The sequence below is a fragment of the Bacillus cereus group sp. BfR-BA-01492 genome (assembly GCF_022662815.1).
GTDB lineage: Bacteria > Bacillota > Bacilli > Bacillales > Bacillaceae_G > Bacillus_A > Bacillus_A cereus_BD.
Genome location: NZ_JAKUEH010000002.1, coordinates 230,686 through 288,356 on the forward strand (window position 1 = coordinate 230,686; position 57,671 = coordinate 288,356).

Genomic DNA, 57,671 nt, shown 5'->3' on the forward strand with positions numbered 1-57,671 from the left:
AAGCCATGAGCTTCTGCAACTGCTTCGAATGTTACGTAGCCATCTAATGTGTTAATACCTTTTAGTAATGCAGCGTTACCTAAGCAAGCAGCTTTATAGCCTTTGTTTGCAATTTGTACTGCATATGGTACTGTTACGTTTGTTAATGCAAGAGTTGAAGTACGTGGAACCGCACCTGGCATGTTTGCAACTGCATAATGAACAACGCCATGTTTTTCATAAGTTGGGTTATCATGAGTTGTAATGCGATCCGTTGTTTCGAAAATACCACCTTGGTCAATCGCGATATCAACGACAACAGAACCTGGTTCCATTGATTGAATCATTTCTTCTGTTACAAGTTTTGGCGCTTTTGCACCTGGAATTAATACTGCACCGATTACAAGATCAGATTCTTTTACAGCCTGTGCAATATTATACGGATTAGACATTAACGTTTTTACTTGATTTCCGAAAATGTCATCTAACTGACGAAGACGTTCTGCACTTAAGTCGATGATTGTTACATCCGCACCTAGTCCAACCGCAATTTTCGCTGCGTTTGTACCAGCTTGACCGCCACCGATAATTGTTACTTTCCCACGTTTTACTCCTGGAACGCCTGCAAGTAAAATACCTTTACCACCTTTTGTTTTTTCAAGGAACTGTGCTCCAATTTGTGCAGACATACGACCTGCTACTTCACTCATCGGTGCAAGTAATGGTAAAGAACGATTATCTAATTGTACTGTTTCATAAGCAATTGATATCACTTTATTATCAATTAAAGCTTTTGTTAACTCAGGTTCTGGAGCTAGATGTAAGTATGTGAATAAAATAAGTCCTTCACGGAAATAACCATACTCACTTTCAATTGGCTCTTTTACCTTCATAACCATATCTTGATTCCATGCTTCTTCAGCAGTTTCAACAAGTTTCGCTCCAGCTTGTACGTATTCTTCATCTGTAAAACCAGAACCTAAACCTGCACCTTTTTGAACAAAAACTTCATGACCATTTTGTACAAGATGTACAGCACCAGCTGGCGTCATTGCCACACGGTTTTCATTGTTTTTAATTTCTGTTGGAATACCGATACGCATTATTCATTCCCCCTTGAGTTATGAAATGACCCCTAAATTATTTTTTAAACACTTTCTATGCACCTATATTCTAACATAATCCCTCAATATTTTACAAAAAATAACATAAGTTTTCCGATAGATTTTATTTACTTTTGTCGATATCGATGAATTACATCAACTGCCCCTGTTATTTCAATAATTGTACCCGTAATCATATCAGAATCTTCTTCGCATAAAAATGAGATGGTGCGTGCGATATCTTCACCTGTTCCTGATCTACCAATTGGCGTACGCTTATCTTTCAACATGCGCGCTTCTTGAATTGTTGCTTCTTTCATCTCACCAATAATATCACCTGGGCAAACCATATTTGCTGTAATACCATACTCTGCTTCTTCATAAGCAACTGTCTTCGTTAATGAAACAAGCCCTACTTTTGCTGCCGCAAAAGCTGAACGATACATCCATCCCGGTGCACTATCGGCCCCTTGAAATCCATAATTAATAATGCGACCAAATTGGTTCTTTCTCATAATTGGAACAACGAGTTTTAACAGATGAAATACCGCTGTTAAATTTCCTTGAATCATCTCATTCCATTCCTGTTCTTCATAATCCACTAACTTTTTTCGTTCAAACACATAAGGACCCGCATTATTAATTAAAAAATCGATCTTACCAAAACGTTTTGTTGCTTCTTCTACCATTTTATGTAAATCTTCTTTCTTCGTGACATCTGCTTGTATAAACTGTAGACGTTCTTCTATATGATTATACTTTTCTTTCATTTCCTCTACAGCGCTTCTGTCGCTATGATATGTGACTGTTACAGAATGTCCATTCGCCAATAATTTCTCTGTTACTTGCCTTCCTAAACCTTTTGTACCGGCTGTAATGAGCGCGTGTCTCACAAACATGCCTCCTTTTAAATTACTATACTCCATATGTAACAAGTTCTTGCTACAATTACAACTAAAAAGAATCAAAACAAACTTTTCAAAATTCTGTAACGTTTTTTTCACGTATATTACCAGAATTTGTTTTATAATTTAGTTGTAAAGGGTTATAAAATCAATTGGGAGGAATTTACTATGACTAATACATATACAAATATTTTAATTGCTGTAGATGGTTCTAAAGAGGCTGAAAAAGCTTTTAAAAAAGCCATTCAAGTTGCGAAACGTAACAATGCGACATTAACTATTGCTCATATCGTTGATGTGAAAGCGTACTCTGCGGTAGAAGCATATAGCCGCGCGATTGCTGAACGTGCTAATCTTTTTGCAGAAGACTTATTAGAAGACTACAAAAAAACAGCACTAGAAGCAGGTCTTGAAAAGGTAGAAACTGTACTAGAATTCGGTAATCCAAAATCTAAAATTTCAAAAGAAATTGCTCCCAAACATAAAGTAGACTTAATCATGTGCGGTGCCACTGGTTTAAATGCTGTAGAGCGTTTCTTAATTGGTAGCGTCTCTGAACATATTATTCGCTATGCAAAATGCGATGTCCTTGTTGTTCGTGGTGATGAAGAGCAAGGTGAGCTATAATTCATAAAAATAAATAGGGTAGATAAGAGGCTTCCTCTTATCTACCCTATTTATTTTTATACTTTAGGAATTCTGTAATCCGGATTATGTTGCTCCCAGCCATCTTGTGTATTTACACTCGGATCGCCATCACCATCTACCCATGTTGTACTCCCGTCGGGTAAAACTCTTTCATGGGGTGTTACATGATGAGTATTCGGATTTTCCTCCGCTATATACTCTACATCCGTTGCTTCTGGAGCTGATGCTTGCGCTACACTATCACTGTCTACCCCATCTATAATTCCATCGGCACCATCAATTATATCTATAACTCCTACTGAGAACACGCCTACAGCTGCAACTTTGGCTAATTCTTTTCCTGTTTCTATTGCTTTATCTGTATCTCCTTCTCTTATCGCTTGTACAGTTTCAACTCCCTTTTCTGAAACATGCACAATTCCTTTTCCAATTGTCGTTGCCGTATCTTGAACCGTTCCAAGTATTTCTTTATATCCTCGCTTTACTTGCTGTCTATCATCTGTAATAAGCCCCCCTATAGCATCATACGTACCATCGGCAAGATTCCCAATGATTTCTCCAGTTTTCACAGTAGCTTTATTAACACCTTTTCCAACATCCTTTATGAAATTATTGTTCGTAACCTCTCCTACCGCTTCTATTGCACCCCCCACTACGTCAGCTGCAACTTTAGCCGCCGCTTTAGTTACTACTTTAATGAAACTCATACTGTATCCTCCTGATATCATTATATATAATTATTACGATTATAATTTTATAGCTGTAGCATATATAACTACAACTTATTTCACATATTTCACTATAAATACAAGACAAACCACGACAACAATGACAACCGCAAGTACATAAGCCGGAAGAAACTTCAAAGACCATACCGCCATCATTATCGTCGCTATCGTTAAATAAGATCGCCTTACCTCTTCTGTCATTTTTTTACGAAGCAAGAACATATATGATTTTTGATTTCAGATCTCATTTCCTAACATTACATGAACATACATTTTTTAGAAATAAACGGACAAAATATATGTGTTTAGAAAAGGAGGATACTATATGGAGGATTATGAACGTATTATTTTAGATATAAATGGGAAAGAAATCGAAATGTTAAATACGATCCGCACACATCTCAAAGAAAAACATGGCGTGGAACTAAGTAATGGTGCATTACTTCGAGATTTGATGGATATTGAGTATATTCGAATTATGGAAGGTCGACATAAGTACGATTAATTGATAAAACTGTAAGCCTAGAACAGATTGCTCTAGGCTTACTTACATCTACACAAAAAATGTTATAATGAGGAAAAAATGTGGAGGATACGAAAATATGAAATCTGAAAATATCTCAAAACATTTTCATACATTGCATGTGCAAAGAAGCCAGTTCCTTCCTCATCTCCATTCACTATCTCAAGAACAACTATGGTATCGCCCTCAGAATGGAAAATGGTCTATCGGAGAGCATTTTTATCATTTATATTTAATTGCAAGAATGCTAAAAATAGCGATTAAATTCTCTTTCACTCTTATCCCTTATGCCAAGCTCAGAAGAAACACTCCATTTGCAACTGAAATACATGACATTTATGCCGAATATAACGAAAAACACGGCAAAGGAATGAAAGCTCCCTGGATTTTAATCCCTTCAAAAAAAGTCTATTATTCTATGAATGTAAATGAATTAGAAAAGTTACTTTCACGTGAAACAGCTGAAATAAAAAAACTAGTTCAAAATATAGAAGAAAATATTGCAGGACATATCGTATTTTTAGATCCAATTGCTCACTACCCTAACCTTATTCAATCTATCCAACTATTAGCAATTCATGAGAAGCATCATTTTATCATTATGAAAAACAACTCTAAAACGCTCGATTCCCTTCTAAAAATATAAAAGACTGCTCATATTACTTATCAGCAGTCTCTCCTATCTATTTAAGCTCTTGATGCTTCCCGTCCGTACTACCTAGCGCATTGCTAACTTGGTGTACAGTTCGTTTATTTGTTTTAGCACCTTTCAAAACTCTATATGTATATGATTCGTTTCGTTCATCTTTAAATTGTATATTCATACCGTAAGAATCGATTTTGCTATATCACTCTTTATATCCTTTTTCTTGCAAGTGCCACATCGTTGCGGTAATCGCTTCTTCTCGCTTTTCTTGTTCACCAACAAATATATATTTGTCCAAAAGAAATACTTTCACATTTGCAATTAAGCTAATTCACAATAAAACGATACATACTATTTTTTCATAAACTTCCCCCCAAATTGTTATTTTTACTTAAATACTAACAAAACAGAAAGTACGCCAGACTTTAACAGACTGGCGTACTTTTTAACTCAATTCCTAATCACTTCTCCCACTAACATCTTCGCTTTTTCCAACGCCTGTACAATTTGAACAAATCCTGTCCCACCTGCACTATTACGACGTTTTACCGCTGCATAAGGTGATAGAACCTCATATAAATCTTCTTCAAATAACGGGCTCATTTCTTTATATGTTTCGAGCGGCACATCTAATAAATAAATTCCTTTTTGTGTGCAATGAAGAACGAGCTTTCCGACAATTTCATGCGCCTGGCGGAATGGGAGCCCTTTGTTCGCTAAGTAATCAGCGATTTCTGTTGCATTAGAAAAGTCCTGCGTGACAGCCTGCCCCATTCTTTCTTTATTTACAGTCATCGTTTCTAACATACGAGCCATAATATGAAGACAGCCTTCTACCGTTTTAACTGTATCAAACATTCCTTCTTTATCCTCTTGCAAATCTTTGTTATAGGCTAGCGGCAATCCTTTCATTACTGTTAATAAACTGAATAAGTTTCCATACACTCTTCCTGTTTTACCACGGATCAGTTCCGCCATATCCGGATTTTTCTTTTGCGGCATAATGCTACTTCCCGTTGCATATTGATCGCTCATTTCAATAAATTGAAACTCCTGACTACTCCATAAAATGAGTTCTTCACAAAAGCGTGATACATGCATCATTAAAATAGATGAATTGCTCAGAAATTCTAATATAAAATCACGATCACTTACCGCATCTAAACTATTTTCATATATTCCTTCAAAACCGAGAAGCGCTGCGCTATATACACGGTCAATCGGAAATGTTGTTCCTGCAAGAGCACCTGCACCAAGCGGGGAAACATTTATACGTTTCAAAGAATCTTCATAACGATTTACATCACGTTCTAACATCCAAAAGTATGCGAGTATATGGTGAGCGAAAGAAATAGGTTGTGCACGCTGCAAATGTGTATACCCTGGCATAATCGTTTTAATATTCTCTTCTGCTTGATCAACAAGAACCTTCTGCAATTGTTTTGTAGCTTGTATTATATCTTGTACTTTCTCTTTTAAATACAAGTGCATATCTGTTGCGACTTGATCATTACGACTACGACCTGTATGAAGCTTTCCTCCTACCTCACCAATTTGTTCAATGAGCATCTTTTCAATATTTAGATGAATATCCTCCGCTTCTACCGAGAAGTTCAGCTTATTTTCTTTCGCTTTTTCAAGTAAATATTGAAGCCCTTCTTTTATTTTCTCTGCCTCATCTTTTGTTACAATCCCCTGCTTTGCAAGCATTGTAACATGTGCAATACTGCCTTCTATATCTTGTTTCACTAATTGTTTGTCAAAGAAGATCGATGCTCCAAACTCCTCGACCCACGCTTCTGCCTCTTCTGTAAAGCGCCCACCCCACAGTTTACTCACGCTTCCACCTTCTTCTGATTCACTTGGCTATATACTTTTGTTGGAAGACCAAATAGTGAAATAAAACCAACTGCTGCATCGTGATTAAATTCATCATTCGCTGTATAAGTCGCTAATTTTTCATCATATAAGGAGTATTCTGATTTACGTCCTTCTACAATCGCATGCCCTTTAAATAATTTTACACGCACTGTACCTGATACTGTCTTTTGCGTTTCTTGTAAAAAAGCAACAAGCGCTTGTTTTAAAGGTGAGAACCATAAGCCATTATAGATTAATTCTGTTAGCTTTTGTTCAATAATTGGTTTAAAGTGAGCTACTTCTTTTACAAGTGTTAAATCTTCAAGTTCTTTATGAGCAGTAAGTAATGTCATCGCCGCTGGGCATTCATACACCTCACGCGACTTAATGCCTACAAGGCGGTTTTCCACATGATCGATACGCCCAATTCCATGCTTTCCAGCAAGTGAATTTAACGTTTTCATTAATTGTGAAAGTGAGTAAGCTGTTCCGTTTAATGTTGTCGGTACACCTGCTTCAAATCCGATTTCTACAAATTCTGGCTGATCTGGTGTATTTTCTAATGGTAAAGTCATTTCATACGCATCTTCTGGCGGCGCTGCCCATGGATCTTCTAAAATTCCGCACTCATTACTACGTCCCCATAAGTTTTGGTCAATAGAAAATGGGCTATCTAAATTGACAGGAATTGGTACATCGTTTTCTTTTGCATACGCAATTTCTTCCTCACGTGACCATTTCCATTCACGTACTGGTGCAATGACTTCTAAATATGGGTTTAATGCTTGAATGGATACTTCAAAACGTACTTGGTCATTCCCCTTACCGGTACATCCATGCGCAACTGCACTAGCACCTTCTAGTGCTGCAATCTCAACTAGTTTTTTCGCAATTAGCGGACGAGATAATGCAGAAACAAGAGGGTATTTCCCTTCATATAACGTATGACCTTGTAAAGCCATCAATGCATATTCATTCATAAACTCTTCTTGCACATCAATCATATAAGATTTAATAGCTCCTACTGAAAGTGCCTTTTCTTTTACAAATTCTAAATCTTTCCCTTCCCCTAAGTCCAAGCAAAGAGCGATAACATCATAATTTTTTTCTTGCAACCACTTAATTGCAACAGAAGTATCAAGACCTCCAGAATATGCTAGCACAACTTTTTTCTTCTCCATTTTATATCCCCCTAAAGAATAAATATTCATAACAACTTATAATAATCCAAACTTTATCATCTTTTCTCAAATGAATCAAGAGATATTCAAAAAAAATTCTCACAATTTCATCGAACTTCTTTCTCTTTTTCGATACAATAGAAACAGAAAGTGGGGTGTCTATATGGAATCATATTTTATTTATGATGAACATCTAGGAATTGAAGTACCACATTTACAAGAGGAATGGGAAGACATCCCAGAAAAAGTGCAACATACAATTCTATTAAAGTGGGAACAAATTCGCGGGAAAATACCTGATCGCATAAAAGAACTTGAATATCATATTAACCAAAAACAACATCATCTCAATAACGAAGAAAACTTCGAGATTTCCTGTAGACTTAATTCTGAAATTGCAGACCTTGCTTCCATCATTAATGATTTATGGCTTTGGTATCGCCTTACGCAACATGTATCTCACGGAAAAACTCATCCATAAAGGACATGTCCCGCTTTCCATTTGGGACATGTCTCTTTACTTTTGTAAAAAAATAACACATGATGCACTCGATTTATCATATACTATATGATAAACCGATAAATACGTTATGAAACTCCTTCTTTACCCTTTATACTAACTGTCGAAATTATTCTCTTCTTTGCAATAACTTTTATTATCTTACAAAAATACCGAAACGTCACAACATCATCTCAAAAAAACAATGAAATCTGTAGATTTCCTCCAATTATTGTCGGTTTCCTTACGCATACATTTTTTGAAAGTATGATATAATAGTATAAAATCTTTACAGAAAGGATTTTGATATCATGATCGCTCGAAGGAGCATGTGGCATCGAATTGATGAATCTTACACGTAGCGTATTTTTTAGCTCAGATCCTTTAGTCTAGCGAAAAAATACGAGAGTGGGGAAATTATGATTGCCCGAAGGATAATTTGGCAAAGAAAAGACTCTTCTTACACATAGCGTTTTGTTTAAGTCACACTATTATTTGCTAAACAAAACAAAGAAGAGAATAGGATTGCTAAATAGGAAATCCTACCAAAGTTTTGTTTAGTCGTTTTTTAGGCTTAAACTAAAACGAAAGTAGGGAGAATTGATGGACGAGAGGATTATTCGTTATTTCTTCAGCGACATATAGCGTAGTTAGTTTGATGTAAACTAACTGACAGCTACTATGCGCTCGTAGTTAGTTTACAAAACGAAAAAAGACTACTAACTACGGAAAGAAGGAATAACGATGAGGAACATCCAAAGTCGACAAATTATTAAAGAAATTTTTATGGTTTTAATCGGTTCATTTATTTTATCAGCAGCACTATATCATTTTCATTTCCAAAACCACTTAACAGAAGGTGGATTTGTTGGGATTGCATTATTCATCCAAAACTTTTTTGATATTTCACCGTCGATTTCGACTGTATTAATGGATATTCCTGTCATCTTATTATGCGCTACATTTTTAGGCAAAAAGATGGTTGGTTATTCATTTCTAGGTTCGATTTCATTCGGCGTATTTTATTCTTTTGTGGAGAACTATTCTCCATTTACGGTAGATTTATCAAATCATTTATGGATTGCCGCTGTACTTGGTGGTGCGTTAGCTGGTATTGGACTCGGTTTTATATTACGATTTGGCGGTGCAACCGGCGGAGACGATATTTTAACGATTGTATTAAGCAAAAAAACACGCTTTACAATCGGGCAAATTTTCTTTGTCTTTGACGCGATTGTTCTTGCGCTTTCATTATATTATTTAAATTGGACGGAAATTGCATTTACGATTCTTTCCATTGCTGTTCAATCCAAAACATTGGACTTCATTTACTATCCAAAAGCAGAAAAGAAAACCGTATCCATTCCTATGTCCAAAAAACATGCAACAAACTAAAAAGCGAAAGGCCTCGGCCTCTCGCTTTTTTTCATGCACGTTTCTCTTTCTCTAATAGGTAGCGCACTTGATAAAATTTGTTTGCAAATTCGGTTACATTTCTTGTTAAACGATAATTCACAGTGGAACCAATTGCAATTCCTAGCACAGGAACACCTTGAAATAATTTACGACGAAGTGCATAAATCGAAAATGTCTTCAAAATTTGTTTAAGCACAACCTCTATTGAAGCTGGTTTTAATACTTCTTCTTCTCCTTCATAAAAGTAGGAGTCTTCTTGTTCTAATTCTTGCAGTAAATTGGACCAAGCATATTGTTGCAATCTTGTTGGCAATAATGCAGCGTGAAATACTTTTAGAGCAAGCATCATTTCATACGGCTTATTCACATCATGCCCAAACGAAGTTGCAATGAGCTGCACAGCTTTTACATTTAGCGCAATCATAACAGGAAAATCAGCAGTTAATAGGAATAAGCCTCCAACACCAGTTGCTCCTCCTTGTACAAAAGAGTATAGTCGATGACGTGCTGTCTGTTGTTCTGCTATGTATGTTAATTGATCGATAGATAATGCTTTTAAGTCATCTAAATTCTCAATGGACTCATCAAATAATCTAGCTGTACCTAAAATACGATTGCGCGCATCTAATTGCGATTGTGAACTTTGAATAAATGCATGAAGATGAAATAACCATCCGTCTACTTTTGCAAAAAGATTTGTACGCTTTTTCTCAGGTAATTTTTCTACTATTTCATACACCCATTTATCAAACATCTTTTGAAAATCAGTCGCTTCTTGTTCTATTAATTGTCTTTCCCACTCTTTTATATCTTGTAAAATGGATTGTTCTCGCTTCGATTGCATTGCAACAATCACCTCGCTCAATTTTTTTCTATTGTAACATATTTCTGCTTTTTCTTCGCAAACTTGATAAGTACACATATATTAATTCCATACATAAGAATAGCCTTCCAATTTTCCCACAAAAAAAGACGGAATCATATAAGATTCCGCCTTCTTGATATATATTAACCAATACCTCCAAGACGAACAACATCACGAGCGATCATAACTTCTTCGTCAGTTGGAATTACAATAATTTTTACTGGAGAGTGTGGGAAGCTGATAAATGCTTCTTCACCGAATACGTTGTTGCGTTTTGCATCAAAGTATACGCCCATGTACTCAAGACCTTCTAATACGCGCTCACGAATGATCGCACTATTTTCACCTACACCAGCTGTGAAGATGATTGCGTCAACGCCTTTCATGCGAGCTGCGTAAGAACCGATATATTTATGAATACGGCTTACGAACACATCAAGTGCTACTTTCGCACGGTGGTCGCCTTCTTCTTCTTTCGCAATAATGTCACGTAAGTCACTAGAATATCCAGTAAGACCTAACATACCACTTTTCTTGTTTAATACATTCACTACTTCTTCTACACTTTGTCCAGTTTTGTCCATGATGTATGGAATTAACGCAGGGTCAATGTTACCAGAACGTGTGCCCATTGTTACACCAGCAAGTGGAGTGAATCCCATTGAAGTATCGATAGATTTTCCACCTTCTACAGCTGCGATACTTGCTCCGTTACCTAAATGGCAAGAAAGAAGACGTAAGCTTTCAAGTGGACGGCCTAATAATTCAGCTGCACGCTCTGTTACATATTTATGAGAAGTTCCGTGGAAACCGTATTTACGGATACCGTATTTCTCATAGTATTCATATGGTAAGCTGTAAAGATACGCAGATTCAGGCATTGTTTGGTGGAATGCTGTATCGAATACTGCTACTGCTGGTACGTTTGGAAGCACTTCTTGGAACGCTTTAATACCAACAATATTTGCTGGGTTATGAAGTGGTGCTAATTCGCTTAATTCTTCAATATCTGCTAATACTTGATTTGTAATTAATACAGAGTCAGCAAATTTTTCACCGCCGTGTACAACACGGTGACCGATACCGCTAATCTCATCAAGAGATTTCACGATTCCATTTTCAGTTAATTTATTAAGAAGCATATTAACTGCCACTGCATGATCTGGAATATTTTTAACTTCTTTTTGTTTCTCACCATTTACAGTAATTGTGAAAATACTGTCTTCTAAACCGATACGTTCTACTAAACCTTTTGTTAATACTTTCTCACTTGGCATTTCAAATAATTGAAACTTCAAGGAAGAACTTCCTGCATTAATCGCGATGATTTTTGACATCTAGTCTTTCGCCCCTTTTTCTCTTGGTAGTTATGTGGAAAAACCACAAACCGCTCGATTTTATCTCTTTAAATCCATCAAAATGAAAACGTTTCATTTTTAATGAATTTTATACTCACGATTTTAATTTAAACATCGTCCGCCATATATTTCAAGTGAAAAAATTGTAACACCAAGAAAAAATATATATTACAGATTTCAAAAAAATTCAGTTTAATCTTGTGTATATTAAAACTACATACCCACCTTATAAAACTGTATTACATCAATAAATACATCTGTTACATGTTTTATGCTTTATGCGTTGCAAACCAATTATTTAATTGGCTCATCATATCCTCCATCGCCTTCACATTGGAAAACTTAGGTAATTCCACTAATAACGCCTGTTTTGGTATTTCTATCTTTTCTCCTTTTTTTTGGAGAACAAATATACTTTTTGCATTTTTTTCGTTTTTAAACATGGAAACCGGTAGCTGTAATAATCCTTGAATAAAACATGTTTCTTTAATAAACGCATGAAGCTTCGGCGCCTGCTCACTTTCAAAAATAAAGTTTGGCACTAAGAAGAATAAGTATCCTCCATCTTTCGTATGCTTGACACTTTGTTCAATAAATAAGTGATGCGCATAAGACATTCCTTCATCTGCTTTTAACTTATATTCACTTGAGCCAGCTTCGTTCGGATAATAACCTACTGGCAAATCACAAACAACTGCATCAACAGGATCAATATAAAGTGAAGCTAGTCCATCTTGATTGAAAAGCTCAATTGCTTGTTTTTGCAAATTCGCATTTACTAAGGCTAACTTAATAAGTAAGTCGTCTACTTCTACGCCAAAGCCACTCATTGCTACCCCGTCTTGAGCGCTATTAAAAATAGTCGTCATTAAATTTCCTGTTCCAATTGCCGGATCTAGCACCGTTATTTCTTTCTGACCCTTCATAAATTTATGGAATAAGTATCCCATAAATATTCCAACTGCATCAGGCGTCATCTCATGATTTGCTTGTATGCCTTCTTTCATTCCTTTTAAGATTGCAAGCTGAAATGCTTTTCGAATTTCTTCACTTTTATATGTTTCTTCATTAAATTTACTGTATTCACGATTCAACCGTTTCATTGTTGATTCAGATAAATTTTCTTGCAAAATCGCTCCTTCAAACAAGTTATCCCCTGTTTCTACAAGCGCTTCTAAATATGTCACATCCAATTCTTTACGTAAAATTACGGTAGAAGAATCGAAAATAGAAAATAACGTTTCTACTGTCTGACTCACATACATTCCTCCTTCAGTCCATTACACATAACTTATATCATACCACAATCTAATTTTTTGCCAAAAGAAAAAGCGACCTCTTTTTTAGAGCTCCCTTTTCAAATTGAAGACGATATGAACTTTTTCCATTTCATCCTATATGAGAAAAAACGACCTCCTAGAAAGAGGCCGCCTCCCTTCTATTACTTCGCTGCTTTCGCCGCTTCTAATGCCGCTTCATAGTTTGGATGGTTTGTACCTTCACTTACGTATTCTACGTAAACAACTTTGTCGTTGCTATCTACTACAAATACCGCACGAGCAAGTAAACGAAGTTCTTTCATTACAACACCATACGCTTCACCAAATGAAAGGTCACGGTGGTCAGAAAGTGTTACTACGTTTTCTAAACCGTTTGCTGCACACCAGCGTTTTTGAGCGAATGGTAAATCAACGCTAATTGTTAATACTTTTGTATTTTCAATACCAGCTGCCTCTTCATTAAAACGGCGTGTTTGCGCATCGCATACACCTGTGTCAATTGAAGGTACCACGCTAATTAATTTCACTTGACCTTTATATGTTTCTAAACTTACTGGAGATAAGTCATTTGCTAATACTTGGAACTTTGGCGCTTGATCGCCCACTTTAACTTCTGTTCCAACTAAAGTCATTGGATTACCTTTAAAAGTTACGTTTGCCACTTAAAAATCCTCCTTTATTTAAATAAAATATGTACACTGTAAATGATAGTTTGTCCCTAGGCAGAATGCAAACAAAATTGCTTCATTTACAAAAAAATAAAGAAGCTAATCAATTGACTAGCTTCTTTTTCACTGTTAAATTTCAAACTCCGGTTCCTCGCCTTTACGTTTCTCCATCATTTCCTTTACTTTATCAACAGCTTGTGGCGCTAATTCAATTACTTTGTCAATAATATGCGTTTGCTTATCTAAATGTAACACTTTCACGCCTCCTCCATTTATAACAAGAAAGGCAACAGGATTAATGGAGACTCCTCCACCGCTCCCTCCTCCAAATGGATGACGGCCAGAACTTTCAATCCTTCCAAACTCACTTCCACCTGCAGCAAATCCAAAACTTACTTTCGAAACGGTAAGAATTACACTTCCGTCTGCTGCTTTAATCGGGTCACCAATAATTGTATTTACATCCGTCATTTGTTTTAAATGCTGCATTGCTGTTGTCATTAAACCTTGAATTGGATGATCCATTCTATATCCCCCTATGCTTGAATAGATTTTTCTGTCACACTAGATCTTTGCTTTCTCATAAAGATGAGCAACTTTATTCCTGTTATTACAGTACGATACATATGAAAGGATGCTGTCAGTTCACACCTTGATGCAAATCCTTTCCCTTGAAAAACAGGTGTAATTTCAAAGTCCGGTATATCGACAATATGCATATATTGCCCGATGACTCCGGCAACCATCCCTTTTGTTCCCCAGGCATAACCGGTAACAATTCCAGTACTCGCTGCATCGCCTGCTCCAATTTGGGAGTGCCATTTCCAGCCATTGATTTTCACCTTTTTAAAAAAATCTTTAACAATAGTATGGATTTCTTGAAGCTTTTTTATCAGTTCCCCGATGCTATCCAGTTGTGCCATGATTTTATTTTCTATACCGCCTTCTCTTTCAGCCTTCTCAATTTTTTGACCAGTCTTTTTCTGTTGCCTTTCCATTCTTTCCAATACGTCAAATGTATATTTTATCTTCCATATTTTCACTTGAAATAAACATTGCTTCTCCGTCTCTGAATATAAAAACGTTACTTTAAGAGATATCTTTGACAATAATAAAAGTAAAAGAAAAATAAGAAAAATCCCTATCCCGATTGCAAGCCACTTCATTTATACCCATCCTTTCATTCCATACCCATTATCGACAAATTTATGCAGCATTAAACCACTTTTGATAAGATTGAAAATATAAACTTTTCTAAAAACAAAAAGGGATTTTGGCATTTTATATCGAAATATACTATTTGAACATATTGTCCAGAAAGATTTTTCTCACGAAACATAATTTGACTGCAATGGAGGGATACGCAATGGCAGATCGTCGTAATTTATTTTTCTTTTATGGTGATGATAAAACAGCGCTCATTGAAAAAATGAAGCCGATATATCGTATTTTAGAGGAAAACGGATTTACCATATTAGATCATCCAAAAAATGCAAATGCTATCGTCAGTGTTGGAGATGATGGAACCTTCTTACAAGCTGTTCGTAAAACTGGCTTTCAGGAAGATTGCCTATATGCGGGTGTTTCTGCGAAAGATGAAATTTCTTTCTACTGCGACTTCCATATTGACCATGTTGAATCCGCTCTTCAAGAGATTACAAAAAACGAAATTGAAGTGCGTAAATATCCAACAATTAAAATAGATGTCGATCAAGATACATCTTTTCATTGCTTAAATGAGTTTTCTTTACGCTCTAGCATTATTAAAACATTCGTCGTCGATGTCTACGTCGATGACTTATATTTTGAAACATTTCGAGGAGATGGCTTAGTCATTTCTACACCGACAGGTAGCACAGCTTATAATAAATCATTACAGGGCGCTGTTGTTGATCCGCTTATCCCATGTTTCCAAATAAGCGAGCTTGCCTCTTTAAATAACAACACATATCGTACACTTGGATCACCATTTATTTTAAATCATGAACGTACATTAACTTTAAAGCTACGACCAGAGGGGAACGATTATCCTGTTATGGGAATGGATAACGAAGCGCTTAGTATTAAACAAGTCGAAAAAGCTGTTGTGCGTTTAAGTGATAAACAAATTAAAACGGTGAAATTAAAAAATAACTCTTTCTGGGAAAAAGTGCAGAGAACGTTTTTATAAGTAATAAAAAGAGTGCTAGCAAATGTTCTAGCACTCTTTTGTTTTATTCTTATTTTTGATGCACAATTTTCCCATCTACTACAACTGTTACAGCTTGAATATCTTTTAGTTCTTCTACCTGTATGTGAAATATATCCCTGTCTATAATCGTAAAATCAGCTTCATATCCTCTCATAATTTTCCCGCGCCTTTTTTCTTTTCCAATTGCATAAGCACTTCCCGTTGTAAATAAGGACACTGCTTCAAATACCGTTAATCTCTCTTTAGGCATATAGCACACTCCATCGATAAAACTTCTCCGCGTTACCGCACTATATATACCTAAAAACGGATTTACTTGTTCAATTGGCGCATCTGAGCCTCCATTACAATGTAAGCCTGCATGAAGTAAAGTCTTCCAAGCATATGCATAGCGAAGACGACGCTCTCCCAATTTTTCAATAACAGATGGAAAATCAGATGAAACAAACACAGGCTGAATATCAATAATAACCTGCAACTTCTTCATCCGTTCAATTAAATCCTCCCTTGCAAGTTGGCAATGAATAATGCGATCACGTAATCCTTCTGCAGGAGGGTATAACTCTAGTGCCTCAATTACGTACTCTAGCGACAAATCACCAATAGTATGAATCGCAACTGGCATTTGTAAGTTGCGAGCTTTTTCCACAAGATCAGCTAGCTCATTTCGCGAATAAATTGCGACACCATTTGTCTCTTTTGCATTCTCATACGGCTCGCTTAATAATGCCGTTCTCCCGCCAAAAGAACCATCAGAAAAGATTTTCATCGCACCAAATTCAATGTAGTGCGTATTTTCATATTCTTTTCGCTCATCGGCAACTTCATGATGAACGAGCAAATGTGCTTTAAAAGGCATTTCTTTTATGACATGTGAAAACGCGGCATATGTTTTTTTAAAGCCTCCATAATAATTTAAGTCTTCCGTATGTCCCCCTACTAACCCATATTTCCAGCAATCACGAATAGCCACCTTTAAAGCTCTTTGTAAGTATGTTTCATTTATTTCAGGCTGAACATGTTTGATCAACTCTTGCGCTTGTTCATATAAAAGACCCGTTAATCTACTTGAGGAATCACGACCGATTTTCCCACCTTTTGGATCCTTCGTTTCTGCCGTTATATTGGCTTTTTTTAGTATGTATGAATTTACCCAAGTAACATGACGACAAACGCGTTTTAACAAAATGGGATGCTCCTTTGAAATCGTATCTAAATCATGAGCATGAACGTTTTTTGTATCTGTAAAATAATTTTCATTCCATCCTTCTCCAATAATCCAAGAACCTACTGGCGCCTCTTTTACTCTTTCTTTAACAAGAGCCAATACTTCCTCATAAGATGTACACTTTGATAAATCTAATCGAAGAAGTCTTTCACCATGTCCAATTAGATGCATGTGACTATCAACAAGACCTGGAAGCATTGTTCGCCCTTCTAAATTGTGTAACTGTTCAAATGGATAACGAATTTCTAAGTCTTGTTTTGTTCCTATATCAACAATCCTTCCGTTTTCAACATAAACCGCTTCTACTTTTTCATTCTCTTCTTCCATCGTATAAATATTTCCGCCGTACCATAATTCCCCCATCATTTTAACCTCCTCACCCTTTTAGCATACGAAATCAAAATGTAGAAAAGCAGCACCATTTTACATCACATGGTGCTGTTTCAAATATTCATTTTGATTCGCTGCGATTGTTGACACTTGCCCTGTATCTTTTACTTTAACCGCAATTCCATTTCTTGTTTTCTAAGTTCAACACGTCTAATTTTTCCGGAAATCGTTTTTGGTAGTTCGTCTACAAATTCAATCTTACGAGGATATTTATAAGGTGCTGTTAATTCTTTAACATGTTCTTGGAGTAACGGAATCAATGTATCTTCTTTTTCCTGTACATTGTCTCTTAATACGATAAATGCCTTTACGACACTTCCACGAATCTCATCCGGGCTCGCTACTACTGCGCATTCTCTTACATATGGATGTTTCACAAGTGCATCTTCCACCTCAAATGGGCCAATTGTGTAGCCAGAACTAATAATGATATCATCACCGCGACCTTCAAACCAAAAATAGCCATCTTCATCTTTTTTTGCTTTATCCCCTGTCATATAGTAATCACCACGGAATTGCATTGCTGTACGTTCATCATCTTTATAATATTGTTGAAAGAGTGCTGGTGTATCAATATGAACAGCAATATCTCCCACTTCTCCTACAGATACGGGGTGCCCTTCTTCATTTATAATTTCTACTTGATTACCCGGCGTCGGTTTTCCCATCGATCCTGGTCTTATTTCCATTCCTTTCATAACACCAATGAGCAATGTATTTTCTGTTTGACCATATCCATCTCTAACAGTAACTTGAAAGTGCTTTTGGAACGTCTCAATAACCTCACGATTTAACGGTTCTCCTGCGGATACAGCACTGTGCAACGCCTTTAAATTATATTGCTGCAAGTTTTCCGCTTTGGCCATTAAACGATATTCTGTCGGCGTACAGCAAAGCACATTTACTTGGTTCTCATCTAATAGCTGTAAATATGTTTTCGGCTCAAATTTACCGTGATATACAAATCCAGTTGCACCTGAACCGAGAGTTGCTAAAAACGGGCTCCAAATCCACTTTTGCCATCCTGGACTAGCCGTTGCCCATACAATATCATTCTCTTCAATTCCGAGCCAATTGGGAGCGCTCGTACGCAAATGTGCATAACCCCAAGCATGTGTATGAACAACACCTTTTGGATTTCCTGTCGTTCCTGATGTATAAGATAAAAAGACCATATCTTCCTTATCCGTCTTGACAATATCTAATACATCACTTTCTGTTTCTAATGCAGTATTTAAATTCGTCCATCCATCTACTTCTTTTTCACTTAAAACAAATTTTTGAAGAGAATCCATTTCCTTTATTCCTTCAAATTGTGAAATATATGGTTCATAACTTATAATAGCTTTTACTTCTCCATGTTGAATACGATATTCAATATCTTTTTTACGAAGCATTTCAGAACTTGGAATCACAACAAAACCCGCTTTAATTGCTCCGATATATGTCATATACGCTTCGATTAAACGCGGCATCATAATAAGAAGCTTATCCCCTTTTTGCAAACCACTTTTTATAATAGCGTTTCCAATCTTATTCGCTCCTTTTATTAATTCAAGGTATGTAACCTCTCTTCTTGCTCCTTGCTCATCTTGCCAAATTAATGCTAACTTGTCTTTTTCATTCATATATTTCTCTATCTCTGTAACTAAATTATACGACGGTGGCGCTAATAGTTCTTCTCTTTTCATTAATATCCTCCTTCGTCACTATGCCTCCCTTATATAATAAAGAATTTTCTGTAAATTTTGAACCCTCTTCTTTTGACAAATTTTTCACCGATGTCGAAAAGGTCATGTTGTTTTCTTCCATCAAAAAAGAAGGAGCGGATGTACCCGCTCCTTCTCAGCCATGATATATGGGATTATTTGTGGAAACCGCCTAATTGTTGTTCTGCTAAAGAAACTAGACGTTTTGTAATTTCGCCACCAACAGAACCGTTAGCGCGAGATGTTGCATCTGCTCCAAGTTGAACACCAAACTCTTGAGCGATTTCATATTTCATTTGGTCTAATGCTGATTCAGCACCAGGAACTGCTAGTTTGTTTGTGTTACGTGCCATATAGTATCACCTCCTTGTGAGTATAGAGTGTGATAAACTATATGACTTCATACATATCTAATGATGGTAATTTATGGTTTTAGAAAAGATCTTCAAATTGATCTTCTTTTGCCTTGTCTACTGTTTGTAACACCATTGTTTCTGTATTTGCAACAGCTTGTTCAAGCAGTGGTGTAAAATCATATTTTGCTTCAAAACGATTTGCTTTTTCACGCTTTGGTTTTGTCGCTGGATTTGCTGGTGTAAATACTGTACAGCAATCTTCATATGGGCGAATAGAAATATCGTATGTGCCAATTTCATTCGCAATTTTTATAATTTCTAATTTGTCCATTGTAATAAGAGGACGTAATACTGGATAGTTTGTCACTTCATTAATCGTATGCATACTATCTAACGTTTGACTCGCTACTTGTCCAAGACTTTCACCAGTTGTAATTGCTAATGCATTACGTTCTTCGGCAATGCGCTCCGTAATACGCATCATCATACGACGCATTACTGTCATCGTATAGCTAGATGGAATTTCCTTATTAATGGTCTTTTGCACCTCTGTAAATGGAACAAGATGAAGCGTTACACGTTTACAATATTTCGTTAGCTCTTGTGCTAAATCCATTACTTTTTGTTTTGCGCGTTCACTTGTGAACGGCGGACTATGAAAATGCACAGCCTCTACAGATACACCGCGTTTCATTGTTAAGTAAGCAGCCACCGGGCTATCAATACCGCCAGATAGAAGCACCATCACTTTGCCACCAACACCAACAGGTAAACCACCTGCTCCCATGCGCTCATCACACATAATATAGCTATAACCACTACGGATTTCTACACGGATATTTACATCTGGATTATGCACATCCACTATGATATCTTCCGTATTTTCTAAAACATATCCGCCGATTTCTGGCAGTAATTCCATCGTTTGCATTGGGAAATGTTTATACGAACGATGTACTGTAATTTTAAATGTTTTTACAGGTTTTTTTACTAATAAAAAAGCGGCTAGTGCACCTTTTTTAATTTCTTCTAATTCTGATGGTACTTTCATTGCTAAATTGAACTTATGGATGCCAAATACATCTTTTAAGCTCTCTGCAATTGCCTCATGATCTTCACCATTTAATTCAATATACATGCGATCATGCGTTGCATTAATTTTAATGTTTGGGAATTTTTTTAACTTAAACTTCACGTTATCTTTTAACGTACTAACGAACTTCGAACGGTTCTTTCCTTTTGTCGTCATTTCACCATAACGAACTAAAATGTGATCATATTTCATCATATTTTCTTTACCTCATCACTTCATATAATTTTGGCAATGTCTCTTTTATAATATCTTCAAATTGTTTTACTTCTTCCATTGTATTTTCCGGTGCTAAACTAATGCGGATCGCACTCGCAGCTACGTCATGTGGTAATCCCATTGAGACTAATACACGGCTCACCTCATTTGCTTTTGAAGAACAAGCTGATTTCGTTGATACGTATACTTCACGTTCCTCTAAAGCATGAACAACTACCTCTGGTTTTAACCCAACAAATGATACATTTAAAATATGAGGTGCAGCATGCTGAAGTGATGTATTAATCGTTACACCTTCCATGCTCTCAAAGAAACGAATTAGTTCTGCTTGTAACGTTTGTAAATGAGCAACCTTTTCGTTCATGCGTTCCATTGTCATCCGCAGCGCCTTCACCATGGCTACAATACCAGGTAAGTTCTCTGTACCTGAACGATAGCGAAGCTCTTGCTGGCCACCTGATAAAAGCGGGTCTAACCGAACGCCATCACGTACATATAAAAGTCCTGTTCCTTTTACGCTATGAAATTTATGTCCTGATATTGAACAAAGATCAATATGAGAAGCATGAAGATCAAGCGGTACTTTTCCAATACCTTGTACATGATCTACATGAAATCTTATTTTCGGATAGCTTGTTAACAATTCACCGACCTCAGTAATCGGCTGAATTGCCCCCGTTTCATTATTGACGTGAATCATAGAAACTAAAATGGTTTCGTCACGAAGTGCTTGTTTTACATCTTGAACAGACACAACACCATGCTCGTTCACAGGTAAGTATGTTACCTCAAAGCCAAGCTCCTCTAATTGTTTATATGCTTCAAACACAGATGCGTGTTCAATATTTGTTGTAATAATATGTTTGCCACGAGAGCGATTCTTCATCGCTATTCCTTTAATCGCAAGGTTATTTCCTTCCGTTCCACCCGATGTGAAAATAATTTCTGAAGGCTTAACATGTAGAAGCTGTGCTACAACCGTCCTTGATTGCGTTAATAAATGTTCAGCTTCTCCTCCAAGCGAATGAATAGAAGAAGGATTTCCAAAGTATTTCCCTGCAACTGTTACATAAGATTGTAGGACTTCTGGATATGGTTTTGTCGTCGCACTATTATCAAAATAGATCATCGTTCTTCCCCTTTCAGCGCTGTCACATCACATAATCATATCATAAATCTGTGCAATTACGCTAAACATATACAAAGGTTTGCTTTTCATATATAGGCATCTGCCTTTGCTTTGTATCTTGAAACGAAAAGCTTTGCGTTATTCCGCTATTCATTATAACAACATCATCTGTTAATTTACACATTGAGACATAAAAAAACAAACCCCTTTTCATCAAGAGGTTTGTTCATTATCTACAAACTCAGCAATTTTTTGAACAACACCAGGTTCCAGTTGTTCTAAAACGGAAGCTGCTTGTTCTAATGCCGCATCATATTCATATTCACGGAATAATCTCTCCGCGTTGTCTAAACTATAGGCTAAATCCATATCTTGGCTACGATAGCGATTACCATATTGAATTAATTTTTCTACTAAATATGCTTGACCAATCACATCTTGTGTCCGTTCAGATACACCATTCACAATCGTATATGCTTCCTCTAACTCGCTATTTACTACATGCATATTCAGTGGTTTTAATTCTAAATGTCCATATACAGCCTGCATTGCTTCTTGTCCCTTTTGTAAATCTTCCATAATACTCTCCGGAAGACCTGGCAAGTTAGACTTTTGCATAAGACGTTTTGTCTCTAAAATCATATTGCGCATCTCTTGCAATTTCTCACGTGCTTCAAATTCTTCCTTACGCATTGTCTGTAGCATCTCTTTATATTCTGCATGAAGGACTTTTAACGTTTCACATTGCTCATAAATTTCTTCAAGTTCTTCACGAATAACAGAAAATGCAATATCTTGCTCTGCAACACGTAATTGCAATACTTCAAAACGTTTCATCAAAATGTGCATTTGTTTTTCAATAATCTTTTGCGATTCAATATCTTTATCTTGTAACTGATAGCTTTGTTTCACAAACTGTGTTTCTGCTTTTGTTTCAAGCGCTTGTTCATGAATCTCTTCTAAATCATCGTAAACACGCACTGTTTTTTGCTCTACATAATATTTTGCATGCACTTCTTTTTCTAATTGATCATATAACGTGTCTAAACGCGTTTTTAAAGCTTCAATTTTCTCTGCTGCTTCTATAATATGAAGCTCTTGTATATCTAGTAGACATGTTTGTAGTTGTTTCGTCATATCACGTACTTCTTTAGGGATTTCCAAATGATTTAAGACATAGCCTTGCTTTTTCATATCGTCATGGCCTTGTAATAAATCTTCTAATTGTACTGGTAATGTAGCTTGACACTCTACTAATAAGTCAGGAACTTCATGGATCATGCCTTCTAAGTTTGATAATCCTTCTTCTAAACTCATTACAATGTCTCTTGCTTTTAAATAATCGCCATTCGCTGTTGCTTCCTCAAACTTTTGAAATTTGTCAGATTCGACATCTAACAACTCTTCAATCTTCTGCTCTGCCGCACCATACATATGACGGTGTGCAAGTACATTCTTCTTCATATTACGATATGTAGCACGTAACCCATCAATTTCCGTACTATTTTTCTCATGACTCTCTAATAATTGCTGTAATTCGTTTAAAATATCCGTGATACGATTATCCGCTTCATCTAAACTGCTAATAGCTTCATTCATCGCATACTTTGCTTTTCGGAAGGAAAATTGCGAGGCAGATTTCCGTGCGCTTTCTAAATCTTTTTCGGCTTTTGGAAGAATTGTTGCTACGATTTCATCCCAATCTTCACGCCACTTTCCAAACAACTCTTCTGTTTGCCCTGTCATATTTAAATCTTTTACCCGTTTCAATTCATCTGCAACCGGTTTATCTTTTATTTCTTGTTGCCACTGTTCCAGCGCTTCGATATCTTTATATGAACGATTTCTTATCATGAGCTCTATCATGAGTAGCACTAGAATAGAGCTTACCACAATGATAACGATCGTTAAGATAGAATCCATGCAAAAAAGCCTCCTAATTGTATCTCTATTTTTGTCCGTTCCGTTTATGAAATGGAAGGCATTATGTATAAAAAGGGAAATCCCCTATATTTAACAACTAACAATGTAATAATCATACCATGTTATGCCTTGTTTTTGACCTAGTTTTTTTAAAATTTCCTGTTTCTTTTGTTATAATGGTCATATTTCTATATCTTTTTTATATAAATACCTAATTTCAATCTATCTCTCCAAATATTTGTACAAACGTTTCCTCTTCCCTATGAGATACAAAATAGATGCATCTCGTTAATGCTGGCTCTATAGGAATCATACAAATGCCTTCTTTCATTCCTTGTTTTACTGCGATTTCTGGCAGTAGTGTAATTCCTAATCCTGCTCGTACCATCGCCAGCATCGGCTCTGCATACGATGTTTCTACAGCGATTGTCGGCTTGACTCCCACTCCATGAAATACTGTCATAATCATTTTTCTTACATCACAAATTTCTGGATAAATAATGAGCTTTTCATGCTGCAAGTCGCTCATTTTTATGACTTTTTTATCTTTAAATACATGTTCACTTGAAACAACACAAACAATATGTTCTTGGCGTACTTTTCTTATGTACTTTGCATCATCTACGAAAGAATCAATTAACATCGCATCAATCTTCCGCGCTTTAAATAATTCCATTAATATTTTTGTATGCTCAATATACCATTCTACTTCGTATGTTTTTTCCAATACTCCTTTATATTTCGATATATAATGAGCTGCTAAACTCGGCAATATACCAAGAGAAATCTTTTTCTTTACTTGATATCCTCTTAGTTCCATCTTCACTTCATTGATTTGTTTTAAAATGGGTTCCATCCGGCTTAAAAATAATTCCCCAGCTTCTGTCAATTCAACTCCTTGAGCAGACCGCTTTAATACTGTCACCTCAAGGTCTGCTTCTAACCTCTGAATTTGCTTACTCAGCGCTGGTTGCGAAATATGCAGCAGTTTACTCGCTTTCGATAAACTCTTTTCATGTTTGACCTCAATTAGCGATCGTATCGCTTCAAAATCCATAACTATACACCTCTAACTAAAAGTTATAGCCGTTATAAAAAAACGGTATTTCCTCTATCTATTAAACAAGCGCTATACTCACTTCATGCTTTATTTTATGAACTTACTATATCGAAATAAAAAGGAGAAAGATACTCTTGAGTAAAAAGCAACTACTACTCGGTTCATTTTTATGTTTACTCGCCGTAACATCTTGGGGATTTATGTTTCCTGTTATGGCCAGTGCCCTACAATTTATAGATCCATTTTTCTTTACAACGATTCGCTACGGATCCGCAGCTATTATTTTTATCATACTTCTCTTAGCATTTGAAGGCATATCCTCTTTTCGCTTAGAAAAGAAAATTCTTTCGTTATTGTTTTTCGGAACAGTTGGCTTTGCTGGATATGGATTTCTCGTTTTTTATGGTCAACAATTAGCCGGACCTTCAGGAGCCATTCATGCCGCTATGATTCAATCTCTTATGCCACTTCTTGCTTTATTACTACAGTGGGTGACAAAAAATAAACGACCACAAAACTATACATTCCTTTTTATGTTTTGTGCTCTAATTGGTGTCATGCTCGTTATTTCAAAAGGGAATATTCATTTATTATTCGGAGCAGCAAGCCATGTGTCTACAAATCTATTCATGCTATGCGGCGTTATGTGCTGGGTCATTTATACAAATGGCGCTTCCCATTTTCCGTCTTGGTCACCGCTTCGGTACACAACACTTACTTGTTTCTTTGGCTCTATTGCCCTTCTTGGCATTGTGAGTATATTAGCTTATATAAAATTTATTTCTGTACCGTCTATTTCGACAATCCTTACTGTTCGCTTCGAATTATTTTATATGTCAATTCTTGCAGGAGTAATCGCTGTCTTTTGCTGGAATATGGGAAATCGTTTCATTTCATCCATTAACGGAATTTTATTTATGAATTTAGTTCCTGTATTAGCGCTTATTGGATCTATGTTTCGTGGATATACCATTACTAAAATCGAAGTGATTGGCGCAGCTCTAACAATTATCGCTTTGCTTTGCAATAACTTATGGCAACGAAAAAAACTACCAACAAAGAGCGAGATAAGAAATACCCCCACCTCAGCTTAATTAGGTGGGGGTATTTTACATATGAACCGCCTTTGGTAACGGATAATATATATTTGTTATATATAGCGCTTGTTCCAGCCATCGCTCAATTTCCTTCGTATACATTTCTAGGAAGAATGCTTCGGAAGGATAAGAATGCAAGACTTCCGATACGTATTGCGGATATAAATATGGCATATTTATCATCCCTTTTAGCTGCGTCATAAACATTGTAAATGACACTTTTTGAAACTCTTGTTGCATTTGTCCTTGCCTAATAATTTGCTCTATATAGTATCTTTCTTTTGAAAAATAAACAGTCATAACTTCACGGATTAACGTCGTATCTATTGATAGCTCTCGATAAAAGAAACGCGTCAGTTCACGATTCTCAAATTGATATCGTAAAATCCCTTTAATCATTCGATTCAGCACTTCTTTAGCTGGTACATACTCCCTCTGTTCAAAAGCCGCTTCAATCACACGAATATACCCTTCTAAAAAATCAGTAATAAGCTGTTCTAATAAACCTTGCTTACTAGCAAAATAATATGAAATATTAGCCACATTCACATCCGCTCGTTTTGCAATATCACGCACTGATGTTCCATTATACCCTTTCGTATAAAACAATGAAATCGCTGCATCCATCACCTTTTGTTTCGTATGTTTCATGTGCTCACGTCCTCTCACTTTGAACAGCTATAGTTTAAATTTCTTGACTTTTAAGACAAATTCCTTTAATTTTCTATCGACAAAGTCATAAAGAATACAGCGTATTTTGCTATGATTTTACATTTATCGCCAGAAAGGATGACGTTTCCATGTTTACAAAAGAAAGCTATGTAGGTTCACGTGAAAAGCAATATGAAACTGTAATTAAACAACTCGATGCTTTGTTAACAGGCGAATCCAATACAGTCGCAAATTTAGCAAATGCTTCCGCACTACTCAATCAATTTTTAGAACGCATTAACTGGGTTGGTTTTTATGTAACAGAAGGAAACGAGCTTGTACTCGGACCATTCCAAGGCATGCCTGCGTGCATGCGTATTCCTTTTGGCCGCGGTGTTTGTGGTGTGGCAGCTGAAACAAAAACAACACAACTTGTCGCAGATGTTCATCAATTCCCTGGACATATCGCTTGTGATAGCGCATCTAATTCTGAAATTGTTGTACCGATGCTAAAAGGTGGCAACGTAATCGGTGTATTAGATATTGATAGCCCTGAAAAAAATCGTTTTGACAAAGTAGATCAACAATATTTAGAAAAATTTGTGGAAACGCTCCTAAAACATATGTAATAAGAAAAGAATGAGCTGTCGATCAAGTAATGATTACTAAATCGATAGCTCATTCTTTTTATTTATAATGTATGCTAGAGGATACAACATTGCTGCTATTTAACGCCTGCTGTAAATCAGAAACAATATCTTCCCACGATTCTAAACCGACAGATAAACGAATTAAATTATCAAAAATCTCCATTTTCTGACGGACTTCTGCTGGAATAACCGCATGTGTCATTGTCGCAGGATGCTGCACTAATGTTTCTGTATCACCAAGACTAACCGCAATCTCAATCAAATTTAATTTGTCCATAAAAGCTTGCGCTTCTTCTTTTCCTCCTTTAATAGAGAACGAAATAACACCTCCGCCACGCTTCATTTGCCGAGATGCTCGTTCTCCTTCTGGATACCAAACTTTTTCAACCTTTTCATGATTTTTCAAAAAAGCTACTACTTTCTCCGCATTATCACAATGTCGATCCATTCGAACCGCTAACGTTTTTAGCCCTCTTAATAATAACCATGCATCAAAAGGCGCCATAATTCCCCCAATATCTTTTCGAATCGGACGGATTTTTTCGGCTAACTCCCTCGTTTTACAAACGGTAACTCCCGCAACTACATCACCGTGCCCACCAATATATTTCGTTGCGCTATGAAGAACTGCATCACAACCAAGAACAAGTGGATTTTGTAAGTAGGGAGAACAAAATGTATTATCAACAATAACAAGTAAATGGTTTTTCTTTGCTACTTTGATTACTTTCTCTAAATCAATCAATTTCATCGTTGGATTAATAGGTGTTTCAACGAAAATTAACTTCGTATTCGGAAGAATTTCTTTCTCAATCTGCTCCTCCGTTTCCATATCACAAAAGGAATGTGAAATCATAAATTTCTCCTCTAACACTTCCAAAAAACCGTACGTACAACCGTATAATCCATTGGAACAAATCATATGATCCCCTGCACGTAAACAAGCAAGCAATGTCGCTGAAATAGAAGCCATACCCGATCCAAACGCTAATGCAACCTCTCCCCCTTCTAAAGCTGCCATGCGTTCTTCAAATAACTCTACAGTCGGATTACCAAGCCGCGAGTAAATATAGGATGAATCTTGCCCTGCAAAACTATCTTCTCCTTGTTTCGCTGTTTCAAATGTATAAGTTGAAGTTTGAAATAAAGGTGGCGTTAAACTCCCTTTATGCACACCTGGTTCATATCCATAATGAATGAAATCTGTCTCCATATTGCTCTTTTTCATAAAACATCCCCCTTATGTTTCTATATTATGTAAACGTTTTCTATACGTTTCTAAAATTCTTTCTGAATGTTCTGAATTCCTTCTTATCATTTCCAAATTTTATATACATAAATAAAAAACGAACTGGCTTGACGAAATTTCGGGAAACAGATATAATAGCGTTTGTGTAAAATAAAAAGGCAGCCTTGTAATTTGAATTTATCGTTTGTATTTTGTTCCTCTCAAGAGGTGTATCTCGTAACTCCCTGCTGCTGGAGCGAAGGTACATGAAAACAAAATACCCGTAAATGTCAATTACGTCTGTTTTTATTTTACGTAAATAAAAACATTAAAGGAGGAGTCAACTATGGCTCGTTATACAGGTCCAGCTTGGAAACTGTCTCGTCGTCTTGGTATCTCTCTAAGCGGCACAGGTAAAGAATTAGAAAAACGCCCTTACGCACCAGGTCCTCACGGTCCTAACCAACGTAAGAAACTTTCTGAATACGGTTTACAATTACAAGAAAAACAAAAACTTCGTCACATGTACGGCATGACTGAACGTCAATTCCGTCGCACATTTGACCAAGCAGGTAAAATGCCAGGTAAACACGGCGAAAACTTCATGATCCTTCTTGAAGCTCGTCTTGACAACCTAGTTTACCGCATGGGCTTAGCTCGCACTCGTCGCGCAGCTCGCCAATTAGTAAACCACGGTCACATCATGGTAGATGGCGCTCGCGTAGATATCCCATCTTACCGCGTGAAACCAGGTCAAACTATCAGCGTTCGCGAGAAATCTCGCAACCTAGCTGTAGTTAAAGAAGCTATGGAAGTTAACAACTTCGTACCAGAATACTTAACTTTCGATGCTGACAAATTAGAAGCTACTTTCACTCGTCACGCTGAGCGTGCTGAGTTACCAGCTGAAATCAACGAAGCATTAATCGTAGAGTTCTATTCTCGTTAATCTCGGTACTCTGCAAAGAGTCGTATTAAAAGTCTTAGGAACCTTGTTTATCAAGGGGCCTGGGCTTTTTTTATTTTATTTAATAATGCAAGATAAGGCATAAAAAAGAATATAATCGGGGCCGGTTTGGGGCCAAAATAAAAAAGGCTGGCGTGTGTATAGAAATGGGTAAGTATAAAAAACAGATGATAAAAGGAGCTACTTATTTTAAAAGACAAATTCACCAAGATTCCTCTTCATGTTCATGACTTTCAAAATTTAAAAATGCTATTAGAAGAATTAGTACAAGACGAAATAGAATTCACCGAAAATTTTTCTAAATATGCTTTAATTATTTCTTCTAAAGAATCTATGGTTACAATTAATCTTAGGAGTGAATTTTCCCCTGATCCACACTTAACAATTACTACTATAAGTATTACCCCAAGTAATCAAGGTAAGGGTAGTATTGTTCTTGAATGGTTTAAGACGTTCGCTAAAGAAAAAGGCTTCAAACGATTAGTATTACAAGAAGTTATAACTGAAGAAGGTTACCACTTTGCATTAAAAAATGGTTTTTCAAAAAAGGTTGGTCCATTCGAGGAAATATTTAGAAAGCCCGATAGTACTGACGGAAATTATGAATTACATTTATAAAGAGTAAAATAAAAGTGAACGAATATTTTTCATAATCGTTCACTTTTTTATTTGGTGAATTATCTAATATCACCGGCTCTTTCTACATCCAATACATAATAAAGAGCCATACTCTATTTTACCCAAAATTCCTGTAACAGAAAAATGCCTATATAGTATAATTCCCTTGTTAAATATTAGGGAAAGGAGGGAAAATATGGTTCAAATAAAAATAACACCTGAGAGACTAGAACAAGTTGCAAAAACAGTAAAAGATGCAAGACATCAAATAGACATTATACATAAGGATCTTTATAATCAAATTGAATATTTATCTTTTCAATGGGCAGGAGCATCAAGTCAAAAATTCTATCAAGATTTTAATGAAGCGAAGCCCAAAGCTTTTGTGATTCTTAATGAGATGGATAAAGTAGAAGAAGAATTAATGAAGGCTGCTGAGAAATTTCGTAATGCAGATGGTTCATATGATGGAAATCTAGTTGAGGGAAAGACTTCCGATGATAATATTGAAGAAGGGGCGATGTGCGGACCACTTTCTCCAAATCAGATTTTGGAGAAAGAATGGGATGACCTTAAAAAAGATTTAGGAGATGCATGGAATGGTATTCGTTCTGGTGTAGAAGATGCTGCTACAGATACATGGGAAGGATTAAAAGCATTAGGTGATGCAGAAACGTGGGAAAATATGCGTGATGCAATTGTAAACTACGACGAAACTCTTCCTGCGGCATGGAATGCGTTATCAGATTCATTCATGAATGAATTTTGGAATGGGGATCTGGAAAGTAGAGAACATTATGCTGCCTATGCTGTAGCATCATTAGGGCTGGGGCTTTTTGGTGATAAAGGTCTTAGTAAAGCAGGACAAGCAGGAAAAGTAGCAGCCGTTGCAAGTTTTGCAAAAGGAAAGTCTCTTATGACGAATCCTGCATTCAGAAACTCATTAAATATTTTAAATAACTTTAACTTTAATTTCGGAAATCGGCTTTCAATAGCAGGTATTGGTGGAGGTTCCTTGAAATCTAGCTTTGCTGATGCTTACCAAGAAGCTAGCAATAAATTATCTCCTTATCAATATACTAAAAGTACCGCAGATGGGGATGTTTTTGTTGGTAAATTGTATGGAAAAGATGTACTTCTTGAGGATGTCAAAGTAGAAGATATTACTTATACTAAGAGACCTAAAGAAGAAGCTGAACAACTTAGGAAAACTTTTGATAGCAGTGTAAGACAAGAGTTTCTTAAATCCTTGGTAAATGACCCTGTTAAGCTTGCTAAACTTAAGAAAGCGGGAATAACAGATGACAATATAGAATTAATGAAACAAGGAAGGCCTCCAGTAGGATGGCAAGTACATCATAATCTTCCTTTAGACGACGGAGGAACAAACGCATTTGAAAATTTAACTTTAATACAAAATCATCCATATCATAAAGCTATAACTAATACACAACGTACATTAACTAGACACTTAGAACCTGGAGATAGTGCAGACATAAGCTGGCCTATACCAAAATATAATATCTACCCTAAAGGAGAATAAATACACTTAGAAAGAGGTTTTTTATATGTGGAAAAATCTGATTTTAGAAATTGAAGATATACTGAAAAGTGTTAACTTTAAGTTAAACACACCTGCAACAGATACTGAAGTTCATAGATTAAGAGAACACGTGAAAGAGCAGTTTAATGTTGACTTACCGAGTGAATTTGAGGAGTTTCTTAAAACCGTAAATGGTTTAGATTTTGGTGGACTAGTTATTTATGGAGTTGACCCTTCTTTACTAGAAACAGAAAGAAACGAACCAATTTGTGGATTTATAGACACGAATGAGATTTGGTATGAAAATGAATTTCAAAAAGAGTATCTTTTCTTAGGAGATTCAAGTATTGCGTGGTTTTGTAAAAACTTATCTGACGGTAATTATTTAGAACTTGATAAACCCTCTGGCACAGTGATGAAAACATATAATAATTTCAATACAATGCTTGAGGACGCATTAAAAACAGCGCTTCTTTAGTGTAAGGTATTAAAATGAACAATATGAAATGGATTGGAGTAAATAAAAAAGAAATTACAGATGAACATATTCAACAAGTAGAACAATATTTTGGTGTTAAATTTCCTATTGATTTTATTGAATGTGTGAAAAAATATGATGGTGGCTACCCACGCCCTAAAATATTTGATATACCTAATCAAGATGAAAATGTGTTCAGTAAACTCTTAACTTTTGATTTAGAAAGTAGAAATTCTATTCTTCAAGTATATGAAGATATAAAAGATAGATTAGTAGATAAGGTATACCCTTTCGGTAAAGATTCATTTGGAAATCACTTATGTTTTGATTATCGAAAAAATCCTGAATCACCAACTGTTGTATTTTGGGAACACGAAGAAGAGGATATCGAAAAAGCAATCTATCCTGTTTGTTCGTCTTTTACAGAATTACTTAATAGCTTACGCGATGTGGAAGACGAAGAATAAAAAATAAAAGAAGAACGCCTTATTATAAGGATTAACGTTCTTCTTTTTCATTTTGAATATGGATAAGTTCGCTTTGAGATATGTTAATACCTTCAAAAAATATTTAATGGACAAGCTCTACTTTAGAAATGACTTTATGTGTGAAAAATGGTAACTACTCAGCCCCTACCCAAAATCAATACAAAGAGAGGTAATTATATCAAAAATTACCTCTCAAGCTATGTTTCGAATCATTCTATTTTTCCTGTTTTCATTACTTGTTTTATGGATGCAAACAAGTTCTTTTTTTGCTTCTTTAGTGTACTTAAAAAGCTTCGTGCCAGTGCGAAATTTTGTGCACCCGTCTCACTCCGGAACGTACCCGAGACTTTTTGTTTAACCTTTGCCATTCGTAAGTCCCGCTCAGCTAAATTATTGTCGAATGGAACGTTTGGATTTTCTACAAATAGTAATATTGCATCTTGACGCTTTGAGAATCGATTTAATAATTTTTCTGCATCATGATTCGCCATTGTAGCATTTTCCCTATACCCTTTCTCAAGAATAGCAGTATAGGTATCCTCCATCCACGCGACAGCCATGGGATTCAGAGATGTGTTTTGACGTTCTCTTTCTTGTTTTGCCAAGATGAGTATTTCTGTCATCTCCTGTGTCCATGTTTGCTTTGTTTGTTCGTGAATCGCTTTTAAATCACGAAGTAAATGGGCATTGCATACAGCGTGTTCACAATGTTCATACACAAAATACGATGCCAAGCAATCATGAACGGCAATGCCTTGGAATTTCGGTAAGACATCGATTTCGTTTATCGCATCTGTGCCACGTTTTTCATGAACATACTGTAACGTAACTTGATCGGTACTCAATGTATGTAACCATTGTGTTTTCCCGTTACTTCGTAACCCTGTTTCATCAAAATGGATAACAGGTGCTTGGATCAGCACGTTTCTAGCTTGCGGCTCGAAGGTTTTCGTTAAATATGTTCCAAATTTTCGATTCATATTCCAAAGCGTTCCTTCGCTGATAGACAGATTAAAAAAGTGATGAAAAAAACTCTTTTGTTCGGGCAAAAGGAACAAGTTGATAGTACATCATATACATGACCATACTTTGTACATTTACACCGTATTGTACATGGTGTTGCACTTCTTCAGGAAATACAGATTTTGTTTTCGTCCCGCACTTTCTACACTTTTTTACTTCCATTTCATGTTGCGTCACTTCTAGTTGAATAGGTGGAATATCAAAAACTTGGCGTGTTTTCACTTGAATAACAGGCGCATGTTCTAAAGATTTCCCACAACATTCACAAGTCGTCACAGAATGTCTGATTACGTAATCCGGATTTGAAGAATAATGAAGTGTATGACCTTTATGACCAGGTTGACCACCTGTCTTACGATCTGTTGTTTCACGTAAACTTTTCACTTTCGGTTTACGTAGTCCATCAGATGAAGGTGGTTTATGGCTATTTGTAGAGTTTTTTTAGCGTGAAATTCAAGAGCCGAAACGCGATTCGAAACAACTTGAAGTTGCGCCTGAAGGGATTCAATTGTTTTTTCATGTACTTTGAATAGACGGTATAATTCTTCAGGTCCTTGATTGTAAACTTCTAAAAATTGTTTGTAGTTCATACACTCCACCTCCCTTGATTTGATATTTAAAGTGTTAACCAGTAATCAAGGAATCAAACGTGGTATAGAGATTTATTTTCAAAAAATGCAAGGGGAGCTGAGTAGTTACAAAAGAACACTAAATGAAACCTTTATTGAATCATTCAGTGTCCTTTTTATTGTTTATACTGTTCTATTCGATCTAGCATTTCTTTTCAGTGCTAATGCTACATTAGAACTATCACTTCTAAATCTAGACAGTGTACCTTCTTCTAACCAGTCAATGCCTCAAACATATCTTCACGTAAGCTTAATTGATATTCATTTGAAAGTTCTTCTAAAATGCTATTACTGATTCACTATATATAAAATAAAATCATTTTTCATCCTCTTGTTTTTCCACATATACATAAGCATCTTTCGAATTTTTGTGTACATCGCTTTGTGTATTCTCCGCAAGCTGACCAGCATTGAGCAAAGAAAATATAATAAGCGCTTCCAGTGACATTTTTTTATGCACTCCTTTCTGTTATATGGCATACATATATATTACTCCTAGCGTGTGACTTCTGTATGAACATACGAAAAAGTTTAAGACAAAAAGGCTTTGAGGAATAAATCCTCAAAGCCTTTTTGTCTTATATGTTCTATTTCTTAGTAACGAATTAAGAAATATTTCTTTTTACCGCGGCGAATGATTGTAAATTTCCCTTCGATGCGGTCTTTTTCTGTGACAACGTAATCTAATTCTTGTGTGCGCTCACCGTTTATATAAATCGCACCGTTTGTAACATCTTCACGTGCTTGACGTTTTGATGGAGAAATTTTGCTTTCTACAAGTAAGTCAATTAACCCTGTATCTTCTGCGCTGCGGTCTACAGATGGTACATCTTTGAAGCCTTGTTCAATTTCATCTGCTGTTAATTCTGCTACTGAACCGCTAAATAAAGCTGCAGAAATTTTAATCGCTTGTTCTAATGCTTCTTCGCCGTGAACAAGTTTTGTCATTTCAGAAGCTAATGCTTTCTGTGCTGCACGTTTTTCAGGTGCTTCAGCTACTTGTTTTTCTAAATCAAGAATTTCTTCATGAGATAGGAATGTGAAGTATTTTAAATATTTCACAACGTCGCGGTCATCTGTGTTAATCCAGAATTGATAGAACTCGTAAGGAGTTGTTTTCTCTGGGTCTAACCAAACTGCACCGCCTTCTGTTTTCCCAAACTTCGTACCGTCAGATTTTGTAACAAGTGGGATTGTTAACCCGAATGCTTTCGCATCTTCTTCTGATTTACGGATTAATTCAAGTCCCGCTGTAATGTTACCCCATTGGTCACTACCACCAATTTGCAGACGGCAACCGTGTTGTTGGTATAAGTTTAAGAAGTCGTATGATTGTAAAATCATGTAACTAAATTCAGTAAATGAAATACCAGTCTCTAAACGAGATGCTACTGTATCTTTTGCTAACATGTAGTTTAAACCGAAGTTTTTACCGATGTCACGTAAGAATGTAATGACATCTAAGTTGCCAAGCCAGTCATAGTTATTTGCCATTACTGCTGGATTTTCTACGTTTTCAAATTCTAAGAAGTTTGAAAGCTGTTTTTTAATACTTTCAGTGTAGTAAGCAACTGTATCTTTCGTATTTAATGTACGCTCTGCTTTTTTACCACTTGGGTCCCCGATCATTCCTGTACCACCACCAACAAGTGCGATTGGTTGATGACCAGCTAATTGGAAACGACGTAACATTAATACTGGTAGCATATGACCGATGTGTAAGCTGTCTGCTGTTGGGTCAAAACCACAGTATAATTTAACGCTTTCTTTTGCTAATAATTGTTCTAAACCTTCAGCATCTGTTTGCTGATTAATTAATCCGCGAAACTCAAGATCTTGTAAAATACCCATATCCTACATACTCTCCTTTAATGTAATGTGGCGTGAAATGTGAAAACATAAAAAAATCGTCCCTCAAATAAGGGACGATTTTGATTATCGCGATACCACCCTAGTTGCAGGCCAAATAGCCTACCACCTCATTCACATAACGGCTCATCACCGTCTTTTCCCTTTTGAATCAAATCTAATTCAATCGAAAAAAGATGCTCGAGGGGCGTAATTCGCGATCATCTATGTGCTGATTTTCACCGACCATCAGCTCTCTAAAACAGGGAAATGATCACTACTTCTCCCTTTCCACGCTCAATTATTTATATACTTTTCTTTATACCATCATTTATATAAACATGTCAAATCAAACTGGAAATTTATTCTAGTGCTTATTTTTTACAAAGTTGTCACCCATATCGTCATTAGAGAAAGAATGGGGATACCCGCTAATAACGAAACATGGAACATAATTGACAAACCATTTCCAATTGTCGCTTCCACAGGATCTTTCGCTGGGGAAGCGAGCAATCTAAGTAATCGATCAAAGCGACTTACTGTTTTCGGAAAATCCGGTATTTTTACATGGTCACTATTTAAATACTGCTTTAATTTATATTCCTTCTTAAAGGGATTTTCGCTCAATATCATCCACCTCCAACAATTGTTTTAATTTCTTAATTCCATTATGAAGTCTTGATTTCACCGTACCTACCGGTATACTCAAAACCTGTGCAATTTCCTTTTGTGGCATATCATGGTAATAAGAAAGAATAAGGACTGCTCGCTGATCTTCAGGAACCTTTAACATCGCTTCTCTTACAGTAATCCGATCTTCTTGTGAAAATTCCTTCTCTTGAATTGGTACGAAAAACGGCAAAAGAGAGCGCCACTTTTTTCTTCGATTTAATTTATTAATCATAAGACGATAACCGATTTGAAATAAATATGTTTTAACCTTTCCCTTCTCCACTTCATACATATGCTTTTTACGTTCCAACATTAAAAACGTATCTTGAACGAGATCTATACTCAATTGTTCATTACGGTTAAAACGATATAAAAATGTATATAGTGCTGGTTTGATTAAGACGTATAGTCTTTCTCCAGCTTGCTTATCCCCATTTTGATACGCAAGCATGAGCTCTTCCTCAATCCCAATCTGCGCCATATTTTTTGATCTCCTTTATCCCCTTTAGCGTTAAAGAGATTCGTCCGATTAAATACGCAATCGCAACAATTATCCATACTTGTGATTGGTTCGTAAAAAACTGCACATATGGGTTTTGAATTGTGAGCCCACTTGAAACTAAAATGTTTAATGCTTGCACACATATACATGCATACACTGCAAGACAAACAGAAACTGTATCAAATACATTCCAGCGAAAGTACACTTTTGTTTTGATAAAGTCGATTTTATTTCCCTTTTTTCGTATAATATATTTCCTATCAAATGGAATAATGATAGAAAACATAACGATCATAATCACTCCTGCTGTAATCATTGAAACTTTAAATCCAATCGCCATAGGCAATAACATTCCACAACCAATTACAACGATAATACCTACGAAAGCCAATGAAAACATCCATTTATTCGACATATAAAATACCTCCCTCATTTGTTGTATCATAAAGTTATACAAATGATAGAGGCAAACGGTTCACAAAATATTTTATTTTTTTACTTTCGATACAGTCATTCCAACCCTTTCTCACTATAGTCAGGCTATTTCTGTTGTTTCACTTTCATATATTTCAAATAACTGACTAAATTCGTTAATTGCCATGTCGATAGCTTTTCCTAAAATTTGCTGAATGGATTGAAATTCTAGTACATTTCACTGCTGTTTAATCGTTCTGTGTTTCAAAGTCATCATCTCTAAAAAAGCAATTGCTCTCCCGCGGCGAAAATTCTTTAAGCTACAGTGTTATTCCTTTGCTGTTCTTCTTTGCATAGCCTTTTCAATACGTATATATAACATAAAAAGAAAGGTATGAACGAGGTGTGACGTTCATACCTTTCTTTTTTAATCTTCCATCGTTGATAAATCGCCTGTTGGTAAGTTTAACTCCCATGCCTTTAATACGCGTCGCATAATTTTACCACTTCTTGTCTTCGGTAATTTATCTCTAAATTCAATTTGTCTTGGTGCTGCATGAGCTGCTAGACCTTTTTTCACAAATTGACGAATATCTTCTTTTAATTCATCCGATGGTTCATACCCTGCGCGAAGTGCAATAAACGCTTTAATAATTTCCCCTCGTACTGGATCAGGAATACCAATTACACCTGCTTCCGCTACCGCAGTATGCTCAATTAATTTACTTTCTACTTCAAACGGACCAACGCGTTCACCTGATGTCATAATGACATCATCAATACGCCCTTGAAACCAGAAGTAACCATCTTCATCCATATATGCAGAGTCGCCTGATACATACCAATCGCCTGGCATGAAGTATGACTCATACTTTTGCGGATTGTTCCAAATCCCGCGCATCATCGCTGGCCATCCCTTCGCAATTGCCAAGTTACCCATTGTATATGGCGGTACTTCATTTCCTTCATTATCAACAATCGCTGCTTTTACGCCTGGAATTGGTTTCCCCATTGACCCTGGGCGAATTTCCATACAAGGATAGTTACAGATCACTTGTCCACCTGTTTCTGTCATCCACCATGTATCATGAATACGAAGACCAAAAGCGTTCATCCCCCAGCGAATCACTTCTGGATTCAACGGTTCACCAACACTTAATACGTGACGAAGCTCGGATAAATTATATTTTTTAATCGCTTCTTGTCCGGCCCCCATTAACATTCGAAATGCTGTTGGCGCGCTGTACCAAACTGTCACGCCGTAATCTTCTAGTGCCTCATACCAAGCCTCAGGACTAAAGCGCCCACCTAAAATTAGATTCGACACTCCTACTAACCATGGCGCAAAAATACCGTAAGCAGTTCCTGTTACCCAGCCTGGATCAGCTGTGCACCAATATACGTCATCTTCTTTTAAATCTAGCACCCATTTTGCTGTTTGATAGTGCTGAACCATTGCATTTTGTGCATGAAGAACACCTTTTGGTTTACCAGTTGAGCCAGATGTATAATGAAGAATTAAGCCATCTTCACGGCCTAACCATTCGATATGTAATTCTTTTGAAGCTTGTTCAAACAGCGGATTAAACGCTACAATCTTTCCGCCTTCTTCTACATTTTCTCCCACAAGAAAGACTGTTTTTAAAGCTGGTAAATCATTTAATGGTACGCGTTCTAACAATTCAGGAGTTGTAATTAACACCTTCGCTTCGCTATCTTCTAAACGATCGCGTACTGCACCTTCCATAAATGCCTCAAATAACGGACCAACAATTGCCCCTAACTTTACTGCACCAAGAAGGGCAAAATATAATTCTGGGGAACGCGGCATAAAGATAAAAACGCGATCTCCTTTTTCCACATCACCGTAATTTTTCAAGACATTTCCCGCTTTATTAGAAAGATCTTTCATTTCTTTAAATGTATATTTCTCTTTTCGAGAGCCATCTTGATAATACAGGGCGACTTTATTTTTTCGTTCAGATTTTACATGCTTGTCAATTGCCTCATACGCCATATTTACTCGGCCTGTTTCATGCCAAGTAAAATGTTGATGAACCTCTTCCCAGTTAAAATGTGCGTATGCTTCTTCATAATTTAATAAATTATGTTCTCCTTTAATGACAGGAAGCGTTTCCACTTTCATACTTTACATCCCCTCCCTATATATTCTATTATCTATTATAATAACATTATTTAAAATTTTCAGTATATTTGTTAATTTTTTGACAAATTTTTAATGACAAAATTCGATTCACATCACATATAGTATAAAGTACGATGTATAGTAGATTCACAAACCCTCAAGGCGGTGAGTAAAAAGTTGATTCATAAAAAAATATATAATGCTAGAAACTTAAAAACATCTAAAGGGACTTTAATAATTGAAGGGCCTGTTTCTACACATAATCTTGAAACATATGAATTCCATCCCGATTTAGTTGCGTTTCGCCCTGCCGAGCAACAATATAAAGCAATCGTTGCAATTTCTAAATTACCAGAAGCTCGCATTATTATCGCGCGGCACGACCATACAATTATCGGATACGTTACATACTTATATCCTGATCCACTTGAAAGATGGTCAGAAGGGAATATCGAAAATGTAATTGAACTTGGAGCGATTGAAGTTGCTCCAGCATTTCGTGGCTGCTCTGTCGGAAAAAACTTATTAGAAGTTTCTATGATGGATGATCATATGGAAGATTATATTATATTAACAACTGAGTATTATTGGCACTGGGATTTAAAGCAAACTGGTTTAAATGTTTGGGAATATCGAAAAGTAATGGAAAAAATGATGAATGCTGGTGGTTTACAATGGATGGCTACAGATGATCCAGAAATTTGTTCTCATCCTGCCAACTGTTTAATGGTTCGCATTGGCAAACGCGTCGATACCAATTCTATTCAAGCATTTGACCGTCTACGTTTCCAGAATCGGTTTATGTACTAAAAAGGGGGCGAATGGAATGATTGTAGAAGAAATTATGAATCAAGATGTTATCGCACTGCATCCAGATGATACAATCGAAACCGCAATCCGAACAATACGTACAAAAGGGATTCGGCACATTCCCATTGTCGATCAAAATACCCAAATTGTAGGTATTATTTCTGATCGAGATGTAAGAGATGCAAGTCCGTCTATCCTCGATGAGCAAGTTTCACTCGATATGTTAAAACAACCGCTTCACCTTATTATGAAACACCCTGTTATGACTTGCCATCCCCTTGATTTCGTTGAAGAAATTGCAACATTATTTTTCGAAAATAAAATCGGTTGCCTTCCTGTCACAAAGGCTGGAAAATTGGTGGGCATTATTTCTGAATCTACAGTACTGCATACATTAGTAAAATTAACAGGAGCGCATCAACCAAGTTCTCAAATTGAAATTCAAGTGAAAAATGAACCTGGTATTCTTGGAAAAGTAGTTACTATTTTTAGTGATTTACAAATAAACATTGTAAGTGTTCTCGTCTACCCAGCAAAAGATGAGAATGAGAAGGTGCTCGTTTTCCGCATTCAAACGATGAATCCTCTAAGAGTGATTGAAGCACTTGAAAAAAAGGGGTATCACGTCTTATGGCCAAACAGTATGGGGATGCAAGCATGAAAAATGTATTCGTGTATTCAAATAAGTTTCAGGGCTATTCTTTTAGCCCTGAGCATCCTTTTAACCAACTTCGCGTAACACTTACATATGATTTATTAGTAAAGAGTGGATTTTTATCCCCTTCTCAAGTCATTCCACCCCGAATGGCTACAGATGAGGAAATTGCACTCATTCATACAGAGGAGTATATCAATGCGGTAAAACGTGCTGGAGAAGGCAATTTAGAACAATCAATCGCTATGACATACGGGCTTGGAACAGAGGATACCCCCATGTTTCCTCATATGCATGAAGCAAGCGCATTGCTTGTTGGGGGTACATTAACAGCTGTGGATGCTGTTATGTCTGGAAAAGCAACGCGTGCATTAAACTTAGGAGGCGGACTGCATCACGGATTCCGCGGAAAAGCATCCGGCTTTTGTATTTATAACGATAGCTCGATCGCTATAAAATATATACAGAAAAAATATGGACTGCGCGTTTTATATATCGATACAGATGCTCATCATGGCGATGGTGTACAATGGTCTTTTTATGATGATCCAAATGTTTGTACCATCTCACTTCATGAAACAGGGCGATATTTATTCCCTGGAACCGGTGCAGTGAATGAAAGAGGACAAGGTGTGGGATATAGCTATTCTTTCAATGTTCCACTCGATGCCTTTACAGAAGATGATTCTTTTTTACAGTCTTACCGTACTGTTGTAAAAGAAGTCGCCGCTTATTTTAAACCGGATATTATTTTAACGCAAAATGGCGCCGATGCGCATTATTATGATCCACTTACACACCTTTGTGCAACGATAGAAATTTATCGCGAAATTCCAAAGCTCGCTAATGAAATTGCAAACGAATATTGCGATGGGCGCTGGATTGCTGTTGGTGGCGGTGGCTATGACATGTGGCGCGTTGTCCCAAGAGCATGGGCACTCATATGGATTGCAATGAACAACATCCAAAACATCTCAGGTTATCTCCCTCCAGAATGGATTGAAGCGTGGAAAGGACAAGCTGAAACTGAACTTCCTCTCACATGGGAAGACCCTAACAACATGTACAATCCTATCCCTCGAAAAGCAGAAATTGAAGAAAAAAACGCACTAACTGTCGCAAAATCTCTCGAAATTATTCGGAATAATACAAAAAAGGCGTTGTATTAGGGAATAGGAGATTTTCTCCTATTCTTTTTTCAAGGAAGATGATATTTTATCCGAAGAATATTAATCTTTCTTTTATTGTTTGATACAAAACTTATTATTAACAATCTAAAAGAGCTAAAATCCTTAATAAATAGTAGAATTATACTACGTTCTAAAACATTTAAATCACATAATTTGGATAATATAGAATAAAACGGATACACTTTTCTGAATTTACTTTCATTCTCATTTCCTCTTTATTTCTCATATAAACTTCTATAAAATATGGTGATAGGAATTATAATCTTCATATTAAAATGTAGAGAGGACGGGCATAACATATGTGGAATGAGTTTAAAAAGTTCGCTTTAAAAGGGAATGTCATGGATTTAGCTGTCGGGGTTGTAATTGGTGGTGCGTTTGGTAAGATCGTTTCTTCATTAGTAAGTGATGTGATCATGCCATTAGTTGGGTTACTACTTGGTGGAGTAAACTTCACAGGACTTTCCTTTACATTTGGAAAAGCTGTAGTAAAATATGGTGCATTTATTCAAACTGTTGTTGATTTCTTAATCATTGCATTCTCAATCTTCTTATTCATTAAATTATTCAACAAGTTAACATTCAAAAAAGAAGAAGAAAAGAAAGAAGAAGTTCCAGAACCAACAAAAGAAGAAGTTCTTCTTGGCGAAATTCGCGATTTATTGAAACAACAAAATGCTTCTAAAGATCAAGCATAATAAAATGATAAAAGGCATGCCCATATGGGACATGCTTTTTTTATATCTTATAACGTTTCAGAATTCATATGAATAAAAAAAACAATACCAGCAACCATTAATACCATCATACTACCAGCAAATAATGTAATGCCGCTAAATACAAAATTTGTACTCCATTCCGCTGAAACATGTTCAATGAAAATAGAAGATACATATGTGATAAGGGCGATTCCGGCAAGAATACTTCCTGGAACAAATCGCTTTAAACCAGTTTGTTTTAACGTCATATAAGCAAAAAAAGCAGTCATACAAAGCGTAATAATCCAAAGAATGATCATCTCTTCCCCTCCTCACAAGCCTTTTCTTTCTATTATACATGACATTGTGTATTTATAGGGAATTTTGATTCTAGATCATACAGAGAATTCTATCATGTCTCTTCCTTTTTCTCCTTCAAATGAGATAGCCAAAATTTATATAAAAGGGCATTCCTAATTCCTTTCATTTTAAAGCTGAATTTAAGTTTCCCTTTACTGTTTCACGATTCTGAGTTGAACTCCTTCTCAATAGGGATAACAAAAAAACTCACAGCAAGCACCTTGCTGTGAGTTTTTATCCTTACTTCGTCGAACTTCTAAATTGAATACGATGAGGTAAGATAACTGTATGATCTTCTACTTTTTCTTTATTCATATATTTTGTAAGTAAACGCATCGCTACCGCACCGATGTCATACATTGGTTGTACGACTGTTGAAAGCTGTGGGCGTACCATTAATGCAAGGCGTGTATTGTCAAATCCAAGCACTTCTACATCTTCTGGTACACGTAAGCCAGCGTCTTGTGCTGCATGGATGACACCTAATGCCATTTCATCGGAAGACACAAAAATTGCTGTTGGGTTTTGATCCAGTGCCCAAAGTTTTTCAAATGCTTCTAACCCTGAATCATATGTGTAATCTCCATCAATTACAAGTTTTTCATCATATGAAATATTAGCTTCCTCTAAAGCTTTTTTATAACCTTGTAATTTCTTTGCGCTTCCTGCTTTATCAATGAAAGGACCTGATACGAAACCAATTCGCTTATGGCCTTTTTCTAAGAAATACTTCATTGCATCATAAGCTGCTTGTGTATAATCAATATTTACTGATGGTGTTTCATTCTTCTCGTCAAATGATGCTGCTAATACAATCGGTACTGGAGATTTTTTAAATTCTTCGACATGGATATCTGTAATATCTTCACCCATGAATACAATCCCATCTACTTGTTTACCTAGCATTGTGTTTAATAAGTGGAACTCTTTTTCTTTATTTTGATCCGAGTTACTTAAAATAATATTATATTTGTACATTGTTGCAATATCTTCAATCCCACGTGCAAGTTCTGCATAGAATGTATTGGAGATATCAGGAATAATAACCCCTACTGTAGTTGTTTTTTTACTTGCTAATCCACGCGCTACCGCATTTGGACGGTATCCTAAGCGATCAATTGCTTCTAATACTTTCTTTCTTGTTGTAGGCTTTACATTTGGATTACCGTTTACAACACGTGATACAGTTGCCATTGAAACATTTGCTTCACGCGCTACATCATAGATTGTTACGTTCATCTTTTCGCACACTCCTTCTATCTATGTTATCTATTTTTATGTATCGGTTCACTTGAATGAAAAAAAGACATCAACTCTATTTGAAGATGCCACCAATCGTCCCGAGTCCTTTTACTAATGATACGATAAAATTGCAGACTCATACAATATGTTCCCGCAAAAGTTCTGAAAAAATTCGCTTCTTTTCTCGTATTTTCGTATTTTTTATGTAAAAAAGGACATTTTCTGCAAAAAGTCTATGCGAAAAATATCGCATAGACAAACATTCCTTACTATCTACCACGAAACGCTTTTAGTTCTTTCATAAACTCATTAAACTCCGGAATATCCATTTGCTGTGCTGAATCCGATAATGCAACAGCTGGATCCGGATGCACTTCAGCCATAACAGCATCAGCACCGATTGCCATTGCTGCTTTTGCGGCTGGTAATAGAAGGTCACGACGCCCTGTAGAATGCGTTACATCTACTACAACAGGTAAATGTGTCTCCTTCTTCAAAATCGGCACAGCGGAAATATCTAGTGTGTTACGAGTTGCCTTCTCATACGTTCGAATGCCTCGCTCACATAAAATAATATCTCCATTCCCTTGTGCCATAATATATTCTGCGGCATAAATAAATTCTTCAATAGTAGCTGATAAACCTCGTTTTAATAATACTGGTTTCTTTACAGCACCCGCAGCTTTTAATAGTTCAAAGTTTTGCATATTGCGAGCACCAATTTGAATTACATCTACATAATCAAGAGCCATTTCAATATCGTTTGGATTTAAAATTTCGCTAATGACAGCTAAATCATATTCATCAGCAACTTGTCGCAAAATTTGTAATCCCTCTAAGCCAAGACCTTGAAAATCATAAGGAGATGTACGAGGTTTAAATGCACCACCGCGCATTAATTTTAATCCTTGTTCCTTTATCGCTTCCGCTACTTGGCACACTTGTTCATAACTCTCTACAGCGCATGGTCCCATAATAAAGTGCGGATTCCCGTCACCAATTCTCTCACCTTTAATCGTAACAATTGTATCCTCTGGCTTTTTCTTACGAGAAACAAGAAGCGCCTTGCGATGATCATCTTCTTGTAACTCTAAGCTCATCTGAAAAATTTGTTTAAAAATATGTTGAAGTGTTGATGTTTCAAACGGACCATTATTATGTTCTGTAATTAAATCCAGCATGTTTCTTTCACGTACAGGATCAAATCTCATGATCCCTTGCTCTTCTTTTACTTTACCGACTTCTTGAACAAGACGACCCCTTTCATTTAAAAGCTTTAACATTTGCATATTTATTTCATCAATTTGAGAACGTAAACGATCTAATTCTTGTGATGCCATAGGACAGCCACCTCTTTCTCAGTTGTATATTTATATATTTGTTTCATTATCTTATTATCACGTTTAAGCTAACTTATTATAACGAATAGACGTCAGGTTGTCACATGATATACATTGCATTTGGAATCGTTCTCTCATCTATTCATTCCGTATATGCGCTCTCTAAAACTCAATCTAAGAAAATTATAATAATTTTTTTCAAAAAAGAAAGAAGCGAGCCTCTTCGCTCACTTCTTACTTGATGTTCTCTTCCAATGCTTCTTTTTTAATATTCCAATGAGAAGCATGCCACACTACAATCCCATCTTTTATGTATAACACTTGAGGTGATTCGTGCTTAATACCGAAATGTTCAGCAATGCGATTGGAAACATCTCTTGCATCCTGTATGTATAAGTAACATGCGGTAGTTTCATCGTTCTCCTTACAATAAGCTTGAAATTCTGTATATGCTCCTTGGCTAATTGGACACGTTGTACTATGTTTAAACAAAATGTATGGTTCCGCTGTTTCTACTAACGCTTCAAACTCTTCTATTGTTTCGATTTTTTTCATGCTCATTTTACTCACCTCTCATACGAATCGGAAGTCTCGAACGCTTTTCTTTCTTTTCTGCTTTCTCTAACTTTCTCTCTGCTTTTTCTAGTTTTTTCTCTTGTCTAGTAGCTCTAAAATGATTATATACTTCAATCGCTGCACTGCTCCATTGAACAACTTGAGCAACTTTATCTGCATTATTTTCAATTTCATTTGTAACTGAATTTGATACATTACGTAGTTTCGTATTTAAAGAATGAATTGTCGTTCCAATTCCATCTACGCCTTCTACTACTTTATTTAATGATTGTGACTTTTGTTGAATATCATCAGCTAATGCATTTGTTTTATGTAATAACTGCTCTGTTTCTACGCTTATTCCTTGCATTTGCTTTTCTAATCCCTCTAGTGTACTTGCAACATTTTCTAGCGTTTTCTGTAATGATAATAACGTTCTGCATGCATAAATTACCAATACAGCAAATGCTACTGCAATAATAGCTGCACTTACGTATAAAAGAACTTGCATCTCATCACTTCCTTTATCTTTTTCATACTTTCTCCTATTATACAATCATTTTCCGTTTCATTCTAACCCTTACAGTTTCGTTCGAATTTTCTTACTTGTATGTCAACTGTAACATAAATCATTAAACAAATTCCAGCAAGTAGGGTACAATAACAATGTATACATAATTCATTAGGGGAGGCTTTACATATGAAAGATCCACGTATTGAAAAATTAGCATACAATTTAATTAACTACTCTATTCGCTTACAAAAAGGCGAAAAAGTATTAATCGAAAACTTTGGCTTGCAAAGAGAACTTGTTACAGCACTTGTAAAAGAAGCATATGCAGCTGGCGGTTTTCCATTTGTCTCTTTAAAAGATCATGCGGTAGATCGCTCTTTATTAATGGGTGCTACAGAAGAACATTTCGAACAAATCGCAGCATATGAAGCAAGCGTAATGAAAGATATGGATGCTTATATTGGTCTTCGCTCTGGCGATAACATTAATGAACAAGCTGACGTTCCAAGTGAACGAATGAAAATCCACGGTCAAACAGTTGGTAAGAAAGTTCATAGAGACATCCGCGTTCCAAAAACACGCTGGGTTGTTCTTCGCTATCCAAATGCGTCTATGGCGCAACTTGCAAAAATGAGTACAGAAGCTTTCGAAGACTTCTACTTCGAAGTATGTAACTTAGATTACGGTAAAATGGACAAAGCGATGGATCGCCTTGTTGAACTGATGAACAAAACAGATAAAGTTCGCCTAGTTGGTCCTGGAACTGATTTAACATTCTCTATTAAAGACATTCCAGCTATTAAATGCTCTGGTCATTTAAATATTCCGGATGGCGAAGTATACTCTGCACCAGTTCGCGATTCTGTTAATGGTACAGTCTCTTATAACACGCCATCACCATATAATGGTTATACATTCGAAAACGTACAGCTGAAATTTAAAGATGGAAAAATTATTGAAGCAACTGCAAACGATACAGAACGCATTAATAAAATTTTCGATACAGATGAAGGTGCACGTTACGTTGGCGAATTTGCAATCGGCGTAAACCCATACATCCTTCATCCAATGGGCGACATTCTATTTGATGAAAAAATCGACGGTAGCTTCCACTTCACACCTGGACAAGCGTATGACGATGCATGGAACGGAAACAACTCTAACATCCATTGGGATTTAGTATGCATTCAGCGTCCAGAATACGGCGGCGGTGAAATTTACTTTGACGACGTATTAATTCGTAAAGATGGCCGTTTCGTTGTACCTGAATTAGAAGCGTTAAACCCTGAAAACTTAAAATAGCATCAAAAAACGCTCAGATATCATTCCGAGCGTTTTTTTCAATTCATCTCTATTTTCACCTGTGGATTCTCTTTCTCAATCAATGCTAATAACTGATTCATATCTGTTGGCATTGCAATCATATGTACTTTATATTGATTCGTTGTAATTTCAAGAGATTTCCCAACTTGGCGTACCACTCTTATATCTGATAACACAATATCATCATTCAATATCCCATACTTCAGTACACCATTTTTCACAATATGTTTTTTTATAAATACTTCCCAAACGAGTGGAACATTGACAACGAAGCAAATTCCCATTCCAATTAACGCCGTTCCCCAATTTTCTTTATTCATCAGAAGCAGTACAATGGGATAAACAACCATAATAATGAACATTAGAATGACAAAAATCATAATCGGTTTGCTTCTTTGAATAGGAAAGTTCATATCACCACCACCTCAACTAAATAATACTATATTTTACAGTTTAACCTATAAAACTTTCTAGTAACTCTTCTCTTATATTAATAGGAAGTAATACAAATTCCTCATCGGATTTCCTTCCACTCTGAAGCTAACAAACTATAGACTGCTATATCATGAAAATGGTCATACAACCATTCTTCCTCTCGCAAAATACCATCTAACCGAAACCCAAGTCGTTCTGGAACCGCACGGCTTTTCTTATTTTGTACTCCACAACGAATTTCAATTTTATTGAGCTTTAAATTTTCAAATGCATAGCGAAGTACAGCCTTTACGCTACGCGTCATAATACCTTTTCCCCCAGCATCTTCTGCAAGGTAATACCCAAGACTCGCCGCTTTCTTCCCCCAGCTCACCGGATGAATGCCTACCATCCCAACAAGCTTTCCTTTATAGCGTATACCACTTTCAAAACCGTCTCCCTCTGCAAATTTCTTTAACCATATCGGAAAAATGGCATCATACGCATCAGCCGATTTCGTACCATCTACCCAAGGAAGCCATTTTCTTAAATGATTACGATTCTTATCTATTAATTGATATAGTTCTTCTTTATGCTGCTTTTCAAGTAATTGAAGTTCGATTTCGCTATCGACTCGAAGTGTGAACATTTTTACATCCCCTTTTATTTTCTTATTATTCTAACATCTATCGTTTAAAAATGTCCTCTCAACATATCGGCAATTTTTGAAATATATCGGCGTTTCGACAAGAGCTATCGACTTACCAACATCTTTCGACACCAAACATGCTACAAACCACGTATCAAAAAAAGACGCACAGCCACCGCTGCACGTCTTTTTCACCTCATTACTTCTCAGCAACTTGCACTTCTTTTACATAAGCTGCTTCGAATTTTTGAATGTCACCTGCGCCCATAAAAATAAGAACGCCGTTTTTATGTTTTTTCAGTACATCTGTTGTTGTATCTGTAATTAATTCTGCACCGTCAATGCGTTTTTGCAAATCTGCAATTGTTAATTCACCTTTGTTTTCACGTGCTGATCCGAAAATATCGCATAAATAGACTTGATCAGCTTTACTTAGGCTTTCCGCAAACTCATCTAAAAACTTCTCTGTACGTGAAAATGTATGTGGCTGAAAAATAGCGATAATTTCACGCTCTGGATGCTTTTGACGAGCCGCTTCAATCGTTGCATTAATTTCTGTCGGATGGTGTGCATAATCATCAATAATAACTTGGTCTCCCACCGGTTTTTCATTAAAGCGACGTTTTACGCCTTCAAATGTTGTTAATTGATGTTTCACAACTTCGACATCGATATTTTCATAATGGCAAAGCGCTATTACTGCTAATGCATTTAATACGCTATGATTTCCGTATCCTGTAATTTTAAATGTTTCATAATACGTATTACGAACGAATACTTCAAATACAGTACCGTCTGTTCTCTTTTGAATGTTACGAGCTTGGAAATCATTATCTTCACCAAATCCATAGAAAATAACAGGTACTTTCGCTTGAATTTTTTGAAGTTCTTCATCATCACCACACGCAATAATTCCCTTTTTCACTTGAAGTGCCATCTCTTGGAATGCATGAAATACATCATTGATGTCTGCAAAATAATCCGGGTGATCAAAATCAATATTTGTCATAATTGCATAGTCTGGATAGTAAGACAAGAAATGACGACGATATTCACAAGCTTCAAACGCAAAATACTTACTATTTTCTACCCCATGCCCCGTTCCATCTCCAATCAGATAAGATGTCGGGTTGGCACCTTGCATAACATGGGCTAACAAACCTGTTGTTGATGTTTTTCCATGCGCACCTGTTACAGCAACACTTGTATACTTACTCATAAGGTCTCCTAAAAAGTGATGGTAACGGTGAACTGGAATATTTAATTCTTTCGCTGCTATAATTTCTTCATGCGTATCAGGAAATGCATTTCCTGCAATAATCACTTGTCCTTTTTTAATATTGTTTTTATCAAAAGGAAGGATCGAAATACCACGCTTTTCCAATGCTACTTGTGTGAAGAAACGCTTTTCATAATCAGAACCTTGAACAGTATTCTTCATGTCATGAAGAATTTGCGCTAATGAACTCATTCCTGTTCCTTTAATTCCTACAAAATGGTAAACTGTCATCTTAAAGAACCTCCAACATTTCGAACTAATACAACGGCCTATCTATAAGACAGTATATGAATCTTTTCTTATTTTGGTAATCATCATACATTTCCGATAAAGCGAACCTTTTTTAGCTCTCATTAATCGTGACAAATACATACGTGCTTCGTTTTATGTCCATAACAAAACTATTATAGCAAAAAACAAGCCGTTATACTATGATAACAGAAAAACTGATAGGGTCAATCACCTATCAGTTTTTCTCGTTTATCCCGCATTAACGGGCAGTAAGACTCCCACCTCAAGATGCAGAGAGAAGCAAGGAAGATAGGTGGGAGTAGGGCTGCCCGTAACAGCCCGATTGGTGAGGGCTCATAATCAGTGGGGGATGAAGAAAACCCCCACTGATTAAAGTTTCACTTTATTTCTCTTCTCTTTTTTCTAATTGAACGCGCTCAAGACGCGGATTTGGACGGTATTTACGCCCAGCTTTCGCTTCTGGCTTTCCATTTAATTCCACATTATCACCAGTAAAGCCGATATTCATTTTCAGCAAGCTACTGCCAACTCCGTATAAGTCTACAGGAACATTTTGCTCTTCAAATTCACGAATACGTTTCTCGTCAAATCCACCAGTTACAACAATATCTACATGTTGGAACCCTTCCTCATCAAGCGCCTTCCGCAGTGCAAAAACAAGCGATGGATTTACACCACGTGGGTCAAATGTTCCAAGTACTTCTGGATTACGGATAAAATATTGATCAATCATTGTACGTGATGTATCAATACGGACACCTTTTAATTCTGAACCGAATTCACGTGCAACACGAAGACCATCTGTAATTACATCATTGTTATAGTCAATTAGTACAACGAGATCATCTTCTGGAAACTTTTTATGATATGCTCTTGCAGCTTCAACAACATCTCCATTAAACATTTGAATTAATGCATGCGGCATTGTCCCCATTCCACTTTTGCCCCACCATTCATTCATTGCATGCGTTGCCTGTGCACTCATACCACCGATGTATGCTGCGTATCCATCACCAGCTTGCTGTGTGTAATGATCATCACGATCTCCCATAAAAATAACAGGTTTTTCTTTTTGACCGCTACGAGCAGCTTGTACAACATTATATACATTTGTTGCTACAGATGTACGTCGTGCTAAAATCCCATCGATTACACCTTCTAAAAACCCAAAATACTCATAAGGTCCCGTGATTGTCAAAACTGTTTCAAACGGCTTAATTTTGTCCCCATCCTTTAAAGAATGAATTTCTAACTCTTCTGGATGTGTCGCAAATGTTTGTAACAATGCAATTACCTCATCCGTTCCGCAAAGCACTGCATTCTCTTTTTGGAAAAACTGCATGGTTACAACACTTTTCGGACGAAATTCTTGAATAATATCACGAGTTTTTAAAAAATAAACAGCAGAGAACCATCCTTCTCCAACTCGTTCATCAAATTTAAATGTTTTATTTGTTAATCGATCAATTTCACCTTTTAATTTTAATTCGATTTCTTTCATGTCGTTTTACTCCCTACTTTACTATCCAACATTTTCTCTTAGTATACAGCAAAACCGCTTCCTATACATGAATTTCCTGCATAGCAGCAAATTCATCCTCTGAAATTAGGACATCTCTCGGTTTCGTTCCCTTTGCTTCAGATATAATCCCTTGCGCCTCCATCTCTTCAATAAGACGTGCCGCGCGATTATAGCCGATACGGAATTTTCTCTGTACAGAAGATGTAGAAGCTCCCCCTTGTTCTACAACAAATTGACATGCATCAAAAAATAATTCGTCTTCCGCTTCATGTTGTTCTGTTTTCGCTAATAAATCTTCTTGCTTAAATAAGTAATTTGGTTTCATTTGTTTTTTCACATGTTCAACTGTTTTTTCAATTTCATCATCCGATACGTACACACCTTGCACACGTACTGGCTTAGATGTACCATTTCCTAAAAATAGCATATCACCGCGCCCTAGTAATTTTTCTGCGCCTCCAATATCAATAATCGTACGAGAATCAACTTGAGATGATACAGTGAACGCAATGCGAGTTGGAATATTAGATTTAATTAATCCAGTAATAACATCTACAGATGGACGCTGCGTGGCAACTAATAAATGAATACCGCAAGCACGTGCTTTTTGAGCGATACGACAAATCGCTTCCTCTACGTCACCAGGAGCCACCATCATTAAGTCTGCTAATTCATCAATAACAATAACAATATATGGTAATGTTTCACCTGGAATTTCTCTTTCACTTACGATTGTATTATACCGAGTTAAATCGCGAGCTCCCGCATGTGCAAACAGCTCATAGCGTCGTTCCATCTCATCAACCGCCCATTTTAATGCCGCTGTAGCAGCTTTTACATCTGTAATAACAGGAGCTACAAGATGCGGAACAGAATTATATGGTGCAAGTTCAACCATTTTTGGATCAATTAACATAAGCTTCACTTCATGAGGTTTCGCCTTATATAAAATACTCGTTAAAATCGCATTAATACAAACACTTTTCCCTGACCCTGTTGCACCTGCAATTAATCCATGAGGCATCTTTCTAATATCCGTTACAATCGGTGCCCCCGAAATATCAAGCCCTAGTGCAACCGTAAGCGGTGACTCACTCTTTGTAAATACTGGGCTTCTTAAAATTTCTCTTAAAAAGACCGGCTTACTTTCTTTATTTGGAACTTCAATCCCAATCGCACTTTTCCCTGGGATTGGCGCTTCGATTCGAATATCCTTTGCAGCCAAGCTTAACTTAATATCATCACTTAAATTTGTGATTTTATTTACTTTCACACCCGGATCAGGCTGTACTTCAAAACGGGTTACCGCTGGTCCTTGTGAAACATTGATAACATGAGCCCCAACATGGAAATTATTAAACGTCATATCTAGCAATTGTTTTTGTTCATCTAACCATTCCGTATTATCTAATGTTGTTTGCGCTGGAATCGTGAGCAATGTTAATGGCGGCATCATGTATTCCGGAGGTGTTTGCAATACATTACGCACATCATTTTCTCTTTTCGCTACAACATACTCTTTTTCACTAGAATTTGCTGTAGCATCTTTCGTTTGTTGTACAGTTGCTATTTGTTGCACAGATTGCTCAATTACTTGCACTTTTTCTTCTACTTGTTGCACTGGTTTCTCTTCTATCTGCACTTTTTCTACTTGTTGTACTGGTTTCTCTTCTATCTGCACTTCTTCTACTTGTTGTACTGCATTCATTCTTGCTCTATGTTTTTCCATTAGTTTTCTTCTATCTTGTTTTAACATAACAACATTAAATGGTACATGACGTTTTTTCTCACGTTTTGGTTCTTCTGTTTGTACAACAGGCTGTGTTTCTTCTGATATAGATTGTGTTTCTTCTCTTTCTTCAATTAAGGTGTTCGCAAAGCTTTGAACATCTTTTTTCGTCTTTTCAAGGCTTTCTGAAGTTAACGCAATTTGTTTCTTATCCTCTTGAGATTCCATTGCTTCCTGCTGGGCAACGTATTCAGTGGTATTTTCTATTTCCTTAGTAGATTCTTCTTGTAATTGCGCCACATCTTCTGTTTCTATTTCTGCTTCCTCTAGTGCTTCTGCTTCTATTTCCACTTCTGCTTCCGTAGTTGTAACTATTTGTGTAGGTTCTGAAGCTGAAACTTCCTCTTCTAAAAATTCTTCTTCTGAAGAATTTTCTGTTTCTATCACAATCGTTTCAACAAGTGCTTCTTCCGACTTTATAATGACTGCCTCTTCAGCAGCTTTTTTCTCATCTTGTTCTTCTATGTGTTTCGTATCTATTGCCTCTGATTGCAGAGTTTTTCTATCATCCTCTAATAACGCCACTACATGTTGCTCTGACTCAAAGTCATCTGTTTGCTGTTCTATTAAGTCATCTGAATTTTCTTCCAATAAAGAAGCTTGATGCTCTATTTCATAGCTATTTTTCTCTAACCACTCATCAACAACTGATTTTCCTTTTTGTTTACTCGTTTCTTGATTATCCGCTACTGTTCCCTCTTCTTTAGGAAAATCACGTACTGCTTGTTCTTCGGAGAAATAGGAGAATGTATATCCCTTCTTCTCTAACCAAGCATCAACAACTGATTTCCCCTCAACGGATATTTCAAGGTCTTCTCTCTCCTTTTCTTCCTCTTGTACAACCTTTTTTTCTACTGAAGGACGATGATGTCCATAAATAGGAGAGATGATTTCTGTTGGACGAAATGGTCTTCGATTATTTTCTTGTACTGGTACAGATGTTGGTTGAACAAACGGCTCTGGCACTTCTTCTGACTGATGCACAAATTTTGATTCTGTATATGTAGAAGTTGGTTCTTGTTCTACATATCTTTGACGATGTCTTTCTGCTTTTACAGCTCTATGAATAGGCTGCACTTCAAAACTTGACGGTGCTTCTACATCCTCTTGATCCAATCCACCATCTGGTATTAAAGGAAAACGGCATTTTACACCTAAATTTCGGCTTGCCATTTGTGCTTCTCTTTCTTCAGTGTAGTGGTTTACACGAGGAATTTTGGGCTGACTTTCAGTTTTTTTCGATACTTCTTTAAACACTGCTGTTTTTTCTTCCTGATGTTCCTCTTTGTTAAACAGCTTTTTCATCCAATCTAACATGCTTACCACTCTTTCTACTAAATAGTAACATTCTTTATTGTATCAGCATTCGGCAAAAAGTGCAGGTAAAATTACGCTCATTAATATGACAAGTCATATTCCAAACCTTTTGTAAAATTTATAAAAAATAGCAGTCTTATATAAATAGACTGCCGCTTATCGCTTACGCTCTCTACATTCTTTTGTACTTTATTTATCTTGAAGTTGATTTATAATTTCATTTATACTATCAGCTATACAAACTGGTTCCCATATTTCAGCACCTTTGTTTGCTGTATAAATTGGATACAATGCATCATCTGTATCTATAAAAATAGGATCCCCCATATCTGTTTCATACCCAATAACAATCCAGTTCTCTTTCCATTCCCCTTCATTCTCACCTATAAGTGAATGATTATTTTTATCATATCGATAACCAATTTGTCCTTTTTCTATTTCGTTTTCATGAAACAAATAAATTTCATAGGAATCAATTTCAACGTCATGCTTTTTTGTAATTTCAATTCTCTCAAGAAGTTCTTTTATTTTCGGTTGTTGCATCATGTACGCTAACCCCTTTTGTTTTTCTAAATTTTAACTAATTTGGTTTTGAAACACAATATACTTTATAAAGGAAAGCGTGACAATATAGCGACACTTCAGCAAAAAATAGTCCCATATAATGAGGCCACTGATGAAAACGATTGAGTGTTTATTTTTATATATTCATAAAAAATTATATGTGTCGTAATTTGTTGGTAAATCGATATTTCGTGTCGAATCGCCGATATCTTTCATCTTGCGCCGATAAGTGGAGCTGCTTCGCCGATATCTTTCATCTTGCGCCGATAAGTAGCGCTGCTTCGCCGATATCTTTCATCTTGCGCCGATAAATGGGGAGGCTCCGCTGATATCTTTCGACTTGCGCCGATAAATGGGGAGGCTCCGCTGATATCTTTCGACTTGCGCCGATAAATGGGGAGGCTCCGCTGATATCTTTCGACTTGCGCCGATAACTTTTTATGAATAAGAAAAAGGAGTCTATCACCTACTATATACAGGCGATAGACTCCTTCTTTTACACTCCACTAAAACTTGAATTCTTGTCCAACTTCATAGCTATCTTCTAATACAAGAATTCCTTTTTCTTGTGGTGCGTCTGGTAGTTCTAATTCACGAGCAGAGCAAAGCATACCAGCAGATGGGATTCCGCGTAATTCAGCTGGTTTAATTAGTATGCCACTTGGCATGACAGCACCAATTTTTGCAACAACTACTTTTTGTCCTGCCTCAACGTTTGGCGCACCACATACAATTTGTAATGTTTCTGTGCCAACTTCAACTTTACAAATGCTTAATTTATCAGCATTTGGATGTTTTTCTTTTTCTGCTACATAACCAACAACAAATTTTGGTGAAAAATCTGCTTCTACTTTTTCTTCAAAACCGTTCTTCGCTAAAATTTCGTTAATTTTTTCAACAAGTTCTTTTGTTAAAGTAATATTCCCTGTTTCTTTTATTTCCATATAAGAAGAAACACCGAAGATGTTAAATCCTGCTGTTACATTGCTTTCACGATCATAAATACGCGCTACATCTCCTTTGCGATCAAATGTGCGGTTCTCTAAAGCAATGTCTTGTAAGACAACAATTAATGTATCTCCAATTCCTTCAAGGTTATAAAAAACGTTCACTTTGTTCATCCTTTCTCTTTTCCATTCGTCTTCTTCCGATTTTTCGCTAAAATAAAGATTGGTTCAAACTCACCATCTTCATATATAAATGAAAGCGATGTAATTGGAACATGACCTTCAGCAAAAAACTTCATTGTCATTTGTGCAATAATATCATAACCGATTTCGTTCATGATAT

61 protein-coding genes, 2 pseudogenes and 1 other annotated feature (2 of these 64 only partly in view) are annotated in these 57,671 nt (G+C 36.4%); of the genes and pseudogenes, 18 read left to right on the forward strand and 45 right to left on the reverse strand.

The features are described from left to right. Positions 1 to 1,082, reverse strand: the 5' portion of a protein-coding gene (ald, locus tag MR063_RS04325) for an alanine dehydrogenase (protein ID WP_242193894.1). The gene continues 52 nt to the left of window position 1, outside the view; only the first 1,082 of its 1,134 coding nucleotides appear in the window; the start codon lies at positions 1,080 to 1,082; its stop codon lies off the left edge, out of view. A 128-nt stretch (positions 1,083 to 1,210) separates the two neighbouring features. Next, positions 1,211 to 2,008, reverse strand: a complete 798-nt coding sequence (locus MR063_RS04330; protein ID WP_242193898.1) for an SDR family oxidoreductase — start codon at positions 2,006 to 2,008, stop codon at positions 1,211 to 1,213. Positions 2,009 to 2,155: 147 nt separating this feature from the next. Here MR063_RS04330 and MR063_RS04335 point away from each other — a divergent pair, with 147 nt between their 5' ends. Beyond that, the gene (locus MR063_RS04335; RefSeq protein ID WP_012095760.1) at positions 2,156 to 2,614 is read left to right on the forward strand and encodes a universal stress protein; all 459 of its coding nucleotides are present in this window, start codon (positions 2,156 to 2,158) and stop codon (positions 2,612 to 2,614) included. 56 nt (positions 2,615 to 2,670) lie between these two features. Here the strand turns inward: MR063_RS04335 and MR063_RS04340 are convergent, their stop codons facing one another. After that, the gene (locus MR063_RS04340; RefSeq protein WP_242193901.1) at positions 2,671 to 3,342 is read right to left on the reverse strand and encodes a hypothetical protein; all 672 of its coding nucleotides are present in this window, start codon (positions 3,340 to 3,342) and stop codon (positions 2,671 to 2,673) included. 75 nt (positions 3,343 to 3,417) lie between these two features. Further along, positions 3,418 to 3,579 carry a hypothetical protein gene (locus MR063_RS04345; protein ID WP_242193905.1) on the reverse strand — a complete coding sequence of 54 codons (162 nt, stop codon included), beginning with the start codon at positions 3,577 to 3,579 and terminating at the stop codon, positions 3,418 to 3,420. A gap of 109 nt (positions 3,580 to 3,688) precedes the next feature. On the opposite strand from MR063_RS04345, the gene MR063_RS04350 reads away from it, so the two are divergent. Further along, positions 3,689 to 3,868, forward strand: coding sequence for a ProA domain protein (locus MR063_RS04350; protein ID WP_242193908.1), 180 nt, complete (start codon positions 3,689 to 3,691; stop codon positions 3,866 to 3,868). A gap of 97 nt (positions 3,869 to 3,965) precedes the next feature. Further along, complete coding sequence (locus MR063_RS04355) at positions 3,966 to 4,532, forward strand: DinB family protein (protein ID WP_242193911.1); 567 nt, start codon at positions 3,966 to 3,968, stop codon at positions 4,530 to 4,532. Positions 4,533 to 4,569: 37 nt separating this feature from the next. On the opposite strand, the pseudogene MR063_RS04360 reads toward MR063_RS04355, so the two are convergent. From MR063_RS04360 to MR063_RS04370, 3 genes and pseudogenes are all read right to left on the reverse strand, one after another. Then, a pseudogene (locus tag MR063_RS04360) lies at positions 4,570 to 4,863 on the reverse strand (DUF3139 domain-containing protein). 119 nt (positions 4,864 to 4,982) lie between these two features. Continuing rightward, positions 4,983 to 6,371, reverse strand: a complete 1,389-nt coding sequence (gene argH / locus MR063_RS04365) for an argininosuccinate lyase (protein WP_242193914.1) — start codon at positions 6,369 to 6,371, stop codon at positions 4,983 to 4,985. After that, the gene (locus tag MR063_RS04370; RefSeq protein ID WP_242193919.1) at positions 6,368 to 7,573 is read right to left on the reverse strand and encodes an argininosuccinate synthase; all 1,206 of its coding nucleotides are present in this window, start codon (positions 7,571 to 7,573) and stop codon (positions 6,368 to 6,370) included. Before MR063_RS04370 ends, argH begins: the two co-directional genes overlap by 4 nt. Positions 7,574 to 7,736: 163 nt before the next feature. Between MR063_RS04370 and MR063_RS04375 the strand changes: the two genes are divergently transcribed. Further along, positions 7,737 to 8,054, forward strand: coding sequence for a radical SAM protein (locus MR063_RS04375; RefSeq protein WP_242144112.1), 318 nt, complete (start codon positions 7,737 to 7,739; stop codon positions 8,052 to 8,054). 762 nt (positions 8,055 to 8,816) lie between these two features. After that, positions 8,817 to 9,467, forward strand: coding sequence for a YitT family protein (locus tag MR063_RS04380; protein WP_242193922.1), 651 nt, complete (start codon positions 8,817 to 8,819; stop codon positions 9,465 to 9,467). 31 nt (positions 9,468 to 9,498) lie between these two features. Here the strand turns inward: MR063_RS04380 and MR063_RS04385 are convergent, their stop codons facing one another. From MR063_RS04385 to MR063_RS04410, 6 genes are all read right to left on the reverse strand, one after another. Continuing rightward, a complete protein-coding gene (locus MR063_RS04385; protein WP_242144114.1) occupies positions 9,499 to 10,332 on the reverse strand; it encodes an EcsC family protein in 834 nt (277 codons plus the stop codon). Positions 10,333 to 10,496: 164 nt separating this feature from the next. After that, positions 10,497 to 11,690: an acetate kinase gene (gene ackA, locus MR063_RS04390; protein WP_242193939.1), complete on the reverse strand. Its 1,194-nt coding sequence runs from the start codon at positions 11,688 to 11,690 to the stop codon at positions 10,497 to 10,499. Between the two features lie 290 nt (positions 11,691 to 11,980). Further along, entirely contained in the window at positions 11,981 to 12,970 is a 990-nt protein-coding gene (locus MR063_RS04395; RefSeq protein ID WP_242193944.1) for a class I SAM-dependent methyltransferase, read from the reverse strand. 182 nt (positions 12,971 to 13,152) lie between these two features. Continuing rightward, positions 13,153 to 13,653 carry a thiol peroxidase gene (gene tpx, locus MR063_RS04400; protein WP_242193947.1) on the reverse strand — a complete coding sequence of 167 codons (501 nt, stop codon included), beginning with the start codon at positions 13,651 to 13,653 and terminating at the stop codon, positions 13,153 to 13,155. Positions 13,654 to 13,788: 135 nt separating this feature from the next. Next, complete coding sequence (gene ytfJ / locus MR063_RS04405; protein WP_242193950.1) at positions 13,789 to 14,184, reverse strand: GerW family sporulation protein; 396 nt, start codon at positions 14,182 to 14,184, stop codon at positions 13,789 to 13,791. A gap of 11 nt (positions 14,185 to 14,195) precedes the next feature. Then, positions 14,196 to 14,825 (reverse strand): DUF2953 domain-containing protein, encoded by a 630-nt coding sequence (locus MR063_RS04410; protein WP_242193953.1) that lies wholly within the window; start codon positions 14,823 to 14,825, stop codon positions 14,196 to 14,198. 200 nt (positions 14,826 to 15,025) lie between these two features. On the opposite strand from MR063_RS04410, the gene MR063_RS04415 reads away from it, so the two are divergent. Next, positions 15,026 to 15,829, forward strand: a complete 804-nt coding sequence (locus MR063_RS04415) for an NAD kinase (RefSeq protein WP_242144120.1) — start codon at positions 15,026 to 15,028, stop codon at positions 15,827 to 15,829. A 49-nt stretch (positions 15,830 to 15,878) separates the two neighbouring features. Here MR063_RS04415 and MR063_RS04420 read toward each other — a convergent pair whose 3' ends face one another. The 7 genes from MR063_RS04420 to MR063_RS04450 form a co-directional block, all read right to left on the reverse strand. Then, positions 15,879 to 17,441, reverse strand: coding sequence for an amidohydrolase (locus MR063_RS04420; RefSeq protein ID WP_242193956.1), 1,563 nt, complete (start codon positions 17,439 to 17,441; stop codon positions 15,879 to 15,881). Between the two features lie 131 nt (positions 17,442 to 17,572). Further along, a complete protein-coding gene (gene mbcS / locus MR063_RS04425; RefSeq protein WP_242193972.1) occupies positions 17,573 to 19,159 on the reverse strand; it encodes an acyl-CoA synthetase MbcS in 1,587 nt (528 codons plus the stop codon). Positions 19,160 to 19,332: 173 nt separating this feature from the next. Then, entirely contained in the window at positions 19,333 to 19,530 is a 198-nt protein-coding gene (locus MR063_RS04430; protein ID WP_012095776.1) for an alpha/beta-type small acid-soluble spore protein, read from the reverse strand. A gap of 79 nt (positions 19,531 to 19,609) precedes the next feature. Further along, entirely contained in the window at positions 19,610 to 20,821 is a 1,212-nt protein-coding gene (gene thiI, locus MR063_RS04435) for a tRNA uracil 4-sulfurtransferase ThiI (RefSeq protein WP_242144123.1), read from the reverse strand. Positions 20,822 to 20,828: 7 nt separating this feature from the next. Further along, positions 20,829 to 21,971, reverse strand: a complete 1,143-nt coding sequence (locus MR063_RS04440) for a cysteine desulfurase family protein (protein WP_242144124.1) — start codon at positions 21,969 to 21,971, stop codon at positions 20,829 to 20,831. A gap of 213 nt (positions 21,972 to 22,184) precedes the next feature. Continuing rightward, positions 22,185 to 23,894, reverse strand: a complete 1,710-nt coding sequence (gene ezrA / locus MR063_RS04445) for a septation ring formation regulator EzrA (protein ID WP_242193976.1) — start codon at positions 23,892 to 23,894, stop codon at positions 22,185 to 22,187. Positions 23,895 to 24,111: 217 nt separating this feature from the next. Further along, positions 24,112 to 24,951, reverse strand: a complete 840-nt coding sequence (locus tag MR063_RS04450; protein ID WP_242193979.1) for a LysR family transcriptional regulator — start codon at positions 24,949 to 24,951, stop codon at positions 24,112 to 24,114. A gap of 137 nt (positions 24,952 to 25,088) precedes the next feature. Here MR063_RS04450 and MR063_RS04455 point away from each other — a divergent pair, with 137 nt between their 5' ends. Continuing rightward, the gene (locus MR063_RS04455) at positions 25,089 to 26,048 is read left to right on the forward strand and encodes a DMT family transporter (RefSeq protein ID WP_242193983.1); all 960 of its coding nucleotides are present in this window, start codon (positions 25,089 to 25,091) and stop codon (positions 26,046 to 26,048) included. Between the two features lie 15 nt (positions 26,049 to 26,063). On the opposite strand, the gene refZ is transcribed toward MR063_RS04455, so the two are convergent. Beyond that, on the reverse strand, positions 26,064 to 26,702 hold the full coding sequence (gene refZ, locus MR063_RS04460; protein WP_242193986.1) for a forespore capture DNA-binding protein RefZ: 639 nt from the start codon (positions 26,700 to 26,702) through the stop codon (positions 26,064 to 26,066). A 149-nt stretch (positions 26,703 to 26,851) separates the two neighbouring features. Between refZ and MR063_RS04465 the strand changes: the two genes are divergently transcribed. Beyond that, positions 26,852 to 27,331 (forward strand): GAF domain-containing protein, encoded by a 480-nt coding sequence (locus MR063_RS04465; protein WP_242193989.1) that lies wholly within the window; start codon positions 26,852 to 26,854, stop codon positions 27,329 to 27,331. A 58-nt stretch (positions 27,332 to 27,389) separates the two neighbouring features. Here the strand turns inward: MR063_RS04465 and megL are convergent, their stop codons facing one another. Further along, a complete protein-coding gene (gene megL, locus MR063_RS04470; RefSeq protein ID WP_242193992.1) occupies positions 27,390 to 28,580 on the reverse strand; it encodes a methionine gamma-lyase in 1,191 nt (396 codons plus the stop codon). A gap of 346 nt (positions 28,581 to 28,926) precedes the next feature. On the opposite strand from megL, the gene rpsD reads away from it, so the two are divergent. The 5 genes from rpsD (at position 28,927) to MR063_RS04495 (ending at position 32,653) form a co-directional block, all read left to right on the forward strand. Next, complete coding sequence (gene rpsD, locus MR063_RS04475; RefSeq protein ID WP_242144131.1) at positions 28,927 to 29,529, forward strand: 30S ribosomal protein S4; 603 nt, start codon at positions 28,927 to 28,929, stop codon at positions 29,527 to 29,529. A gap of 264 nt (positions 29,530 to 29,793) precedes the next feature. Further along, positions 29,794 to 30,165, forward strand: coding sequence for a GNAT family N-acetyltransferase (locus MR063_RS04480; RefSeq protein ID WP_242193997.1), 372 nt, complete (start codon positions 29,794 to 29,796; stop codon positions 30,163 to 30,165). Between the two features lie 196 nt (positions 30,166 to 30,361). Continuing rightward, entirely contained in the window at positions 30,362 to 31,708 is a 1,347-nt protein-coding gene (locus tag MR063_RS04485; RefSeq protein ID WP_242193999.1) for a WXG100 family type VII secretion target, read from the forward strand. A 25-nt stretch (positions 31,709 to 31,733) separates the two neighbouring features. Continuing rightward, positions 31,734 to 32,186, forward strand: a complete 453-nt coding sequence (locus MR063_RS04490; RefSeq protein WP_242194028.1) for a YrhA family protein — start codon at positions 31,734 to 31,736, stop codon at positions 32,184 to 32,186. Between the two features lie 14 nt (positions 32,187 to 32,200). Continuing rightward, positions 32,201 to 32,653: an SMI1/KNR4 family protein gene (locus tag MR063_RS04495; protein WP_242194045.1), complete on the forward strand. Its 453-nt coding sequence runs from the start codon at positions 32,201 to 32,203 to the stop codon at positions 32,651 to 32,653. Between the two features lie 230 nt (positions 32,654 to 32,883). On the opposite strand, the gene tnpC is transcribed toward MR063_RS04495, so the two are convergent. The 10 genes and pseudogenes from tnpC to acsA form a co-directional block, all read right to left on the reverse strand. Next, positions 32,884 to 33,732, reverse strand: a complete 849-nt coding sequence (tnpC, locus tag MR063_RS04500) for an IS66 family transposase (protein WP_313928317.1) — start codon at positions 33,730 to 33,732, stop codon at positions 32,884 to 32,886. Beyond that, the gene (locus MR063_RS04505; RefSeq protein WP_242194073.1) at positions 33,686 to 34,081 is read right to left on the reverse strand and encodes an IS66 family transposase zinc-finger binding domain-containing protein; all 396 of its coding nucleotides are present in this window, start codon (positions 34,079 to 34,081) and stop codon (positions 33,686 to 33,688) included. The genes tnpC and MR063_RS04505 overlap by 47 nt, the downstream gene beginning before the upstream one ends. Continuing rightward, positions 34,078 to 34,287 carry a hypothetical protein gene (locus MR063_RS04510; protein WP_242194076.1) on the reverse strand — a complete coding sequence of 70 codons (210 nt, stop codon included), beginning with the start codon at positions 34,285 to 34,287 and terminating at the stop codon, positions 34,078 to 34,080. The genes MR063_RS04505 and MR063_RS04510 overlap by 4 nt, the downstream gene beginning before the upstream one ends. A gap of 355 nt (positions 34,288 to 34,642) precedes the next feature. Beyond that, on the reverse strand, positions 34,643 to 34,774 hold the full coding sequence (locus MR063_RS04515; RefSeq protein ID WP_242194079.1) for a transporter: 132 nt from the start codon (positions 34,772 to 34,774) through the stop codon (positions 34,643 to 34,645). Positions 34,775 to 34,920: 146 nt separating this feature from the next. Continuing rightward, the gene (gene tyrS, locus MR063_RS04520) at positions 34,921 to 36,177 is read right to left on the reverse strand and encodes a tyrosine--tRNA ligase (RefSeq protein WP_242194098.1); all 1,257 of its coding nucleotides are present in this window, start codon (positions 36,175 to 36,177) and stop codon (positions 34,921 to 34,923) included. A 67-nt stretch (positions 36,178 to 36,244) separates the two neighbouring features. Next, positions 36,245 to 36,477: a binding site (T-box leader), on the reverse strand. A 78-nt stretch (positions 36,478 to 36,555) separates the two neighbouring features. Continuing rightward, a complete protein-coding gene (locus MR063_RS04525; protein WP_242194101.1) occupies positions 36,556 to 36,801 on the reverse strand; it encodes a hypothetical protein in 246 nt (81 codons plus the stop codon). Further along, positions 36,782 to 37,327, reverse strand: coding sequence for an RNA polymerase sigma factor (locus MR063_RS04530; protein WP_242194103.1), 546 nt, complete (start codon positions 37,325 to 37,327; stop codon positions 36,782 to 36,784). The genes MR063_RS04525 and MR063_RS04530 overlap by 20 nt, the downstream gene beginning before the upstream one ends. Continuing rightward, entirely contained in the window at positions 37,308 to 37,763 is a 456-nt protein-coding gene (locus MR063_RS04535) for a hypothetical protein (protein ID WP_242194106.1), read from the reverse strand. The genes MR063_RS04530 and MR063_RS04535 overlap by 20 nt, the downstream gene beginning before the upstream one ends. 120 nt (positions 37,764 to 37,883) lie before the next feature. Next, a pseudogene (locus tag MR063_RS21940) lies at positions 37,884 to 38,090 on the reverse strand (hypothetical protein); the annotation flags it as partial. 99 nt (positions 38,091 to 38,189) lie between these two features. Beyond that, entirely contained in the window at positions 38,190 to 39,908 is a 1,719-nt protein-coding gene (gene acsA / locus MR063_RS04540) for an acetate--CoA ligase (protein WP_242194110.1), read from the reverse strand. Positions 39,909 to 40,085: 177 nt separating this feature from the next. Between acsA and MR063_RS04545 the strand changes: the two genes are divergently transcribed. The 4 genes from MR063_RS04545 to mscL all read left to right on the forward strand — a co-directional run bounded on the left by MR063_RS04545 (position 40,086) and on the right by mscL (position 43,261). Then, complete coding sequence (locus tag MR063_RS04545) at positions 40,086 to 40,718, forward strand: GNAT family N-acetyltransferase (protein ID WP_242194894.1); 633 nt, start codon at positions 40,086 to 40,088, stop codon at positions 40,716 to 40,718. 16 nt (positions 40,719 to 40,734) lie between these two features. Next, entirely contained in the window at positions 40,735 to 41,379 is a 645-nt protein-coding gene (locus MR063_RS04550) for an acetoin utilization AcuB family protein (protein WP_242144156.1), read from the forward strand. Further along, on the forward strand, positions 41,376 to 42,542 hold the full coding sequence (locus MR063_RS04555) for an acetoin utilization protein AcuC (RefSeq protein ID WP_242194897.1): 1,167 nt from the start codon (positions 41,376 to 41,378) through the stop codon (positions 42,540 to 42,542). The genes MR063_RS04550 and MR063_RS04555 overlap by 4 nt, the downstream gene beginning before the upstream one ends. A gap of 320 nt (positions 42,543 to 42,862) precedes the next feature. Then, entirely contained in the window at positions 42,863 to 43,261 is a 399-nt protein-coding gene (gene mscL, locus MR063_RS04560; RefSeq protein WP_242144157.1) for a large conductance mechanosensitive channel protein MscL, read from the forward strand. Positions 43,262 to 43,308: 47 nt separating this feature from the next. Here mscL and MR063_RS04565 read toward each other — a convergent pair whose 3' ends face one another. From MR063_RS04565 to MR063_RS04585, 5 genes are all read right to left on the reverse strand, one after another. Beyond that, positions 43,309 to 43,581 (reverse strand): DUF3917 domain-containing protein, encoded by a 273-nt coding sequence (locus tag MR063_RS04565; protein ID WP_242194113.1) that lies wholly within the window; start codon positions 43,579 to 43,581, stop codon positions 43,309 to 43,311. Positions 43,582 to 43,861: 280 nt separating this feature from the next. After that, positions 43,862 to 44,860, reverse strand: coding sequence for a catabolite control protein A (gene ccpA / locus MR063_RS04570; protein ID WP_242194116.1), 999 nt, complete (start codon positions 44,858 to 44,860; stop codon positions 43,862 to 43,864). Between the two features lie 272 nt (positions 44,861 to 45,132). After that, a complete protein-coding gene (locus MR063_RS04575; protein ID WP_242194119.1) occupies positions 45,133 to 46,203 on the reverse strand; it encodes a bifunctional 3-deoxy-7-phosphoheptulonate synthase/chorismate mutase in 1,071 nt (356 codons plus the stop codon). Positions 46,204 to 46,437: 234 nt separating this feature from the next. Next, complete coding sequence (gene ytxJ / locus MR063_RS04580) at positions 46,438 to 46,764, reverse strand: bacillithiol system redox-active protein YtxJ (RefSeq protein ID WP_242194123.1); 327 nt, start codon at positions 46,762 to 46,764, stop codon at positions 46,438 to 46,440. 1 nt (position 46,765) lies between these two features. Next, positions 46,766 to 47,314, reverse strand: coding sequence for a DUF948 domain-containing protein (locus MR063_RS04585; RefSeq protein ID WP_242194140.1), 549 nt, complete (start codon positions 47,312 to 47,314; stop codon positions 46,766 to 46,768). A gap of 144 nt (positions 47,315 to 47,458) precedes the next feature. Between MR063_RS04585 and MR063_RS04590 the strand changes: the two genes are divergently transcribed. Continuing rightward, on the forward strand, positions 47,459 to 48,574 hold the full coding sequence (locus MR063_RS04590) for an aminopeptidase (RefSeq protein WP_242194143.1): 1,116 nt from the start codon (positions 47,459 to 47,461) through the stop codon (positions 48,572 to 48,574). A gap of 38 nt (positions 48,575 to 48,612) precedes the next feature. On the opposite strand, the gene MR063_RS04595 is transcribed toward MR063_RS04590, so the two are convergent. The 8 genes from MR063_RS04595 to MR063_RS04630 form a co-directional block, all read right to left on the reverse strand. Continuing rightward, positions 48,613 to 49,008: a PH domain-containing protein gene (locus MR063_RS04595; RefSeq protein ID WP_242194175.1), complete on the reverse strand. Its 396-nt coding sequence runs from the start codon at positions 49,006 to 49,008 to the stop codon at positions 48,613 to 48,615. A 101-nt stretch (positions 49,009 to 49,109) separates the two neighbouring features. Next, a complete protein-coding gene (locus MR063_RS04600) occupies positions 49,110 to 49,658 on the reverse strand; it encodes a GNAT family N-acetyltransferase (RefSeq protein WP_242194179.1) in 549 nt (182 codons plus the stop codon). A gap of 199 nt (positions 49,659 to 49,857) precedes the next feature. After that, positions 49,858 to 51,168, reverse strand: coding sequence for a UDP-N-acetylmuramate--L-alanine ligase (murC, locus tag MR063_RS04605; protein ID WP_242194182.1), 1,311 nt, complete (start codon positions 51,166 to 51,168; stop codon positions 49,858 to 49,860). 403 nt (positions 51,169 to 51,571) lie between these two features. After that, the gene (locus tag MR063_RS04610; RefSeq protein ID WP_242194185.1) at positions 51,572 to 52,690 is read right to left on the reverse strand and encodes a nicotinate phosphoribosyltransferase; all 1,119 of its coding nucleotides are present in this window, start codon (positions 52,688 to 52,690) and stop codon (positions 51,572 to 51,574) included. 61 nt (positions 52,691 to 52,751) lie between these two features. After that, positions 52,752 to 55,817 carry a DNA translocase FtsK gene (locus MR063_RS04615; RefSeq protein ID WP_242194201.1) on the reverse strand — a complete coding sequence of 1,022 codons (3,066 nt, stop codon included), beginning with the start codon at positions 55,815 to 55,817 and terminating at the stop codon, positions 52,752 to 52,754. A gap of 189 nt (positions 55,818 to 56,006) precedes the next feature. Further along, on the reverse strand, positions 56,007 to 56,363 hold the full coding sequence (locus tag MR063_RS04620; RefSeq protein WP_242144169.1) for a thiamine transporter: 357 nt from the start codon (positions 56,361 to 56,363) through the stop codon (positions 56,007 to 56,009). 524 nt (positions 56,364 to 56,887) lie between these two features. Further along, a complete protein-coding gene (gene ytpR / locus MR063_RS04625) occupies positions 56,888 to 57,502 on the reverse strand; it encodes a YtpR family tRNA-binding protein (RefSeq protein ID WP_242194204.1) in 615 nt (204 codons plus the stop codon). Next, positions 57,499 to 57,671, reverse strand: partial view of a DUF1444 domain-containing protein gene (locus tag MR063_RS04630; protein WP_242194208.1) — the final stretch only. It continues 640 nt past the right edge of the window; only the last 173 of its 813 coding nucleotides appear in the window; its start codon lies beyond the right edge, outside the window — the gene reads right to left on this strand; its stop codon occupies positions 57,499 to 57,501. The genes ytpR and MR063_RS04630 overlap by 4 nt, the downstream gene beginning before the upstream one ends.

Bases quoted from the DNA above. Each gene is read 5' to 3' on its own strand.
- MR063_RS04330 (WP_242193898.1), bottom strand. From the start codon at position 2,008: ATGGAGTATAGTAATTTAAAAGGAGGCATGTTTGTGAGACACGCGCTC.
- MR063_RS04335 (WP_012095760.1), top strand. From the start codon at position 2,156: ATGACTAATACATATACAAATATTTTAATTGCTGTAGATGGTTCTAAA.
- MR063_RS04340 (WP_242193901.1), bottom strand. From the start codon at position 3,342: ATGAGTTTCATTAAAGTAGTAACTAAAGCGGCGGCTAAAGTTGCAGCT.
- MR063_RS04350 (WP_242193908.1), top strand. From the start codon at position 3,689: ATGGAGGATTATGAACGTATTATTTTAGATATAAATGGGAAAGAAATC.
- MR063_RS04355 (WP_242193911.1), top strand. From the start codon at position 3,966: ATGAAATCTGAAAATATCTCAAAACATTTTCATACATTGCATGTGCAA.
- MR063_RS04370 (WP_242193919.1), bottom strand. From the start codon at position 7,573: ATGGAGAAGAAAAAAGTTGTGCTAGCATATTCTGGAGGTCTTGATACT.
- MR063_RS04375 (WP_242144112.1), top strand. From the start codon at position 7,737: ATGGAATCATATTTTATTTATGATGAACATCTAGGAATTGAAGTACCA.
- MR063_RS04380 (WP_242193922.1), top strand. From the start codon at position 8,817: ATGAGGAACATCCAAAGTCGACAAATTATTAAAGAAATTTTTATGGTT.
- MR063_RS04385 (WP_242144114.1), bottom strand. From the start codon at position 10,332: ATGCAATCGAAGCGAGAACAATCCATTTTACAAGATATAAAAGAGTGG.
- ackA (WP_242193939.1), bottom strand. From the start codon at position 11,690: ATGTCAAAAATCATCGCGATTAATGCAGGAAGTTCTTCCTTGAAGTTT.
- ytfJ (WP_242193950.1), bottom strand. From the start codon at position 14,184: ATGGATCATCCAATTCAAGGTTTAATGACAACAGCAATGCAGCATTTA.
- MR063_RS04410 (WP_242193953.1), bottom strand. From the start codon at position 14,825: ATGAAGTGGCTTGCAATCGGGATAGGGATTTTTCTTATTTTTCTTTTA.
- MR063_RS04415 (WP_242144120.1), top strand. From the start codon at position 15,026: ATGGCAGATCGTCGTAATTTATTTTTCTTTTATGGTGATGATAAAACA.
- MR063_RS04420 (WP_242193956.1), bottom strand. From the start codon at position 17,441: ATGGGGGAATTATGGTACGGCGGAAATATTTATACGATGGAAGAAGAG.
- mbcS (WP_242193972.1), bottom strand. From the start codon at position 19,159: ATGAAAAGAGAAGAACTATTAGCGCCACCGTCGTATAATTTAGTTACA.
- MR063_RS04430 (WP_012095776.1), bottom strand. From the start codon at position 19,530: ATGGCACGTAACACAAACAAACTAGCAGTTCCTGGTGCTGAATCAGCA.
- thiI (WP_242144123.1), bottom strand. From the start codon at position 20,821: ATGATGAAATATGATCACATTTTAGTTCGTTATGGTGAAATGACGACA.
- MR063_RS04440 (WP_242144124.1), bottom strand. From the start codon at position 21,971: ATGATCTATTTTGATAATAGTGCGACGACAAAACCATATCCAGAAGTC.
- ezrA (WP_242193976.1), bottom strand. From the start codon at position 23,894: ATGGATTCTATCTTAACGATCGTTATCATTGTGGTAAGCTCTATTCTA.
- MR063_RS04450 (WP_242193979.1), bottom strand. From the start codon at position 24,951: ATGGATTTTGAAGCGATACGATCGCTAATTGAGGTCAAACATGAAAAG.
- refZ (WP_242193986.1), bottom strand. From the start codon at position 26,702: ATGAAACATACGAAACAAAAGGTGATGGATGCAGCGATTTCATTGTTT.
- MR063_RS04465 (WP_242193989.1), top strand. From the start codon at position 26,852: ATGTTTACAAAAGAAAGCTATGTAGGTTCACGTGAAAAGCAATATGAA.
- megL (WP_242193992.1), bottom strand. From the start codon at position 28,580: ATGAAAAAGAGCAATATGGAGACAGATTTCATTCATTATGGATATGAA.
- rpsD (WP_242144131.1), top strand. From the start codon at position 28,927: ATGGCTCGTTATACAGGTCCAGCTTGGAAACTGTCTCGTCGTCTTGGT.
- MR063_RS04480 (WP_242193997.1), top strand. From the start codon at position 29,794: ATGCTATTAGAAGAATTAGTACAAGACGAAATAGAATTCACCGAAAAT.
- MR063_RS04485 (WP_242193999.1), top strand. From the start codon at position 30,362: ATGGTTCAAATAAAAATAACACCTGAGAGACTAGAACAAGTTGCAAAA.
- MR063_RS04490 (WP_242194028.1), top strand. From the start codon at position 31,734: ATGTGGAAAAATCTGATTTTAGAAATTGAAGATATACTGAAAAGTGTT.
- MR063_RS04495 (WP_242194045.1), top strand. From the start codon at position 32,201: ATGAACAATATGAAATGGATTGGAGTAAATAAAAAAGAAATTACAGAT.
- MR063_RS04510 (WP_242194076.1), bottom strand. From the start codon at position 34,287: ATGAACTACAAACAATTTTTAGAAGTTTACAATCAAGGACCTGAAGAA.
- MR063_RS04515 (WP_242194079.1), bottom strand. From the start codon at position 34,774: ATGTCACTGGAAGCGCTTATTATATTTTCTTTGCTCAATGCTGGTCAG.
- tyrS (WP_242194098.1), bottom strand. From the start codon at position 36,177: ATGGGTATTTTACAAGATCTTGAGTTTCGCGGATTAATTAATCAGCAA.
- MR063_RS04530 (WP_242194103.1), bottom strand. From the start codon at position 37,327: ATGGCGCAGATTGGGATTGAGGAAGAGCTCATGCTTGCGTATCAAAAT.
- MR063_RS04535 (WP_242194106.1), bottom strand. From the start codon at position 37,763: ATGTCGAATAAATGGATGTTTTCATTGGCTTTCGTAGGTATTATCGTT.
- acsA (WP_242194110.1), bottom strand. From the start codon at position 39,908: ATGAAAGTGGAAACGCTTCCTGTCATTAAAGGAGAACATAATTTATTA.
- MR063_RS04550 (WP_242144156.1), top strand. From the start codon at position 40,735: ATGATTGTAGAAGAAATTATGAATCAAGATGTTATCGCACTGCATCCA.
- MR063_RS04555 (WP_242194897.1), top strand. From the start codon at position 41,376: ATGAAAAATGTATTCGTGTATTCAAATAAGTTTCAGGGCTATTCTTTT.
- mscL (WP_242144157.1), top strand. From the start codon at position 42,863: ATGTGGAATGAGTTTAAAAAGTTCGCTTTAAAAGGGAATGTCATGGAT.
- MR063_RS04565 (WP_242194113.1), bottom strand. From the start codon at position 43,581: ATGATCATTCTTTGGATTATTACGCTTTGTATGACTGCTTTTTTTGCT.
- ccpA (WP_242194116.1), bottom strand. From the start codon at position 44,860: ATGAACGTAACAATCTATGATGTAGCGCGTGAAGCAAATGTTTCAATG.
- MR063_RS04575 (WP_242194119.1), bottom strand. From the start codon at position 46,203: ATGGCATCACAAGAATTAGATCGTTTACGTTCTCAAATTGATGAAATA.
- ytxJ (WP_242194123.1), bottom strand. From the start codon at position 46,764: ATGAGCATGAAAAAAATCGAAACAATAGAAGAGTTTGAAGCGTTAGTA.
- MR063_RS04590 (WP_242194143.1), top strand. From the start codon at position 47,459: ATGAAAGATCCACGTATTGAAAAATTAGCATACAATTTAATTAACTAC.
- MR063_RS04595 (WP_242194175.1), bottom strand. From the start codon at position 49,008: ATGAACTTTCCTATTCAAAGAAGCAAACCGATTATGATTTTTGTCATT.
- MR063_RS04600 (WP_242194179.1), bottom strand. From the start codon at position 49,658: ATGTTCACACTTCGAGTCGATAGCGAAATCGAACTTCAATTACTTGAA.
- murC (WP_242194182.1), bottom strand. From the start codon at position 51,168: ATGACAGTTTACCATTTTGTAGGAATTAAAGGAACAGGAATGAGTTCA.
- MR063_RS04610 (WP_242194185.1), bottom strand. From the start codon at position 52,690: ATGAAAGAAATCGAATTAAAATTAAAAGGTGAAATTGATCGATTAACA.
- MR063_RS04615 (WP_242194201.1), bottom strand. From the start codon at position 55,817: ATGTTAGATTGGATGAAAAAGCTGTTTAACAAAGAGGAACATCAGGAA.
- MR063_RS04620 (WP_242144169.1), bottom strand. From the start codon at position 56,363: ATGATGCAACAACCGAAAATAAAAGAACTTCTTGAGAGAATTGAAATT.
- ytpR (WP_242194204.1), bottom strand. From the start codon at position 57,502: ATGAACAAAGTGAACGTTTTTTATAACCTTGAAGGAATTGGAGATACA.